This is a genomic window from Gilvimarinus chinensis DSM 19667 (genome assembly GCF_000377745.1).
In the GTDB taxonomy this organism is placed as follows: Bacteria; Pseudomonadota; Gammaproteobacteria; order Pseudomonadales; family Cellvibrionaceae; genus Gilvimarinus; species Gilvimarinus chinensis.
Window position 1 is genome coordinate 182,482 of the sequence record NZ_KB898707.1, and the last position, 57,671, is coordinate 240,152.

The window sequence follows — 57,671 nt, forward strand, 5'->3', positions numbered from 1 at the left end:
CAGCTCCAGCTCCAGCTCCAGCTCCAGCTCCAGCTCCAGCTCATCAAGTGTTAGCCACACCCAGGTGTTTGTCGACCCCAATAGTCGGCTACATATCGGTGATTCGACCACTTTCGAGCGACCCAAATTTATAACCTTGCACGCTTCTCATGCCGAAAATGACTGGTGGCTTGGGACAAACGATGAGAGCGTGGGCGGTACAGCCTTAATGGCCGAGTTTGCCGAAACCTACGATGTGTACTTCGGCCGCGATACTGGCGGCATGGCATGGCAACTGTCACAGGCCCCAGAGGACCCGACTCGCCCCGGATATGCCAGCGAAGTGGCATTGCAAGAAGCCGGCGGTAATGCCACAGGCTGGTATGATGTGAGAACCGATGAGCGCGGCCAACTGCAACGCGAGCAAGAGCATCGCAACCAGCAAATGGTCGTTGCCGCACAACAACACCCCTACTGGCCCGACGGAAAACTCACCGGCCAAGGCTGGGCATTGTCTCAGACAAATACCGAGCTTGAGCCTTTGGGCACAGCTACCGGGCACTATATGGGGCAATTTCTAAAGCACTTCTTCCGCCAAAGTGCGGGTCAACCTGGCCAACCAAAGCCCAAATATGTAGAGGTAATGAACGAGCCTTTGTACGAGCTCACCACGGTGGCAGATAATCCCATTGAGCCCGAAACAATCTTTGAGTTTCATAACACGGTGGCTGATGCAATAAGGGCCGAAAACCCCGATGTGCTACTAGGTGGCTATACGGCAGCATTCCCCGACTTTGAGAAAGACAATTTTCAACGCTGGGAAGAGCGCGACAAGCTGTTTATGGACATTGCAGGGGAGAATATGGATTTTATTTCGCTTCATTTATATGACTTTCCAATTTTTCCTGGCGGAACAGGCGGCAGTTTAATGCAGCGTTACCGTAAAGGGTCTAATTTAGAAGCCACCTTCGACATGCTTAACCAGTACAGCATGATAACCGAAGGCGAAATAAAACCTCTGATGATCTCAGAATACAGTGCGCAAACTCACGCGCTGGATAATGGCCCTTGGGTACCTTACCGTGATTGGCTCATCATTAAATCTGCTAATGCAATGATGATGCAGTTTATGGCACGGGCCGATCAAATCGAAATGGCTATACCTTTTTATACCGTTAAGGCTGAATGGGGTCGAAAAGCAGCCGACATCCCCTACCCTTCACGCTTAATGCGCCAGAAAAAAGAAGCCGAAGGTGACAGCGGTGAAGAGTGGGTCTACTCTGAACTGATCGACTTTTTCGAGTTATGGAAAGACGTGAAAGGGGAGCGACTCTACACCAGCAGTACCGACCAGGACTTATTAGTGGACGCCTACGCCGAGGGTGATACCCACTATTTGGTGCTGACAAACTTGGATTTTGTAGAGCAGGCCTTTAGCGTAAGTTTGCCCGACAATCTTCAACCTGGAAGCATTTCAGTCAAACATTTACATCTTGGTGATGATGGTAAAACTGAAAATCAACGCGCGCCCGATGTAGAAACTACCAGTGCGACTGACTTTTCCGACACCCTGGTCATTGGTCCTGAAGCCAGCATGGTGATCAGCTTTACCGTTCAAAACATTGTAGATCACTATCAGGTTACTAAACGGTTCGAGTACGCAGACAGCTATAAAAAGGCCATTACAGCCGGTGAGAATATTAATTTCAGCTTTAGTGATATTGCGGCGCCAGATCAGGGCAAATTAACTTTGCGCATTAGTGTTGGCAGAGAGCACGGACTATCACTTTCACCCACTGTCAGCTTGAACGGTCAAACGCTTACAGTGCCAGACGATATCCGCGGTGATGATCAGTTTCTTGGCGGCAAAGGGCGACAGACTTTTTTTGGTACCCTGGAGATTCCAGTACCATTGGAGCTGCTTGATATAAATAATGAACTTACGCTCAACTTTAGCGATACTGGCGGATTTGTCAGCTCTGCTGTACTTGAAGTGTATGATTCAGAGCAAGCATTAACTATATTCTAAACTCAAAAGGCAGCCCTAGGGCTGCCTGTTTACTACCTAATAATAATAAGGCTACACCATGGAATTCGACCTACTACAAACCGTTGCCGCCACCGTCAAATATAGACTCATCGAACAACCCGAAAAAGGAGCGCAAAAACTGGCCCTACAGCTAGGACTCTCATGCGCGGACATCAAACGAATAGCCGAAAACGACCCATCGCTCTGCCCGGATATATTTATTCGCGCTGCTCTACATCTGGATATAGCACCGGATTTCATCCGCATATACAACGAGCACCGTCTCCAGGGGTAAAACAGCATATATCTGATATTTTTAGCCGCATGACTCCTATTTAATACGGATATTCTGCCATACGATGTCACCAATATGACATTAAGCCTACTCTAGGCGAATCAATAAGTGGAGGGCCACCCGTGAAGCCATCAGATCATCCAGATCCTTTTCAACAAGCACGTGTAGAGCAAGGGGTAAGCGAAATAGACGACCAGAACGATCCGGTACAAATGGTTCTGCGACTTAAAGACGTCCGTAAATGTGCCCACAACTGGAAAACATACTCCTCCGAAGCAACACCGGGCCGTATTGTTGTACCATCTGAGGTCAACATCCGCGACACTCGTCAGATACCTTTTGAGGTAGACCCACCCAAACATGGTGCCTTTCGCGAACTGTTGGACCCTTGGTTTAAACGCCCCCTGCAAGACGACTATCGCGACAAACTTCGCGCACAGATTTCATCGTTGATTACTGAGGTAATACAACAAAATAGCATCGAAGCCATTCATGGTTTTTCCCTCCTGCTACAATCGCGCGCACTGACCATTTTAATGAACACTCCAGAGTCAGAAGCCGATACCTTTATTAGCTGGGGAACCCATGTTTTCCGTAGCGAAGACGATCCGTTGGATGCCGGTAAAGCTCAACAACTGTATGACTACATCGATCAAAAAATCGATGAAGCCGAAACCAAGCCAAGTGAAGATTTATTCTCTACTCTATTGGCCGCTGAGGTTGAGGGCCAAAAACTCACCCGCGAACAAATTAAAGGTATTATTATCCTGACCTTTGCCGGTGGCCGCGACACCGTCATTAACATGGTTACCAATACCCTCGCTTATCTCGCTGATCACCCAGAGTCACTCAAACGTTTGCGCGACGAACCAGAGATTCGCACCCGCGCCATTGAAGAATTAATTCGCTACTTCTCACCGCTTACCCATATGGGGCGCGTAGCTACCGAAGACGCCCAGGTGTGCGAACACGCCATTAAGGCCGACAGCCGTATCTCTCTTTGTTGGGCCTCGGCTAACCGAGATGAGACCGTATTCGAAAAACCAAACGAAATTGTTTTGGATCGTAAAATAAACCCCCACGTCGCCTTCGGTTTTGCCACCCATAACTGCCTGGGGGCCACCCATGCCCGCACCATAATGCAGGTACTTATTGATGAGCTGTGCGAAAAGGTGGACCACATCGACTTTTTAAACGCAGAAGAGAATATTGAACAATGGGGCGAATTTGATCGCAAAGTCGGCTACCACAAACTGTACCTGGCTTTTCATTCCGCCTAATTTCTAAAATACAATCAACCGTGACATTTGAGGTACACCCTAATGGCTAAAATTACATTTATCACCAAAGACGACGATACCATTGTCTGCGAAGCGGATTCTGGCTCGGTTATGGAGCTAGCCGTACAAAACGGCGTAAAAGGCATCGACGGCGATTGCGGTGGTGTTTGCTCCTGCGCCACATGCCATGTTCACGTCGCTCCCGAGTCTGTAGCCCAGGTCGGCGAGGCCGGTGAGATTGAGAAAGACATGCTGGAACTGGATGATGAAGCCAACGAGCGTAGCCGCTTGTGCTGCCAGCTGGAAGTATCCGATGATCTGGACGGCATCGTTTTGCACGTAGCCCATTAATCTAAGAGGTTTAACGCCGTCATGAGCACACCATTAACCGCCAATAAAGTTTGCATTATTATCGGCGCCAGTCACGGCGGCGTTAACCTGGCCTTTGCCCTGCGCAAAGAGGGCTGGGAGGGCGAAATTCATTTAATTGATAAAGATCCAAACCCGCCCTACCATCGTCCACCACTTTCCAAAGCGCACTTAACCACCGACGATGGATTGGAGAAAATCCTACTCAAAGCCCCCAAAGCCTACCAGGATAACCACATAGAGCTGCACCTGGGGCAAGAGGTTGCCGCCATCGATCACGTGCATCAGCTGGTTAACCTTGCGGACGGCAGCAGCAAACACTACGACAAATTAGTACTGGCCGTGGGCGCGCGCCCCATTATTCCCCCTATTAAAGGTATCGATGACGTTAAACATCTCTACCCCATGCGTACCGCCGACGACGTAAACAACATTCGCAGCGCTTTTTCCCAATGTAGCGCAAAGCGCGTGGTCATTATTGGCGGAGGCTATATCGGCCTGGAAACGGCGGCATCGCTTAGAAAACTGGGCGGTGAGGTCACCGTACTAGAGCGCGAAGAGCGTATTCTTGCACGTGTCACGGCGCCGATTATGTCCGAGTTTTTTCAAAAGCTGCACACTGATCACGGTGTAAACATTCGCACTGGTAAAAACGTAGTAGAGTTGCGCCAAAACACCAACGGCCAGGAAGTCCTGTGCTCAGATGGAACTGTCTACCCGGCCGATGTGATTGTGATGGGCGTAGGTATTCGAGTTAACCAAGAGTTAGCCGAAGAGGCAGGACTAAAAATCGATAACGGCATCAGTGTTAACGAACAGTGTAAAACCAGCCACAGTAATATTTACGCCATTGGCGATTGCACTTTTCACTACAATAAACACTACGACCGTTGGTTGCGTTTAGAATCGGTACAAAACGCGGTGGACCAAGCGAAAACCACCGCCCAGGCATTAACCGACAAAAACCCCGAATACGACGCGCTACCATGGTTCTGGTCCGACCAGTATGACGTTAAGCTACAAATGGTTGGGCTATCAGATGGCTACGATGAAATCCTAAAACGCGATGAAAGTACAGACGATCAACATAAGTTTTCAACATGGTACTTCAAAGGCGACCAATTATTGGCCGTCGACGCCGTTAATAACGCCAAAGCATACGTCGTCGGTACAAAACTGATTGGAGCCAAAACCCAAGTCAGAAAAGACGTGCTTTCCGACCCAGAGCAAGACTTAAAAGCTTTGTTATAAGCTTTTAGACGTCTCTCGAAGTTGTCTATTACAAAGGTGGCTGCCGTTTACAATCGCCTAAGCCTCCATCATGCTCTTGAGGCTGGGCGCCCTCATATTGACCGACTGCATTTGCGGCTGGTTTGAAGCGCTGCGGAAAAGCAGTCCGACAACATGCGCTTTTTATGAGACAAAAAATTATTTTACTGACTGGTTAAGTTCCTTGTTATTTTCTGAGCAACCTTCATAAAAGTATCCAAATCTGCTGCTTCAATACCCTGCGTCATTTGCTCTTCCATATCATTCGAAAGGTCACGCAATCTTTCTTGTAACGCCCTGCCGGCCGAAGTCAGTGTCAAAAGCTGGCTGCGCTTATCATTAGGGTTAGGCTCCTTTTGAACCAGGTCTAGATCAATCAACTGATTAACCAATCGAGTAATCTGCGCCTTGTCACGCTTAAACATGCCGGCAATATCAATGGCAGTACAAGCATTTGACTTTGCAATAACCTTTAAAACCCTTACGTGCATAGCTGCAATACCGAACCTTTGATCCTCTAGCTGGTTGCCAAGCTGTTGTTTGATGGCGTGGGTTAAGTGAAAAACCGCTTCGGCCGTAACCGCATTAAACATAATCAAAACCTCAGACATAGTTGTCAATAGCAACCAATTTTTATATAGTTGCTATTGTCAACTATATCTTGAGCAAATTCAACATTTAGAGGAAAGCATATGTCAGCCGTTCATGCGGAAATTGCGCCACCTAAGCGCCCTCTGTATCAGAAAATTCTCGTTATAGCCGGCATGACGAGTCTTGTGGGTGGCACATTAACAGGCATCATGACTTACGTGAATGGTGGGGTTAGGGAAGGTTTTTGGACTGACTGGCTTTCTTCATTTGCTATTGCAGTATTGGTTATGGCGCCAGCTGGCTTGCTGTTTATGACACTTATCGAAAAACTTATTCAGCAAATGATGCCTAACGGCCATAAGATTTTCCGTCAAGTCATTACCGGATTATTAATGGCACTATTTATGGAGTCTATTCTAGCCGCGAGTACGACGGCAAATTTACTAGGGTTTGCAGACATAACAACCTTTGCAAGTGCATGGATACACGCTTTTATTGCAGCGCTGCCTTTTGGGTTATTCATGGCATTACTAACGTCAATCACCCTCAAGCCAAAGCTTGATAGGTTTCTAGCCAACTGAAACTGAGAGGTTATAACTTTGATTACAATGAGAATGACACGAGTTGCCTACGTCGAGGATATGGGGCCACATATGAGGCGCATTGTCTTACACGGCGATGATTTAAAAGACTTTCCAGCCGACCAAGAAAGTGCACATTTTAAAGCCATATTCCCACAACCAGGGAAAACCAAACCAAAGCTTGGCATTTAATTATGGCAGATGTTACAGCCCTGCCAGCAGCCGCTGCCATTCTGGAGAAGCTGCCCAAAACAGCTGTTGATGCCGCATATTTTCAAGTTCCCACAGTAAAAGACAAGTTAACTGTTGAAGCGCCTCACGGTATAGACGTGCAATGGCTTATCAACGATAACAGGAATAAAAATGTTTTGCTTGAAGGTCTTGAAAACTTGTCGTGGAGAGACGGCAACCCTGCGATATTTGTGGCTGGGGAAGCGAACCAAACAAAAGCGATAAAAACTCAGATAAAAAGAAAGCCTGGCTACATGAGAAAACAAGCTTATTTTTCCGGGTATTGGAAGGCTTAAGCGTCGAAACATATAACGTCTCGCATCAACGGCCAAATGCACGCATTGCGAGAATTTTGTCCGGCTGCATACGCTTGCTATGCATTTCGGCCCTCATTTCCTATTCGTAAATGCCATTCGGCAAGAGACTCTTGCGGATACTCTTCGAACAATTTGTCGTTTGGACCGGGATGGATTTCAACCCATTTAGCCTTTGATCCTAACATCATATGCGTGCGCTCTGGCGGAAAGGGAAGATCGGTATCAATTGCAGAAGCAAATGGGTGCACAAGTTCTGGCCACCTCGGATCCCATTGCCAGAGAGCGCTTCCGCACTTGCTACAAAAATTCCTTTGGCCGGGACTCTCCTGGCTGTCTCCGGTTACGGAGTTTTTGATAATCGCTTTGTAAACACTGATGAATTTCTCTCCCTCAACTTTTAGTGAATCAAAGTCTCCACCCAGATTAATAGCATAACCGCCACCGCCTGCAGTTTTTCGGCAGATCGAACAATAACAATTATTGAATGGATAGGGATGTTTGGACGAAACGCTGAAGTGCACGCTACCACAATGACATGAACCTTCAAGCTTCATTATTTATCCTCCGAGTTCTGTAAATGCATAACGCCCTGTCAAGAGGCAAATTATAGTTGGCTATAATTGTGAGCGGAGCGAAACAGCCAACTGTTATTTGTCCCGCTTGAACAGCTAGGCTGTCACAGCTGACAACTCACTTCCCGGAGCGTCTAGAAAAACACATTAGCCTATGAGGTTAGTTGGCTGACACAGAGTTTTGAACATCCTCACGGTAAGATATTCATCGGCATATTTCTCCCCTCTGTACGACAACTCCAAGGGCTACCCCATTACTCAAAGCCGAAGAAAAATGCACCAAAATTGCATTTTTTTCAAACTTATATCGTATTATTCAAACTTATGCGCAGATTTACAGCCCCTCTCCGTTATGATCGAGTAAAAGCTGGTACTCAGCTATAAGATCCTTCTATTAACCTGGTGGATAAATAGATCGTCCTGATCTATTTATTTTCCGCCCTAAAACTCAGGCGGCTTTGTGCGAAAAGCCTGAATTTTTAGAGCTTGCGTGAATCTGCGACTCATGGCGAGGCCTCCCTGTACCGCCTATTAATTTGGTATATACAACCACCGGGTTAATAGCAAGCTATTCTCTCTTTTTTCACAAAATAGAACGATGCAGACCATCACTACCATCACTTATACTTAGTTACTACGAAACCTTTCAACCTCATCAAAGACTTTTATAAATTAGTTGTCTATTTTACGGTTCTACACACCTAACCACTCATAAGTTCACGATCAATGCCCCGCAAGAATGGTCGACAACCCCTATATAGAGAAAATAATTGAGCTCAAGAAATCTAACCAGCTTTAAAGCTTACGATATTAGAGGAAAACTCGGCGAAAAGCTTAACGAAGACATCGCCTACCGTATTGGTCGCGCCTATGGTCAATTCCTGCAACCGCAAAGTGTAGTGGTGGGGGCGATGTACGCGAAACCAGCGATGCATTAAAAACGGCGGTAGGGAATGGTCTGCGCGATGAAGCGTTGACGTTATTGATATTGGCATGGTGGGCACTGAAGAGATGTACTTTGCCACAAGCCACCTTAAAGCCAGTGGCGGCATCGAAGTAACAGCCAGCCATAACCCCATCGACTACAACGGCTTAAAGCCTATCCGCGAAAACTCTAAGCCCATCAGCGGCGATACTGGCTTATTAGACATTAAACGACTGGCCGAAGAAGGACGCGTTGCCCCAGTCGACCCGTCCGCGCGCGGGAAGTTAATCAAACAAAGCACACTGGATGCCTATGTGTAGCATTTGCTCGGTTACGTTGATACCCAACAATTAAAACCATTCAAAATTGTCGTTAACGCCGGAAATGGCACAGCAGGCCATGTAATAGACGCGCTGGAACCTCACCTGCCTTTTGAATTTATTAAAATTCACCACGAGCCAGACCCAACCTTCCCCAACGGCATTCCTAACCCAATGTTAACCGAAAATCGGGGACCGACCCGCGATGCGGTTTTAGCGCATGATGCTCACTTAGGTATTGCCTGGGACTGCGACTTTGACCGCTGTTTCTTTTTTGATGAAACCGGCGAGTTTATTGAGGGCTACTACTTGGTGGGCTTATTGGCCGAGGCTTTTTTAACCAAAGAGCCCGGCGGTAAAGTGGTGCACGACCCGCGATTAACCTGGAACACCATTTCTATCGCCGAAGAGTGTGGTGGCAAGGCCGTGCAATCAAGAACCGGACACGCTTTTATTAAAGAGCTGATGCGAAAAGAAAACGCCATTTATGGCGGCGAAATGAGCGCCCACCACTATTTTCGGGATTTCTTTTACTGCGATAGCGGCATGATTCCTTGGTTACTGGTGACCGAGTTAATGTGTCGTAAAAATGCTACTTTAAGCTCAATGATGAAAGAGTGCATAGCGCGCTACCCCTCGCCGGGCGAAACCAACCTTCAGGTGGCCGACGCCAAAGCGGCTATTGCTAAAGTTCGGGCGCACTGTCAGGCTGAGGCGCTAGAGGTGGATGAGACCGATGGCGTTAGTATGATTTTTGCGGATTGGCGTTTTAATTTACGTATGTCAAATACCGAGCCAGTGGTGCGCTTAAATCTGGAAAGCCGTGCAGACCAAACCTTATTGCAAGCCAAAACCGATGAAATACTCGCGCTCTTAGAATCCAACTAGGGCATCGTTCGGGCTTGATGGGAATTTCTCGCAGGCCGCAACACCACCGCCTTAAATACTCTCTGGTTCCCACACTTTCTAAGGTGTGGGAACCAGCCTCCCTTTGCTCTACCCTTAAAGCCAATACATCAGCCATACACCTTTCTAATACCCCAGCTTTTTAATCGCGCTCAGCACCAGCTCATATCAGCGCTAGCTGGCACAATCGTTAAAACACCATAAACCCCTTGCAGCGTCAGAATAAGTCAATTAGTGTTGTATACAATATACAATAATGTTTCTCTCGATTTTACACTAGCGATAACGATATGACTCTGTTCTCTTTACCTATCGCCGTCTGGCAGAAAGCGAGCTCACTTGTTTTCTTTATTTGCTTACTAAATGCGTGCCATCATCTAACTTCGCCCCAGCCTTTTACGGTATCGCTTTCAACGCCTTATACCCTCACCCGCGATATAAACGACAGTACGACTCAACGCCTGACTTTACAGCTAGAGAATCCGGCTAATTACGCCAGTATCAGCATTTCCTCCAAAGACTCACCGTTGGTAGAAAGCCTGGATATACCAACCAGCGGTAAACAAACCCTGAACGTTTTGGTTCAATTTGAAGCCTTAGGAGCAGCGCCAATAACGCTAACGGTCAATAACGCTGACTTAACCGTTAACCACTTAACACTTGAACCGGTCGATTCACTCAATATTCCACGCTTTGAAGATATTACCGAGCGCTCCGGCATGGATCAGGTAAATTCGCTCAAGTACGGCGGCCCCACCATCGCCGATATCGACCGAGATGGCGATTACGATTTCATTGTTAATAATCACAATGACGCCAGCAGTAAACTTTACTGGAACAACGGCGACGGTACTGTCAGCAAGCATGATGCGAATTTAGCCCGCTGGTTTATGCACGATTTACACGGCACCTCACCGGGCGATTACGACAACGACGGCGACTTAGACATAGTGGTTACCCAGGGCGGTGGCAATGGTATTAATCCCTCTAAGGCGAACTTTTATCGAAATAACAACGGCACCTTGGTGCTATACACTGGCGATGTAGGAATAAATAAAGGCGGCCGCGGGCGCGGCGCCCGCTGGTCCGACATGGACTTGGACGGCGATTTGGATTTACTGCTGTTCAACGAAACCAGCTTGTATGGGGACAAACCCCAACACTTTTTTTATGAAAATACCGGCGGTGGCCGCTTTAAACACAGATCAGTGCCCGGTATTCAAAATGTGCATCAATCCCGTGTATTGTTAACCGATTTTAATAATGACGGTATTGATGATTTTGTAATCTACGGCCCGTTAAGCCTATGGCAGGGCAATGGTGATTTTTCCTTTCGCGATGTCACTGCAAAGGCACCGGCGGCAATAGCCGAGTTAACCGGCATTATGGCAGTAACCGATATCGACATTGATAACGACGGAGACCTGGATTTATATCTGGCACGCGGCAAGGCATTTGAAGGTGGCAGAGGTGAATCACCTTCGGTGGACTTTGACCCTTTGCAGAAAAAGTTTGCTATAAAACCGCGTGGCTATAAAGGCGTAGATACGTTTTCATTCTCCGCACAGGGGCCCGTAGAGCTTTCTGATTACTACTTTTTAGCCCAAGGCCTACAGCGTGGCAAAGACTACCCCATGTTCCTGGGGCGCGACAAACAATCTACCGTATTGCAAAAAGGCCAAGGCTGGACACTAAACCCAAACGAGGCCGAAGGCTGGCCCGACGATATTTCAGAAAACGGCATGTATTTTGGCTATGTGGGCAAGGGCCAATGGAAAGCGGCCTTAGTCCGCAATGGCGACGATTTTTGGGGGTTTAAGTTTACCCTCACCGGCGTAACCGATGTGACGACCGACTTTGAACCGCAAAACCGAAATGAAGCCGATATTTTACTGCGCAACGATGGCGATCATTTTGTCGATGTCTCGTCGCAGTGGAACATCCCTCCGGGCAATAACTCTTTGGGTGTAACCCGTGGCGATTTCAACAACGATAGTCACCAGGATCTTTTCGTTAGCCGCTGGGGAAAAGTCTATGGCAAAACCTCTGACTACCTATTGTTAAATACCGGCAAGGGTAGCTTCGACACCGTAACCATGCACGGTGCCAATGATGTAGGCGGCCCCGGCAATGGTGACATGGGCCAGGCATTTGACTTTAATCTGGATGGTTCGCTTGACCTTTTGCTCGGCAATGAAGGTGGCCAATGGTATCTGTACCACAACAGCCAAACAAAAACCGGCCACTACAGTTTGGTAGAGGTAGGCTACTCCCCCAAACAGAATATTGACCCCATGGGTGCCTACGTTACCTTGCACACAACCAACCACAGCTATCGCCAACGGATAGGCTCTGCGGGAGAAATCTTCTCGCAAAGCTTGCTGAATATCGTGCATTTTGGGCTGGGATCGCAGAGCACCATAGAGAAGGTAACCATCACCTGGCGCAACGGCGAAACCGCCGAGTTTACCCGCCCCAAAATCAACACGCGCCTCTCCACCGATCAGCTTCCACCCAAGGCTATTAATATAGGCCCCGAATCACTACAGGTACGAACCCAAACCACTTACCCCCTAACACCAACCTTTTCACCCGAGCATGCCGATACTCGCCTACAGTGGCAGTCCGATAATCCAACCCAGGTAAGCGTCAACTCGCAAGGTGTGATCAACGCTGTGGGCAAAGCGGGCGAGCGGGCCACCATTACCGCTCAAAGCTTAGCGAGCGACCAGAATGATTCGGTGGATATTACCCTGGTCGATTGGTACCCAGTGGCCGTAGAAGCCATCGCGATAGCCGACAAAACCACGCCAATCTACACCGGGCTAAAACGCCGTTTACAGACCAAAGTCACCCCACTCCACGCGGATAACCAGAGCCTTCAGTGGGCAAGCAGCAACCCGCAGGTCGCGAGCATTAACCAAGAAGGTATCTTACAAGCTCACCAACCCGGCCGTACCGAGATCACCGCCAAAAGCGAGCAATCCAGCCATGTAACCGACCAGTTTACTTTACAGGTAGAGGATTACCGCGAGGGCCACATTACCATTAGTAACCGTGACCGCTGGGCCAGTCAGCCCATAGTCATCGGGCAGCCAATCGAGCTACAAGCAAGCTATGATGCCGGTTCGGGTAATCAGGTGATTGCCGCAGACGAAGGCGGCCTGCGTTTTTGGCTGCGCCACTTTAAATCCCGCTGGATTCCAGTAAAAGACGTGGTCAAAGTAGACGCCGATGCCTTGCATCAACAATCGGGCCAAGCAAGCAATAGCTTTAGCACCCAAGGCCTAACCCCCACGGCTGAATTACCCGACGGGCATTTTTATCAGCTGCGGGTTTCCTTTACCGCCAGCGATGGCAAAAACTATAACGCCACCATTGATGAGATTAACCTGGTAGCGCCAAAATAAAATATTCGATTAAACACCGATCACAGAGGCTATAAAAATCCTAATTACCGCGCAAGCATCGCCGCGTTACTCTCAAGGTTCACTACCGAATGATGCCTGCGCTTACCCACCTGCCCTACCTATACAGCTGATTTATTTCTTGGCTTAAAGTTAAACTGTTTGCAAGGCTAAGCAGATTGGAGAGAATCGTTACACTTTCGAGTGTATCTTTACCTGAAGATTTTTTCGGCCATCTCTTTTTTGGTTTAAGCCTTTCACGCTCGGTTCTTTTTCAGCAACCCTTCGTATAAATTCCCTGGCCGTCTGTTTGCGCGCTAAACCAGTCGTTTTAGTTGAGCGTTATAATTACTTGCTCCAAATAACCTGGATCACGCAGGCTGGTGATGCGCCAGCTTGCCTTCGGCGTCTTTTCCGGTACTTAAGCTAAGCAATATGCGTTTTTAGCCATTGAGTAAGTTAATGCCCGATATCCGTAAGCCGTAACCTTCGGACAGTGAGTGACTTTCCTGCACGCCCGTATTGGTGTTTTCGTGCACCATTCTTATAAATAGCAGCAGTACCAGCTCGGTGACGTAATCGGAGTAGTTAATACCGTCGTCGCGCAGTACGTCATACAGGTTCCAGAGTTTTTGGACGATGTCGTTGTTGGTCATATTGTTAGGCTAATCCTGATTCAAAATATCGATATAAGCGCTGTAGGCAAAGACGCGGTTACGCTTTTGGCCGGTAAGTTCACGCACTAGGCCGTGTTGCGGCTGCGATAGCAAATCCATCACCTTGCCCGCAGTGGCGGCGGTTATATTGCCGTGTTTTACCAGTGTGTTGATATTGGCAATGGGGTATTCAAACAGCACATTCAGCACTTGTTGCGCAGAGGCGGCCATACGGCCTAGCCCGGCGAGCTGTTGGCGCAATGCATTCAGCCGTTGCGCTGTATCTACCGCCTGAGTCGCGGTATCAGCCACCGCATCAACGAAAAACAATAGCCACGCCTCCCAATCGCCGGTAAGGCGCACTTGCTGCAAACGCTCGTAGTACACCTGCCGGTGCTTTTTAAAGAACACCGACAGGTAAAGTAAGGGCTCGCTGAGGATATTGGCCGCTACCAGAATAAGTGGAATCAGCAAGCGCCCTACCCGGCCGTTCCCGTCCATAAACGGGTGAATGGTTTCAAACTGCACATGGGCCAGGGCGGCTTTGATGAGCGCGTCGGTAGGCTCAGGCAAATCGTTTAAAAACGCTCCAACTCGGCCCAGCAATTGGCTAGCTCATTGGCAGGTGCCGGTACAAAAGTGGCCTCATCGGCGCGGTGGCCGCCTATCCAGACTTGGTTTTTACGAAACTCCCCTGGGCCTTTGCTGATACCCCGGCCCGAGGTCATTAGCGCCTTGTGCAGCTCGGTGAGCAGGCGAAAAGTAATGGGGTGCCCCTCACGAATACGCTCTACCCCCAAGGCAAGGGCGTTAACGTAGCAGGAGACCTCTTGCACATCGTCCATGGGTACACCGGGCAGCCCTTCCATTTCGTAGAGCATCAGGTCGCTGAGGGACGATTTAGTGCCCCAATTTGCGAGGACATTACCGCCTCTTTACGCACATAGCTGTAAAGAAATTGGCGAGCGTCTGGCAACAGAGTGCTGATGGCATTCAGCCGGCCCAGAGCCAGCAGGCCTGATTGATGCGGCCTTGCAGCTTGTTTACTGGATATGTATAAAAAGCCTCAGCTTTAATTACAAATCCGTAAAAGTCACGATCAGGCCCGATCTTGCTCCCAAAGGACCTCGTAATGTAGGCGCAGTGAAAATAAAAGGCCGTTTTGCCCAATTGATCATCCAATCAGATACTATTTAGGGCAAAAACTCCACGCAATAGAACTCCACTAAATAGAATTAATTGAGCTTGGTTTCCGTAATATCCTCGTTGTAGCCTTGTTTTGATGCCATATGGTGTAATTTTGCAAAGCTCGAAATTTAAATTAACCCTAACAACGACTAGATAGTTGCCACATGGCAACTATTGATGGATGAAGCCAACCATACTTGCTAGAATGTTGCCATGTGGCAACTAATGTCGGCAGGCGCCTCTCATACCGAATCACAAAAGGCCACGCAGCCCCTTAATCAGGCTAGAACAACCGGTTAAAAGCCCATTATGCAAATATTTATTGAAACAATTCGCCTTCATCCCATGCGCACGTCGCTTGGGAGCATTGAGCCGCCTAACAGCGAGATTGTAGATGTATTGCGGCGACACGGGCCATCGGCTGCCCCGCCCTTGATTGTGCGACCGTTAGGAGATGATAAATGGGAGCTGTTAACGGGTGAAAAGTACTGGTTAGCCGCCCCATTGGCAGGAGTGGAATCCTTAGCTGCCGAAGTTCGCGCTTTAGACGATGAGGCAGCTTTAGAGCTTATCCAAACCGAAATCAGGCTGCTAAATCCCAGACACTCAGGGTCGGTATTAAATACCGCTAGAGCGGCCGTTGAAGCGAAGGAAAACCACGGCACAACATATCGAACCTACGCCAAGCAAATAGGCATGAGTTATAGCGCTCTTTCTCATCTAATCCGTCTTTTGAATTGCGCTCCTGAGCTCATATCACACCTGGACAACCACCAAATCAGTTTGGGTAAGGCCAAGGTATTAGCCCGACTGCCAAAAAAACAACAAGTAAAGCTGCTCGACCAAGGGCAGCTTAAGAGCCTGACGGTCCGCGACGTGGAAAGGCTGGTAAATGGTGAGATCATTTCTGAGCCCGATAACCCAGCGCCCACCAACGATGCCGATAATGGCGAATTGACCAAAGTTGCAGAGCAAATTTCTTCACAGTTAGGCACCCCCGTTTCGGTAAGCTGGTCTGCCGGCATTGCCCAGCTAAACATTACTTGTCACGGCCTAGATGTATTCGACGGCGTACTTGAGCGCCTGGGAGTTTCCCTTGAGACTTGAAAAGGGAAAGTTTTTCCCTCCCCACACAACAAATAACTCTTAAATTTCAACAACTTAAAATAAAAACACCCTAAATTCCCGCCACGGGAATTTAGGGTGTCTAGACTATTAAATGCTTCACTACCGCCGCATTCTTGGAAAAAATTTCCTACCTGTCAGGAAAAAATATTCAGCGATTCAAGGGGTTATAGGCTTTTGAAGGAAGATTCCCGGGGCGGGAATTTTTATGAGAAAGAACCTGCCTGCTAAGCAGGCAGGTATTGATTATTTTCTTTCAACTTTAAGGCTTTTAACAATATGATTTACTAAGTCTTCTATTTGCTCGTCTTTGACGCCTATCAACTCAAGCTTCGTGGAACCCGAAGAGGTAAGGCTATGCTTAACCGCGACTTTCCCTGATTGCGACACGTAACGTACGGGTTGCTTTTGAGTAGGCTTTACCTGCTTTCCTCTTACCGAGCTCTTTAGTCGTTTCAGGACTTCCTCAGCGTCCAACACTGATTCTACATCCTTAGCTTGTTTACGCTCTTTCAACAACATCTTGGCTTCGTTAAGAACGCTGCCTGCATCACGACGCATCAGTTTTTGTACTGTTTCCCCATAAGACAAGGGCATGTCAGATGGCGAACGTAAAATGCGCACAAATATTTCATCGAGCTCTACACACGCTTTATATCGACTGATGTGAGAGGTGCTAATGCCTTTTGCGATACCAAGCTGCGACCAATTTTTAAACTCCCCCGCATTCAGTTGTCGCTGATAAGCCTGGGCTTTTTCGTACGCTGATACGTCTTTGTGTTTGTTTTCTATGACAGAAAGCGCTCTGACATCAGCATCCGGCACATCACCAACCAAAGCAAGGAATGGCTTTTTGACCAGTTTTACACTGGCTAACCTGCGAGAGCCCTCAATTAGCTCAAACCGCCCACCTGGTTTTGGACGCAGCGTGCCGGGTTTTTGCTGACCATCGGACTCAATAGAGGGAAGAATGTCCCCCAGTGAGATGGGGTCTAAAAACTCTTGTAAACGCTCGTTCTCAGGGGATACATCAATAAGCTCAGGGTCTACAGAGTGTTGAACAAATTCCACTTTTTGCCCTGATACCGGCATGGTTAATACCACCCCTGCCCCACCCTTCGCCTGGGCATCGGTCAGTTGCTGCTTCAGGGTTTCAATTTGTTCTTTTAATTCATCAGTAAACCGAGCAGGCCCTTTTCGTTCACCACTCATAGCCTGAACGGCGGGCAAAGGTCTGCGGGTGCGAGCCTTCGGCTCAGAGGCCGAGGGTTGGTCGCTACGCGCCGCATTCAAAAGTTCGTCAGTGTCACCATACTTTGACTTGGATTTATTTGTCATGAGTGCCCTCCTCTTTTGCCGTTGCGGCTACCTGGGTAACGTTTTCTTTTATCTTTGTGGTTTTTTGGAACAGCTCGTCCAATTGCACCATGTGATCAGAGCGTGGCTGTAACCCCCATACCGTGTCCCAAATTGCATCATGCATTTCGCTAAATATGTCATCGAACATTTCAACGGTTTTTTTCAGACGCTTGGGGTTATCAGAGTCTTTCGAATTTTGCTCATAGACAGAGTAAGTCCGGTTGGTTGCCTTACCCACCTCATCTGACGAATGCACTTCATTGGTTAGGACATCCCCGCGCTCTACATTGAACACTTTGCGGATAATGTCACTCATAAATTGGGCGTAAGAGCTACCAGAATATTTAGTAATGAAATAGCGGATATCGGGAATATTGGGTGCTTCTCCTCGCTCAAGATGGCCCTCAAGGGTCTGTGCAACTAGATCGGTAAACTGCAAGGTCGAGGCAAAATCTGGCATGCTGGCCGGTGCTGGCACAAACACCATGTCGCAGGCTGAAATCACATTAAGCGTTGATAAATTCAGAGACGGGGTGCCATCAATAATAATGAAATCGTAATCTTGCCCTACCTCTATTAGGCCATGTCGCAATTTCATGAAACGGTCGGTATAGCCAATGTTAGTGCGAGCCAGAACTTCGGGCATCAATTGATCAATACTCAGATTCTGTAAACACGCTGGAATAATATCGATGTTACTCCAGTAGGTTTTCTGGATAGCATAACTCAACGATTCAGACGCGCCGGGCTCCCAGCCCGCTTCCACTAACGCCTCGTCATCTTCCAGCATAAAAGGTGCAATGGTGTGCTCATACTGCACATTATCATCCGGGCGCTTACCGTAGAAAAAACTCAAACTACCCTGAGGGTCACTGTCCACCAGCAAAACTTTATACCCCTGGATAGCCAAATACTGAGAAAACAAATGGCAGCTGGTGGTTTTCTGGCTGCCGCCCTTTAAGTTCAAAATACCAATTACAGCAGCTGCTGCGCCGTCTGGTTTTCGCGGCGATGTCTTAAATACATCGCGCATATGGTTAATTTGGTTGATGGTATAGCCGGCTCGGACTTTGGTTTTTGTGTCCTGTCGATAATCTGGAGGAGGAAGACGACCATCTTTCTCGGCAGCGTATAACCGAGGGTGTGAAATACCTGCCATTTCTGCAGCAACAGTCGAGCCGTACCGACGTTTTTGTACTCTATCGTCTACCAAGTGTTCTTTTAAGGTCGCAATATCGTGTTTATCGCCCTGGCTCTCTTTGACCAGCTGAGCGATTTGCCGCATCATGCCTTGGCCGACGGTGATAGACTCATTCAGCTTACGTAGGTTATTTTCTACATAATTAAGCTGTTCGGAAACATTGGTCATTTTCACGCTCCGTTGTTTATTTGACGTTTTTTAATAAATGAAGAATAATTTGATTCTATCTTCATAAATTGTTATTGCAAAGGCCGTTTTTGTGAAAATCACCTGGAAACAAGTTGAAAGTGTGATGAGAGGGCAGGGAGCTTCGGAAAACGAGGTGAACTCTCAGCGTCAGCTATTTAATTGCACTAGCTTCCAGCTGTATTGCTTCAAAGAGTTTGGCTTAATTACAGAAAAAACCTTTTCGCTATTAGACCCAAGTAAAGAACTTCGATTAAACAGTGGGGCGGTTGAAGATTTAGGTGAGCTGGATACCTATGATCTGGTGGAGTACATATCCAATCATAAACTCACCTATCATCAAGCCTCTACCATCTCACCTCAACAAATGGCGCTATTACCGGAAGAGCAGGTGGAAACGGTAACCAAGGCGTTAATTGGTAGCATGGAAGACAGTGATCCAATCCGCTACTCTCTATCGGCTATTGTGCAAACAGGCTTCCCCTATAGAGCTATAAAAGGCCAACAACATTACGAGCGTCACAATGGTGATTTAACCGTCACTATGTCAGCCCCGAATGATATTGGCTTGCCATCTGGCATTTATCCTCGACTTATCTTCGTTCATGTTTGTTCGGAAATTGTTAAAAAGAAGAAGCGTGTGATCGATTTAGGTCCGTCGCTTCGCTCCTTTGTGGAGGACACCATGGGTCGCCCTTGGTCTACCGGGAGTAAGGGCACCGAACGAAAATGGCGTGCCTCGTTAATTTCGTTGTTGGCGACCAGCTTTACCATTTCGATGAAGTACAAAAATGAAGATCAGGAAGGTATCCTTTTAAAGAATGTTTCCATCGCTGATGATTCCAATATGTGGTGGGACAGGAAAGACGATGGTGAGCTGCAAGGGGCCGAAATACATGTTTCAGAAGCCTTTGCGGATGCTTTGTTGAGCCACGCAACCCCTTTGGACATTAGAGCATTGCGCACCTTGTGTGGACTACGATCTCCCCTGGCATTCGATTTATACTGCTGGTTGACATTTAGATACTGGAAAATGGAGCAGGGCAGACAACCAGTAGTGAGAATTTCCTGGAAACAACTGCACGAACAATTAGGCACAGGTATTAAAACCGTACGCCAATTTAAAGTTGAGGCTATAAAAGCGCTGGGTATGGTCAAAGAAGTCTACCCACAAGCCAACTTCAATACAGATACAGAGCAATGTTTAATACTCATCAGCTCCCCACCGCACATTGCTCCCCAAGCCGCCCCCAGTCAAAAAGAGCTAGACCTACAATCTCAATAAGAAGCGATTGTCAGGATTCCTTCCTGTTCTAGCTATCTCGGTATTTTTTCTTCGCTAATGTCAGAATTTCTTCTTTTGAAGTTTTCAGCTTTCTCGGCCTTAAATTAGCGCATTCACATCTTGCGGCTTTGACCTCATAAAACGTGAAAATTTAGCTGCGCTTTTGTTCTATATCTATACGCTTTTAAGCCAGAAACTACGTGCCTGAACTTCGCCAAAGAAGGAAAACTGACACCCAGGAAGGTGAACTGACAGCTAATGAAGGAAAACTGACATAAGTGAAGAGAAACTTACATTTTGTGAGGATTACCTGTCAAAGTCAGAAGTAACAAAAAAGGGAGCAGGGAAGTCAATTTGAATATGAAAGACAGGTAAACATTTCTATCATTGAGTTTTTCACTTATAAATCAGCATGTTATGATAGATTTTGAGCCTCCCCCTATAGAGACCTGTAAATACCTAGTAATAACCAATACTAAATAGATAAAGAACGGTAGTATTAAATAAATTGATTAAATACAAATAGTACAAATTATGACCACAGAATTAATTGAATCTATTCAACAAGAACTACCGAATGTGAGTTCTGCACAGATAAGTAATTTAATGGATTATATTTTAACTACCGAACACGCGCTTAAAAGTGAGCACGTGGGTTTATCTACGTGGGTTCCATCACGCGCTACCGTGATTAAAGTCTTAAACTCAGGAGTTAGGGTGGTAGATTTTCAGATGTGTATTGAAACCTTCAAAGATATAGCTATTGAGCGAAAATGGCCGATAGAGAAAAACTTAGACTTTAAATTTATTTCTCACGTCAAAATTCTCGCTTCATCAGGCCAAATACAATTAGAAGAGCAAAGTAAGTAACGCTCTGCTGGAAGGTGTTTATCCAATGTTTATTTCGACACCACGTTCAGTTGTGCGAGAAGGAGACCTACATTCAAACAGCTGCAGCGGAAAGGCCTCCATCCTATGTGCGCAGTGTTGACAGGTCGAGGTGTTTAGCAAGCATGGAACGATTTTTTGCCTTCATTATCGATAACAACGGTTCAGTTAACGTAGCCCTTAGCTTGCAAGAGTTCTAGGACATCTCCGTGCCCACTTAATAAGGTAGATAATCGGATCACCTTCCCCGACTTAAAGCGCAAAACATACCAGTTGGCCGAAGCGTTAAAGCTTACATTCAGTAATGTTCTACCATAGTTCTACCTTTCTTCCTCTTCATGGAGTAGAAAAATCGATTCCTATATCATCGAACTTCCCACGTACCTTAAAATATTCCCCGAAACAATATATTGCGGCCATTCCAAAACCAAAGAATAAGCCAATTATCGAAAGAAGAGCGACAGGGTCTTTTCTTACACTCTCATCAAATAAAAACCCTCCGATAGCGAATCCGACAAAGGCGAAACAACACCAGGCTACGACAATCAGGAACGTCCCATATCGAAGCTGTCCTTTACATTTTGAGTTCCTGACCTTTTGGGAGATACATGTGCAAATCACGACAGAAATTGCACCGCCAATTAGACCGTAAATTAATGAAGTATCCAATTTCTAAACCTCTATTTCCTGAGAGAAAAATTATTATGAATTACCAATAATAGGCCGGTGTTGTTGGTCTTTAATTTGATCTGTTGATTGTATACAATCAACAGATCGTAGTTCAAAGAGCACAACCTTTTAGAACAACGAACGAACATTCTGATGATTATCGAAAGGGCAGGGGAGACTATAGGTGCCAATAGCCCGCTAACACCAGAAACAACGTTAAAGTAAATAATAAACAAAATATGGCAGTTCAATGCGTAAAGTCTCGTATACGTTTTTAGTAAGCTGCTTGCTTTTAGCGTCGGTAGAGACGTTTGGAAGCGAGCAAAAGCCCAACATTTTGTGGATCATTACCGATGACCACAGGCCTGATTCAATACAAGCCTATAATCGGGCTACCACGGGTAAGGACCATAGCGAGCTGGGATATGTACAGTCCCCCAATATTGATCAGCTGGCCAGGGAAGGGGTACTGTTTACCCGAGCGTATAACCAGTCTCCAGCATGCGGCCCGTCACGTACCTCAATGCACACGGGCCGCTATCCTTTTCGAAACGGTAAATATGCCTGGGAGCAAACACATCAGCAAGCGGACTTTGTCAGGCCGGCCGTATCACAGCTATTGGCTGATGCAGGCTACTCCACAGCGATTATCGGCAAGCAACATCTGGGGATCTCTGAGCGCCTGGGTGGGGAGGGGAAGATATTCGAGTTTGATATCGATTTCCATCGCGATTTAAATGGTAATGGTTTAGGTGGCCTGTATTACTCAGGCAGTGCTTATGGCCTGCGTGATGCTCTGTTATTACGCCAAGACGCGACCGAGACGGTACACTATTCAAACGGTGAACGCTTAACTTACACGCTTTCCAGGGCCGATCGCCCATTGAATGATGAAGAACGCTCCGTTAAGAAAAAAGTTGAGGATGAATTCGATATACTCCGTGCTTATACCCGTATCAATAAAGGGTTGATTTTAGGGGGCGTTAATCCGCAACCGGCGGATAAAACTGTCGATGCATACATTGTTAAGGAGTTTGAGAGTTACCTTGAAAACAGCGACAAGAGTTACATCTCAAGCTTTGGTAAACAGCTACAAGGGGCCGACAGCAACAAGCCGTTATTCGTCAATTTAGGTTTTCATCTACCGCATACTCCTGTATTGCCCCCCAAATCCTTTCGCAATCAATTTTCAGATAAACACTATAAGCTACCTGAATTTAACACCGAGGAGATGGCCACTTTTGTACCTCAGCAAATGCAAATTTATAACGAGTCGAAAACTCATGGGATGACCGACGCCGAAAAGCAACAAGCCATAAGGGATTATTATGCATTTACTGCGTTTGGTGATCACCTGATTGGTCAGGCGGTGGAGTCATTCAAAAACTATTCGAAAGAGCAGGGGCGCGATTACCTGATTGTTTTCACCGTCGGTGACCACGGCTGGCATCTGGGAGAGCAGGGCATTATGGCCAAGTTTAGCTCTTGGAAACAGTCTTTGAACGGCGCCGTCATCGTGGTTTCGTCAGATAAAGACACATACCCTCCGGGCAAGGTGGTCGATGAGATGGTGGAGTATGTCGACTTTGCTCCTACTTTTTTGTCGGCAGCCGGTGAAGATTTAACGGATAGCCGCTTTGGTCATCTTGATGGTTATGACTTGGCGCGTGTTAGCAGTGACCCGGAGCTCTCGCGTGATTACATTCTTGGCGAAATGAATCTCGTGAACGGACACAGAGCCTATTTACGCAGTGAAGATTTTGCGTTTTCTATGCGCACCCGAGACCGTCGCACACCGGCGAAAACGCCGCTTTTGAACGATGACATACGCTGGGCGCTCGAGGTGCATCCAGTGAAGGCAGAAATGGCTCTGTACGACTTAAGGCGTGATCCCTTTGAGCGAAACAACCTTGCGTACACACAAGAGTATCTACCATTAGCCCAGTGGTTTAGAGAAAAACTGGGTAATATCGTTTTGGGTGATGGGCGCATTGAAATGGATTGGAACACAGACAATCAATACAATTTAAGTAACTTTGCCGCGGGTGCTGACGATAAAGTGTTGGATATTCCGCCCGAGCTGATCCCAGATCCGCAGTTGCGCGATATCCAGCGGCCGAACTACTGAAAAAAGCGTAGCCTTTAATTAAATAACAAAGGTTGAATGGTAGATTTTAGTTCTACCGGTATTAGCTCATGTGGTGAGCTATATGGAATTTTATGATTTATATCCATCATCGACATCAATTTTCTAGAGGGGAGGCGGTGACTCAGCTCAATCGCCCTGTATCTTTTTGGATCTAGTGAAAAAACTCGATGTTATAGTCTTCTCGATCTAGGAAATAATACAGTTTTTACCTGTACTTTTTGCCTTGTATAATTTTTTATCAGCTTCAATAATCGCTTTGTCAAAGTCCGTTTCTGTTGTCAATTCCACAACCCCCGCGCTAAAAGTAAAAGGTATTTCCGTACCATTTTTATTGAATTTGGACTTAGAGAGTTCAAGTTGAAGTTTCGAGAGAAATTTTTCGGCGCCCGAGCAGTTAGTATTGTTAAGAATGCAAAGAAATTCTTCTCCGCCCCATCTTGAAACTAAATCACTGGTTCGACTTGTTTTAACGAAAACTTCAGAAAAATGTATTAGAGCTTCATCTCCTACTTGATGTCCGAATGTATCATTTATAAGTTTAAAGTCATCTATATCTATAAGAGCGATTGCTTTTACGTCGTTATTGTTACTTGATATTTTCTCAACAATATACCTACGATTGGGTAAACCTGTGAGATGGTCTCTAGATGCTAAATCAGCGTTTTCTTGTAACAATGATATTAATTTATGATTGTATTTATGCCGGAAAGATTCATAGAAACCTCCGAGTATTGATACGATTACGAATGATATAAGCATTCTAGATAACAGCTTAGGAGAATCATATTGATAAATCTCAAAGAGATTTCCCATGTAGTAACTAATCAACACTAAAAAACCAAAGATAACGAGATCCAATATACCTTTTCGTAGGCCTCGAATGAAATACGTAACTAAAGGGACAATGAATACCCATGCTGGGCCGGAACCTTCATTTCCTCCGGTAGCCACCAGATAAAGCATTAATGAATATAATGTATAGAGAATCAGAAACCCGGATATTTCGATTTTATTTTTTTTTAATAGATATAACGGAGAGAAAAAACATAACGATGACATTAAGAGGCATAAAGATAGATATAAATTTTTTTCATATATGGAGAAAAGGGACATTGCTAGGGTTGTTGCTCCCCCGATGATACCGAAAGCCTTTAAAATACTTATTCTTTCAGATATATCCGAATAACCTTTTAATGAATTGTCCACTGGTATTACCTTGTTAAACTATCATTATGACCAATTATTACATTAATCGTATTTGCAGATACGATTTTCTGGTAACTAGGACTTTCTTTCAGTTTTAGTGAATTCGAGAAGATTTATCGAAAGAGAAAATATATCAATATAGAATGACACTCGTTCACTAAACACTTTGCAGCCGCGTTGAGCTACCCTCAGCTCATACTCTACAGGCAACAGTCAATTGTTGGAATTATGCTGTCGTTTTGAGTTGTGGCAATGCCATACATAAATGAAAATAAGTCTTTTTCTGGCTTCTTGGTTGAGTATATTTTTCGCTTGATTCCTTCGCGCTTTAGTCGCTAGAGAAAGCTCTTTGTACGCTATCGTCGCGATAGCTTTAGGGAATTGAATAAAAAACCAAGCATCGATATCTTCGACGCTTGGCTTATTTTTTGTCTAATAAATTTAGGGCGTTACTATAATAGTGACACTGGCAGTTATCGAAGAGTCGGCCTTGGACACAACGGTTATCGTTGCCTGGCCTGGATTTTGTGCGGTCATTGATCCCGAGTTATGGGGGCGAACGACCTGCCAGTTGTTGGACTGGAAGTTAACGTTAGGTTGACTGGCACAAGTCGGATAAACCGTTGCGTTTAGCATCAGGGGCTCACCCACTTGCAATTGAATAGTCCCGCTTTGGTCCAATACGACCGATTCCGCGTGCACCCAGTTGGGTTGGTTAGGACCACAGATACTGTTGTCAGGTGTTGAGCTAGAGCCCTGGCTTGATGCCTGACTGGAGCTTTGACTCGATGCTTGGTTAGAACTCTGGCTTGAGCTTTGACTTGATGCTTGACTAGAACTCTGGCTTGATGCCTGGCTGGAACTTTGGCTTGATGTCTGGTTGTTATTGCTACCACCAGATAACCCCAGTAAGTAGGTATCGATATTCAGAGCATTATTGCGGTCTGATACATACCCTGCGCTTGGCAATCCAGCGCCTAGCCAATTAGCAGGTATATTTCCGTACACGTATGGGTCAGGCTGCAAGGGCTGACGTCGTTCGTCGAAAGGTGCATTGACTCCAGCACGTAAGGCTAGGGCATCCAAATCCAATCCGCCTTGTCCATCCGCTGTGTGGCAGCTTAAACAAAATGCATTTTGACGTGATTCTGGACGCGGACGATCCTGTAAAAGAGGTCCTTCGGGGAAATTGATGTCCTCACGTACATGGTTTAAACCTTGAGGAATGTTTTGCATATGTGCGGCGTAATCGTCGCTGTAATCGTGGTAGCAGACATATCGACTGTAGGTCTGTTTGCCATGGCTTGCCAATAATGCTGACAACTCGCTGTGGCTTGCATCCGGGTGAGCATTGGCCATGTTTTGCCAGTGCGAAGGTGCTGCCCCCGTGAGGCCGGCCAAGGAACCTTTGGCATGGTTGCAGGCAACCTCAGGGTTGATGTGTTCAGCAAAAATCTTAAAGTCATCTACCCAGCCTCGAAAACTATTACCAGCGCCAGTTTCTCCCAGTGTTAGGGTTCCGGGATTCAACACAAACAAAGCGTCTGAGCCGATATAGGTATCGACTTTATAGCCGTTCACGTAGGTGTCTATGCGACGGTTTCTATCGCTCAGTTGAAAACCCAAATGAGTCCATCCGCGCTCAGGAATAGTCGTTGCGGTGCTCAGTGAGTAGACTTCCGATCCCACATCGTCGGCAAACACTATTTGGTTATTACCGCGTAAGCGAATTTCTGAACCGTCTGGAAAGCTAAGTAGTACTCGTTCACCTTGGTTGTTACGGCTGTCGATAAACACGCTGTAATACCAAGGTGAGCCCAACACATCGTGTGACTGAGCGGGTATGTCGTATTCCAGACCGATGTTGCTTCCGTCTAACCAGTAGCCTTTTCCGGTGAATCCACCGTTGGCAACGATTTCCACCCGGCCATCACCGGTTATCTCGCCGGAATTGGGTTTGTTCCAAATAGGAGATGTAGCTGAGTTCTGAACGTGGCCTTCTAACACTGTTTTAACATTGTACTGAGTGTTGATACGCAGGGCCTGAACCATATGCGAAACAATAAAACCGTTGGCGTTCAAGTAATCATCAAACACGACTTCATCGGTGGAACGTCCGGTGCTCATCAGCCAAGTGACATCGGCCGGACTAACGGGGCGCATATGTTCCAAATAGTTAAAGCGATGTTCGTTCGAGTCGAAGAAGCTACTGTTGGGGACATTGCCATTGGGCATTGTATAAATGTCACGGCTGCGAGTATCGCCCACGCGTTTGTAACCATCGTCGGTATTGCTGGGTTCATACAAGAGGACGTCGCGGTGTGAAGTCTCTTGTACGTTTTCCATATGATCCATATGGTTGATCATATTGTCTAACAGAACCATTTTCCCTCGGGTCCACAGTCCTAGTAGAGTGCGGCCATTGAGTGGTGAGTTTTCGGCACCGCCGGAACAACCACCGTAATTGGCTTGCACTTCGGGTGGACAGCGTAAAGGGTAGCCCGATCTTGAGAGTCGGCCACCGATAGAGGTGAAGGTGATATTGGCACCATTTTTATCTATCCAGGGGTAAGTGCCAAATCCGAATCCGTCGGGAAGCACTAGCCGCTCGCCACGATTATCTAAGGTTTCAAACGGGTGCATGGCAAAACCATAGCGCTCGTTAATAGTGTCATCGTAGGGGGCGTGGCCTATGGGATAACGATCGGTAAATTGTCGCACATCACAGGCGGCAAAATTATCGGGGTTGTCATTCACGTAATACACAATATCCGAGCGGGTAGAGCGGTTGCCCCCGTCGGGGTGGCGCCAGGAAATATTAGCGTTGTCACTGCGCGATACCATCAGGTGGCCGTCACCTGTAATGCTGGGTTCGAAGAAAGAGCCTTGCGAAAAGCTGACATCACTCTCAATGGTTTCGCCTACGGTAATGGCTTCAATGCGGGCGTTGGGCGTCTTGGGGTTGCTGACGCGCACGTGCACCTCGGTCCCGCCAATGTGGCGATTTTCGAGTTGAGAAATGACCGTTAAATCATAACAGTCGTCTCGCCCGTTAACGCCGCAAGCATAGGGGTTAGCGCGAGGCCGGTTAGGTGCTGCCAGTGGATTGTCGCTCATGTCACCCGAAGGGTCGCATAAGGTCATATGGCCGTTGGTGTTGCGGTTGGGAATGTCACCGTCCGGGCGCATTTCATCGAGGTATTCCTGCTGACTCATAATCTGCATGCCAGGGGCGGAATCCAGAAAAGGTACGTCGATATTTTCTGGCTTGATTAAACGAAAAAACACGCCTCGATAAGGCCGGTGAGTTAATCCAATGCGACCGTCTTTACTGGTGGTTAAAGGTGGCACATAAGGGTTAAGCCAGTGGCGATTATCACCGTTGGTCACATGACCTTCGGCCATATGGATGTTTCGATCGATAGTGGGGCGCTCGGGGGCGGCCAGAGCACTACTGGTAGCGCAGGCCAACAGTGTTAACGCGATAGTTAGTCTCATTGTGGAGTCTCCGTTACTTATTTTTATACCTTAAATTTAAAAGAGGAGTATCAACGCACTTTTGTGCATAGCTTTACCTCTTTCACTGGTAGATCTCGCTGAAAGTCAGAAGGCAGCCCCCTTAAAACAGGAGGCTGTGATTGAACGCGCGTGATTAATTAACGCGTATGGTAAGGGTGTCGGTATAGCCACCGTTTTTCGTACGCACAGTAATGGTTGCCGTACCACGGCGTCGAGTTTGAATGCTTCCGTCTCCTAGCACCGAGACGACACTGGCATCAGAACTGGTGTAAGACACATTCGGATTACTGGCACAACTGGGCATTACATTAGCATTTAACTGATGGGTCCGGTTACGTGGCAGACTCAACTGATCCTGCTCAAAAGCTACACCAGTAACGGCAACCCAAGACCCGGAGCACTGACCGCCCGAATTATTATTCGAGCTTACGGTAACCCGAGATGAGTCAGTAAAAAGGCCGTCATCCGAAATCGCCGTAATGGTTACCGGCCCGCCATTGGTGTGCGCCGTCACTACGCCTTGTGCGTTCACACTGGCGATAGCCGGCTCCTCCGACATCCAGGTAATACCTTTATTGGTTGCCGAGGCCGGTTGAACAGTAGCGGTTAAACGCTGTGTGTCGCCGGTGCTAAGGCTGAGGTTTTCGGGCGTAACCTGAATCCCGGTAACATGAACGTCGTTCGAGCCTTGCGACCCTCCGGTTAAGCTTACTCCGTCCACCGTGGCGCCGTGAGATTCCTGGCCGTTATAGATGTAGACCGTGGCCGAAGTATCGTTGGCACCGGTGGTAAAGCGTAAAGACTTTTGCTGATAACCGGTGTTCTTGTACTGTACGCTCGACTGGCCAGCGCTAATATCCTTAACCCCCAGCACAAAGTTGTTGCCGGGTGCGGCCACTTTACCCCAGGCGCTTAGCTCGTACTGAGTGTTGGGCTGCACCGCGATGGTTTGCTCAACACGCGTCGCGCCGTTAAAGGTTAAAGCGCGGTTGCCCTGGCGGCCATCACTGTTGACTCGCGGTTGCCCATTTAATACAGACCAACCGTTCAGATTGCCAGACTCAAAACTGCCGTTTTGTAGGGCGCTATTGCCTGGTTGTGGGTCTGGCTGTGGGTCCGGATCTGGTTGTGGGTCAGGGTCGGTCGGTGTATTGCCAGTAATCGTCACAGGCTCAATTGGCGTCTGGTTAAAGACGTCGTGACCTGCGGATGAGGTAAATACCGGTGCCAGAGCATAGAAGTGGCCTGCGGGAAGATCAGCCGATGGGGTTACCTGACTCAAATCCAAAGAGACGGTCACTTTACCGCCATGGTGTTTGTCTGGTGAGGTAACCGAACTGTCGTTGCCCGAAGCAGCGATGCGAACAAAACCATTTGTGTTTTTCTCCACCAGATTTACGGTGAGGCCGTTGTAATTCCCGGCGACTACGTGATGGTTAGACCCACCGTGATAGTTCACCTCGACATTCAGCGGCTGTTGATTGCTAAAAGTGTCGTTCTCGTAGCTGTCGCGGTTTTCAAGCCAAACTGAGGGCAGAACCTCCCAAGTTTTGACGTAATCCACTTGCATAGTGGCATCTTCCGGAAAGCCTTGAGAGGTGACGGTGTTGGGGTTAGGGTCCGCGCGCTGGCAGTTAGCGTTGTAATAAATAAACTGACGACGTAGGCCCATTGAGAAAATAACATGCATTGGGCGGTGCCAGTAAGTATTGGGCTTAGAGCCGATCAGCTCGCCGTCCACATACCAGAAAATACGGTCCGGTCGGTTCTCTACCGCATAAGTGTGGAAGCCATCCGAGGGGTCGTGATCTGCTTCAAACTGCAGCAGCTGAGTCTCTGGGTTGGGTTTAGGGCGCAACCAGATTCGGTTACCATTTTCATCAAAAATACGAGCGTGAAGGTTGTGATCACTGACGTTAATTGGGTCTGCATCATTGGGCCCCGGGCCGTGCCAGTCTGCCTGTTGTAGCTCAACAATATCAATCTCGCTGTAATCAACAGAGCCTGGGGTGCCGGCGTCGTTGTAAGGGTGGCCGTCGCTATAGAGCCAGAAGGCGGGGCTTAACCCCGGAAAGACCTTAACCCCTTTAATCGAGGCTTCGTAATAACCGTAAACCCCGTCATTGGTGGATTTAACCGCACCACTTTTATAGTACAGCTCGCGTTGCACCGTGCGAGGATTGCCTCCGGCTACGCCGTCCCAGCAGGCATCGGCAAAGCTGCGAGTATGGGTCTCTTGTGTGGCAGCTATGTTGAGCTTGCCATCGGCGAGCCAGGCATTGTCCTCGTCAAAGGTCCATGCACCGATTACCAAATCATTGGGGTTGTTGATCCATTTGGAGGTATCCAGGCTTGAGCCGTCAAAGGTATCTGTGCGGTTGCCAAGCTCTTGCCAGCGAAGTTCACCGTCATGGGCGCCATCAGGGCGAATTCCCTGGCTGTGGGCGACAGATGAGGCGGCAAGTAGAAGCCAAGCCGTGGTTCTGAGTTTTGATGGAATGGGCATATTCTCTCCTAATTATCGTTATGGTTCTGCTCACAGGGAGCTATATAGAAAAACTGACCTAACACTTGATGTAGATAAATCAGTGCAAAGAAAGCTAATATCTTGATGGTTAAAATGCAAACATATGATGAATGCATTTTGTGTTTTGTGCGATTTATGTGCAGTTGTTGGTGTTACAGGTAAGAAGGCTAGAGGTTTTGGTTATTTTTATTCTGAAAGTGAACTATAAGTTACTTTTTTATAGCCAATAAAAGTTTTTTTTGATGTTGTAAGTTTAAACATCATATGTTTATATAGTAATTAATAAATAGATAAAACCTAAAGTCTCTGTGCATGTATTCAAATGCTGTACGCATTGATGGGCGTAATCCATCTATAACTCACCCAAGTGTCAAAAATTATAAGTAAGCCCTGGAGAGGAAGTATGAAAAATAATTTTAAATTAAGTGCTCTGTCATTGGCGGTTCTCGGCGCCATGACATCCGCGCATGGTTTGTCTCAAGAGGTTGGCTCGGAGGCTGAAGCTGACGATGAGCTGATTCAGCTCGAAGAAGTTGTCGTTACCGGTTTTCGCCAAAGTATCGAACGGGCGGTGGATGCCAAGCGCAACTCGGACCAAGTATCTGATTCTATTTACGCGGAAGACGTGGGTAAGTCTACCGACCAGAATATTGCCGACGCTTTGTCTCGCGTAACCGGCGTAACGGTTACCGATGAAGGCGGTGAGGGGTCGCGAATTTCGGTACGTGGTGCGGCGTCTTACATGAACCAAGTCTCCATGAACGGAGTGGAGCTTACCAGTGGTTCTACAGGGGGGTTAGATCCTAACGGGAATGGTATCGCTGTAGCAGATCAAAGCGTTGATTTAAGTGCATTTTCATCGGATATCCTGGCGTCCATTGACGTGGTAAAAACTTCCTCGGCCGACCAGAATGAGGGATCGTTGGGTGCTAACGTAATCCTGCGGACGCTCCAGCCTCTGGATTTGAATGCGCCGCGTCGTAACGTTCAGGTTCAGCAGCGCTACAATGATTTCTCCGGCGAAGATGACTACGCCTTGAATGGCACGTTTGCCGATAAATTTTTTGACGATACCGTGGGTTTTGTTTTTACCACGTCGTGGGATAACTATAAATACCGTCAAGACTCTGTCCAAACAGACTGGCAGCAAGATTCGATTCGGATTGTTGATGCGAGTACAGATGTCGATCCAGCAGGTCCACGAGCTTTTGATGTAGCCACTGGGCAGCCTATTCGTGTGGCGAACTCATTAAACCCAGACTACAACACGCTGGATAAGCTACCGGGTTATGATCCCGAAACGCAAGTGGGAGTTCAAGATCTTTACGTTCTGGCTCGTGACATGACCAACTACTCGATGAGTCAAAACGAAAGAACTCGTTGGACCTCGAACATGGGTATTCAGATCCAGCCAACCGATACCTCAGATATACAGTTGGACGTGTCGTATACCAATACAGAGACCGATGTAGATTACAACACTATTCGCTTTAATTGGGCACCATCCACTGCTTACTCTGGGTATGGTTCAGACACCACCGACATGATCGGAATCGATCTAGAAAATCGGACGATTGCCAGTATGAGAGCAACCGACCGAACCGGTCTATTAGCGCGTACCCGAGGGGTTAATGAGATTGAGTCGAGTGTTGTTTCATTACGCTGGGACCAACAACTTGGCGACAATTTAGACATGCAAGTTCAAGCGGGCTGGTCTAAAACCACCGATGACACAGACGACTGGATTGGTGCGGGTACGGCAACATGGGGCACCACCAATAATATCGAAAACAACTTGTCAGAAGATTGGTATGACTTTGTTGGGTATGATTGCACTACCGGCGACTGCTCCGTCCTTTCCGGTGAACGGCAAGCCAACTACGATCCTGTATACGGTACTTGGAATAACATTCATTCTCGCTTTGTGCCGCATGATTTGTACGCAAATCATTTGGGTTATTTGTCGCAAACCTTCCGCGAGCAGTCAGATACCAACGCCACGCTAAACCTGGACTTCGACTGGCATGTAGACGCTTTCCATATAACCGACGTTGAGTTCGGTGTAAAAATCGCCAATCGTGAAAAAGATGTATTTACCGACCGCCAAATAGGACAGAACTCTGCGACCCTGGTTGATGAGAGCAATCCGGATATCAGTTATGGTGGCTCGGGTATGGACAGTATTCATGTTGTCGATATGCTCGAGCCGGGTGCTTTCCCAGTGGATAATTTTGCCGAAGACTTGGTTGAAAATCGTAGTAACGACTTCTTCTACGGTTGGCCGCAAATTGACCCCTATAAAGCCGTTGCTGCTTTTACCGGGGCCGATCCGGATACCGTGAGCATGCGCTCCGACCCATCGCAATCACGTGTTATTGAAACTGATACGCAGGCAGCCTACTTAAAAGGTAACTTCGAATTTATGGAAGGCCGTCTGACCGGTAATGTGGGTGTGCGTTATGTCAAAGATGAAACAGAGGCTTCTGCCTATGGATCAATCCAGTGGTATCGCGGCCCTCACGCGGTTGATTGGTACGATCTGATTGTTGAGCGTCAATTGGCGAATGAAAACCTACCCGCGTGTGATGTGCCATCGCAAAGCCTAGCGGGTCCCGCATCCCCTTGGGAAAATATTGGCGACTTACGTGATTGTTGGGATTGGCGAATTACTCACGCCTACGATTACGACAACGATAACACCATCCCCGTTGAAGGTGCGGTTGTTCAAGCTCCAGAAACGGGTGTTCCATCACCTGATTGGCGTTTTGTGGATAGCACAGGGGCGCCCGATTATGATGTGAACCGTGTATTGCGTGTTGATTACTCTGATCCGAATAACCCTGTTTTCGTCGAAAACAGTGCAATACCTTCGCAGATCTATGAGATGGTTGATGGTGAGTTGCGCTTAACCGGTTATAAGGATCGTTTACGCACACGTGCTTTCCGTGGCGGCCTGCAGCCTTATGTTGATTATGCAACAGCTTTTACGGGGCCTGCCGGTAACACACCTGTCGCCAACTTCCGCAACGCAGAAACTGCCGGTAGTGGTTCATTTGAAGCGTGGTTGCCCAGTTTAAATCTGAATTACATGTTGACGGAAGATATGATTCTGCGCTTCGCGACATCGAAAACCATGGCGCGTCCAAGGTTTGATTCTTTGGCGCCACGTTTGCAAATCAATGAAAACCAGTGGGATAGTTTTGCGAACGGCTCTTCAGGTAACACATCGTTGAAGCCACTTGAATCTAAGAACTTAGACTTATCTTACGAATGGTATTTTGGTGAAGGCGATATGTTATCTGTTGCCTTGTTCCATAAAGATATGGATAACTTTGAAGAGGATGTTGACACTCGTTATTACTATCAGGATGTTCGATCCGATTACGACTTGGATGATCTGAGCATTCTTCTTCCTTACGATGAATCGATTAAGCCTGGAGATGTACTTGATGAGAGTGGCACCACTTGTATGCCGCATCGTGCACATGGGCCCCAGTCGCTTGAGCCGGTCTTTATTGATTGTCATACCGCCATTATTTCGCAAGTTCAAAATGGTGATGGCCAGACCATTACCGGCGTAGAGTTGGGCTATACGCAAATGTTTGACTCATTGCCTGACGCATGGTCTGGTTTAGGCTTGAGTATGAATTACACCTATCAAGAATCAGAGCGCGACCCCGTTCGCGTTGATGGTACTGATTACTTCAGCGATCCATTACCTGCGGCCAATACGCCTAAGCATACCGCAAATACTACCGTATTCTGGGAGTACGGCGATTGGGAGCTTCGTTTGGCACATCAATACACCGGTATCCAGTTAGTTGATGGTGGCACGTTTGGTGGTGCCGTATGGCAGGACCCCACTGAAAATTTGGATTTCAGTAGCACCTACAACATCAATGATACGTTCAGCCTGACATTCCATGCCTTAAACATTACTGATGAAATAACCCGGCAGTTTTACACGGCAAGAAACCGCCAGCTGGGTGATTTTGAAGGCGCCGAAGTATGGGATGAAGGTAACCCGATGGATGATTCTGGTGTTTACGATGGTCGCACCGATGCGCAGTATCGCATCGGCCGGTCTTTCCGTTTGGCTCTGCGCATGAGTTTCTAATCCACTAATAACGCCTGTTCGGCAGGTTGCGGCCTGCCGAAACGATAAAAAATTGGAGAAGGTACAATGAATAAGATGTTTAAAATGTGCGGTATTTCTATCGCGGTCAGTGCGGCATTAACTGCGTGCGGCGGTTCAGACGAAGGCTTTGATTTGGGTTACGGTGCCGATGCACCGGTGGTGTTTGATTCAGAGGTTATAGAAGTCAACATTACCGACCGTCAAGAAGGTACCGTTGTTGTGGACTTGACTCAAGGGGCTACAGTAAACGGAGAAGTCCTCACCCCTGACTCGCAGGGTGTTTACCCAGTAGACTGGTTGTTTAATGGGGCTGAGATACGCTACCCCCGTGACAACTGGGCGAATGGGCAGGATCCAGTGGAGTTGGCCGAAGCTGGTGAGATTGAAATATTTCCCGCTTCACTCCCCGTCCCGCAAATTGGCGATGACATGATTACGCCTTTTGACGTTGAGGGTAATACCTTGGTTATCACGCCTTCTATGTTTGATGAGGCGCTGCGTTCGTGCGACAACTCAGATTTTATTCCTACAATATATGAAGGGGCAATTGAAGCGAGTGATATTGTTCGTCAGGGGGATGGCTATTTAGATTTTCCCGCGCAACATGTTTACAACATTGATTACGCCCTGGACAACGGAGCGGGCCGTACAAAGCGCACCATCAAGCTAACCGTAACGGCGGAAGACGATTTGGTTTCCGATTTAAGTGTTCCTGAATCGTTAGATGTACCCAAGGGGCTAGAGGTAGATTCTGGGGTAGAAACGGTTCCATATTATGCATGCAGCACGGCCCTTAACTACCAAATTGAAGATACCAGCATTGCGACTGTCGACGAAAACGGTATGGTTGAAGGTATTTCAGTTGGTGAAACAACAATGACGGTTACAAGCCAAGCTGATCCTAGCTTACAAAAAACGGTTTCTATCAACGTAATTGAATCGTTCTTTTTAAGCCTGAACGAAGATCAGCCGGGGGAAAAGTCCGTTCCGTCCTGTACGATGTCTGCGGTCCGGGTAGAGCCCAACATGGTTGCGGGTGATCTATCGGGTGAATATGCCTATAACTGGAGTTCATCCAACAGCGGGCAGATGCCTATTCTAGGTACAAGCTCAATGGGCTTTGGTGAAATTGCCATGCTTGATGGCGGTGCCGACAATAATTTTGCCGGTACAACTACCAAAATAACTGCGGCACTAAAAAGTGGTGAAACAGGCGGTGTTGAGGTAAGCGATGTAAGTAATGCATCAGTTGATGTCAGCGTGGTGCCAAACCATGCGTGTGAGCCGATTAATACCTACGACGGTGCCACACCCTGGGCATTCGATTACCAAATGGAAAGTGATGCGTTTAGCGGTGGTGCTTTCTGGAATGCGTTGGGTGACTCCAGTATTACGACTTCATCCGAAGGCCTTGTGGGTAACGGCGTACAAATGACGGTCAACACAGTAGACGCTGATCCACAAACTGTGCCCAATGGTATGTGGTATCAAATGTGGAGCACTGGGCCTAACAACTTCTTTGGAGCCTCCCTGGGCCGAGTACCGGAGTCTCACGGCGTAGAGTTTTCAACTAATGTTTGGGTTAAGCTTGATACCAATGCCGAAGGTCCGGTGACTTTGCGTCAGTATATTCACCCTTGGCAATTTACTGGTCATCAGAGTTATGCCGGTCTCGAGCGTCGTAATGCACCGCTTGCTGCGGTATTTGAAGCCGAGCTAGTGCATACCTCGGAGTGGCAATACGTAGAGTTTACACTGCAATCAGGTGAGCGAACTTTCACTGTGCCGACCAGCTGGGATGCCGATGGAGCTGCGCAAGCGGCTGTCATGTCTCAGTTTGCCGTGTACGGTTTAGAGGCCGGTGACAGTGTTACCTTCGATGAGTACTCATTGGTCATTGAAGAATAATTACAGCTTACTGTCGTTCATAAGCCGCTCTTCGGAGCGGCTCTTTTTTGTAACCCCATAAATGCTGTTGGTTTCTAGCTTCATTAAGATCGGTGTGGATAGGACATATCGGCTCTTAGCTTTTTGATATTGGTAGATTGAATTTTTATACTGAAACACGCTTAACTGGCGTGTTCACATACTGATCTTATCAGTTATAACGTGATCCGATTGGCGGGTGTTAGAGGTAGACCATGTTAAAAAAATACATCGCTTATATTTTAGGGGCCATGGTACTGGCCAGTTCGTCTTTGCAAGCTAAGCCTGAAAATGAACCCACGCAATCAAAACCCAATGTGTTAATGCTTTTATTTGATGATATGCGCTTTGACACATTTTCTTACCGCGATGGACCGGTTAGCACGCCAAATATTGACGCCCTGGCAAACCAGGGTATTCAGTTTAACCAGGCCATGACCAGCACCGGGTTGTGCTCGCCATCTCGAGCCGCGCTTTTCACCGGTCGTTGGGGACATAAAAACGGTTTAGAAGATAATATTTATTTGTTTCACTCACGCTATGAAGAGTTACCGCCAGAACAGGGCGGACTTATTAAGCGTGCTGCCGATGAGGGATATTTCGTTGGTTACGCCGGTAAATGGCACTTGGGCGCTGAAGGTACAGGTTTACGGGGCGCGGATTATGTGTATGACGCCGATGATTTGCACCACGAGCGTTTCGAGAGGGGTTGGGCGCCGCGAGAAATTGCCAATAAAGTCAAACAGTACAACCAAGGTAAACGCGACGCCAATGGCGAAAAACACATGTACTATCAGACGTTACCCGGCACTTTTAAAGACACTGAGACGGCGCGCATTGTTGAGCATGGTCAAAAAATGATGCGTCAGGCAGCTGACAAGAAACAGCCATTCTTTGGTGTGGTAAGTTTTCATCAACCTCATCCTCCCTACAGAGTGCCAGAACCCTACGCCAGTATGTTTGACCCTGAAACCGTGGAGTTGCCAAAAAACCATTTGCGCGATCGAGTCAATAAGCCGATGTCGCAAGACGAGCCCTACTGGCCTTGGCACGACGTTGAGCATCTGACCGACACGGATTGGCGCAAGATGCGAACCTTTTACTATGGTGCTGTTGCTATGTTGGATGATGCTGTGGGCCAATTGATAGAAACCGCTAAAGAGGAAGGCTTGTACGAAGATCTTTATATCGTATTTGCGGGCGACCAAGGCAGCATGCTGGGTGAGCATGGTCTATATGATAAGGGACCTTACGCTTACGACGAGTTGATGAGAATGCCGCTTTTTGTTCGTGTTCCGGGAGAAGAGCCAAAGACAATTAATCGTCAAGTTTCCATGCTGGATATTGCTCCCACATTGGGCGATTGGATGCGTTTGCCCGCCGATGGAGATGTTGATGGTCGTTCTTTGGTGCCTTTGATTAAACATGGTGATAAAGCCGAAGAGGGCCAAGTGGATAAGGCGCTTTACGCGTATGAATGGTACAACGGTGGTTGGTTTGGTATACGCGCGATCCGTACACCGGAATATAAGTTCGTCTGGAACCCGGGCGAAACGCGCGACGAGCTTTACGATTTACAGAAAGATCCGGTAGAGATAGAAAACCAAATTGATAACTCCGAGTACCAAAAAGTGCGCAGTGCGATGATTGAACTTCTGGAGCAGGAGTTGGTTCGTATCGAGGATCCATTACTTGGTAAGTATCATCGTCACATGAAAAATTATCAGTAAGATTTACCCAAATAAGTAAGAGAATATTTTATGAAGTTAGCGATAATAAAGCAGGGGCTAAAGTTGCTCGCCGGGGCTTTGTGTATGATCAGTGCCAGTAGTATTGCCGCGCAAGAGCGCCCCAATATTTTATTGATACTGGCCGATGATTTGGGTTATGCGGATGTTGGCTTTAACGGCTCCACGGACATTACAACACCGTCGTTGGATCAATTGGCTCATCAAGGTATGACCTTTTCCCAAGCCTATGTAGCACACGCTTTTTGTGGTCCGAGCCGGGCGGGTTTAATGACGGGACGTTACCCGCATAAATTTGGTTCGCAGTTTAACCTACCCGACACGTCTATGTCCGGTGGCCTTGGTATTCCCACTTCCGAGACCTTTGTCAGTGAGGTGCTGCAAGATAGTGGTTATTTTACCGGTGTTGTGGGTAAGTGGCATTTGGGCGAAACTGAAAAATACCACCCCAATAATCGTGGTTTTGACGAGTTTTACGGCTTTCTCCCAGGAGGGCATAATTACCTTCCGGAAGAATTTAACCCCCGCTACGATGCATTAGTCGCAGCCGGGCGCACCGATATCCCAGATTACATCAAACCGCTTGAGCACAACGGTAAACAAGTTCGGGAAACCGAGTATATTACCGATGCGCTGTCCCGCGAGGCGGTGAATTTTGTCACCGCAGGCGCCAAGAAAGACCAGCCTTGGTTCCTCTATTTAGCCTACAATGCTCCGCATACACCCTTGCAAGCCAAACCTGAGGATATGGAAAAGTTCCCTCACATTAAGGACAAGAAACGCAAAATCTATGCGGGTATGGTGTACGCCATGGACCGTGGGGTGGGTCGGGTTATGGCCGCGTTGAAAGAGACCGATCAATACGACAACACCTTGGTATTATTTTTAAGCGATAACGGCGGAAAAGTATCTCAAGGCGCTAATAACGATCCCTTGCAGGCAGGTAAAGGCAGCGCTTACGAGGGTGGTTTCCGTGTGCCTATGTTGGCCCACTGGCCTGCGCAAATTAAACCCGAAGGTAACTACACTCACCCGGTTAACGCGTTAGATTTTTTCCCAACGTTTGCGGCTTTGGCCGAGGCGCCATTACCTGAGGGTATAGAGTTAGACGGCAAAAACCTCTGGCCAGCATTGAAAACGGGTGCAAGTGCACGCAAAGGCGAAACCTTTTTTGCCATGCGCCACCGGGGAGACCACAGCGATACAGCCGCTATTCGTGACAATTGGAAAGCGGTACGTGTAGGTAAAGGCCCTTGGGCACTCTACGATGTAGTCGCCGATCCGGCAGAACGTAAAGATTTAAGCGGTAAAAAGCCTCAATTGCTGCACGATCTGGTGGATGAAGCCAATACCTGGAGCTGGACCCACGAGCAGCCGCGCTGGTTCCACATTCAAAAGGAAGGCTTCGAGTGGCGAGAGAAATCTATGCCTCGCTTCCACGAGACCTTTGATTTACTGGAAGGCGGAAATTATTAATTTCGACAGAAAAAGTGGCTAGTTTCGTGACTGTTGACGGCGACCTATAAGGTCGCCTTTTTTGCTTGATATGCATGGAAAAATTGTTGGCGCATACCATGTACTTGTAGTAGCTGTTTTTTTAAGCTTCCAGTAATAGTATGAGGTTAATGATGGCCAGTTACGCAGTGATTGGTGCAGTTTCCAGTCTTACAGTAATAACCAGATTCTTATAAACACCAAAATAGATATATAGTGTTTATTTACGGTTCTTATGGTAATTGTACAGGGGTGGTGTACACCCAGTCGTTTTCTTTAACGGGAGTATGGCAAGCTATACATGATTGATTTAGATCATTTTCATCTCCGTATGGTTTTTGCTCTTTTCCTAACCAACGAGCCCATCCCCAGCCAGTTCCATTAGATTTGAATTTTTTGGAATCTTTATACATAAATTCGGCATGGATAAATTCATCTGGAGTTATTGCCGTAGGCCAGTTTTTTTCGGTTGTTTGTTTCCAAACTAACTTTCCTAAAATTGCACCATCAGGCCAAGGGTTGGTTTGATTTGAGCGTGCTGCTTCAATTGCAATATCATTTCCTAAAATAATTCTCATACTTTTATTATCTGTTCTATGGGAAGCGGAAATAACCCTCCAGTTTTTATATTCTTCTGGAATTTTTAAGCCCTCTAGGTTTTCTTTTACGCTGATATTTTCATCAGTTGCAAATGAAAATGCAGAAAATAGAGATAATAAAACAACAAATAGACTATTATTTTTCATTTTGAATTTCCTATAGTTTGGTGTCGACCTTATGTAGTAATTGCATAAGATAGATAATAACCAAGCAATATTATATTTCAAAAATAAGAATTCTGACTTATTAAATTTTGCAAATAATTGTGTGTCTTAAAGTGTTAGTGTTTATAAAAAACTATAGCTAAAAATTTAATGAGAAAAATAGTTGGATTTTTCCATTTAGCCAATAGTCAATCCGGACTCAAAGTTTTACTAATTTATTCAGTTTAATCGAAACAGTTGAGGTAAAAGACTGAATTTGTACGCATACTTATAGGTGACCTTTAAAGAGCAGCTAGACACGCAAAGAGTTGATGCTGACATGCCATTGCGGCGGTGGAAGATTAGTAGAAATCTAAATCAGTTGCGGTTGTGTGGTTAGTTTAGCGCTTGTTTTTCGTGTTTAGTTTTTTGGAAAGTGTAAATAGGGGTCAATTATGTGATGCAGGCATTATTATTATAAAGGTCATATCTATAAAATTGTATATTGTTATGGCCATCGGAAGTCAATAGTTGTCTGTTAGGGTGGATGCTTATGAAAAATCCGGTCCAATTTTTATTTTGGAATAGAGCTTTGTAAATTTTGCGGATAAACACTAACTTTTTAAGGTTAACGGCATGATTTTAAAAAATTCAACAATCGCATTGATTTTAGCGGTGGGGGTAAATTTTGCTTTCGCACTAGAAAATGCACCTGTCAGCGATTTTGGTAGTCCAGGTTTTTCTGGCAATGAAGGTTGCTATCATTCTAATTACCCAGAAATGTCTATATGGGCTGAAGCAGGCGTGAAAGGGGGGGTGAAAAAAATTGCGGACATTCAAGCAGTGTTGAATCCAGGTGAAAATATTCAAGCTGCCATAAACAACGGTGGTGAAGGAGTAATTTTACTGCGCAACGGTGTTTACACCCTTTATGAAACCTTGAACATGCGTGATGGTGTAGTTGTTCGGGGTGAAAGTAAATCTGGGGTAAAAATTAGCGTTAAAAAGCAGCGTGGTACATCTGTGTTATTTGGGAGTAATGTAAGTAAAGCTGGTCTAGAAAATGTGCGGTTAGTCTATGAAGCACTTTCCAGTCCTCCAGAAGAGCATCGAAATTATCGAGGAGGATATGTGGATGGTAACTATTGCCGTCAGTGTTTTCAGAATGACAAGCCGAATTACGATGCCACCCTAATTCGTATTAATGGTGATAATAACTGGGTAGATAATGTTGACATTATTAATAGTGGCTCTGACCCGGTAGAGATATATGGAAACAATAATACATTCAGAAATTCTTTGATAGATAGTGCATACAATAAAGGAGGAGGTGGCGAAGGCTACTTCGATTTGCGCGGTGATAATAATTTGATTGTTGGCTCGACTGTACGTTTAATTCGTCATTTTTCAATTCAGCAAGGCGCAAAGTACAACGTAATCGTAGAAAACAGAGTAGAAGTTGATATTAATTTTCACAATAAGGACGATGGACATAACTTAGTAGAAAACAACACAATTATTCGACCTTCATGGCATTCTTGGGGAGTTTTTGCTACGGGTGGGGCTAGGTATGGCCATACGCCGCCAGGCCCAAGAAATATTATAATTAATAATAGTGCGTATGATTACAGGGAGAATAAAGATGAGTTTTCAGATAAGGACGTAGTTTATATCTACAACGGTTACGGTGAGCCAGTTTCTACAAGCTGGCCAATGCCTTCGTGCGGTAAATTTTATGCCGTTAGTAAACCAGCCACGCCAACGCCTCCACCTAATACAGGTGAGCCAGATATATTTGATCAATGTGATACTACAGCGCAATGCAAGAATGTTTTTGGTAATCAAGCTACTGATTGCAAGAATAGCGGTACAAATAAGAGTGTTTGTATGTGTGGTTCCTTAGCTTGCGATTCCAACGTACCGCCTTCTTCTCCAGCTGATCCTATTACAGACGAGCCGGAAATGTTTGATCAATGTGATACAACGTATCAGTGCAAAACTATCTTTGGTAATAGGGCCACCGATTGCAAAAACAGTCGCTCAAACAACAGCATTTGCATGTGCGGTACTTCGGTTTGCGGTTACTAAAAATTTTAAGGCTCGAAAGAGCCTTTTAGTAAGAGCATTTTTCTAAAACTTCGCTATTTATGTTTTTTAGGTGAGCGGTGGATTCAAGGACCCCAATCGCTTTTTAAAGATTTTCAGGTTATACCGTACCCAATGCGGGTTCTGCTACCAGATACGAATATGCCGACCTTACGTAGCTCATTGCTGTTTCGATGCTGTCCGTGAGCTGGCTGTGTCACGGCCTTCTCTGTTGTGTCATTCACTCGGCTTCTCGGATTGGGGGTTCGAGACTTTTGCTGATCAGGTTGTCGATTCCACCCTCTTATACGAGCTTTTGATAGCGATAGAAGATTCCATTTAAGAGAAGAAAATACCAGTTTTTTCTAGTCATCTTCATATATCGACAGAACTTATAGCGAGCCGCGATCCAGGCGACATTCATTTGGTGTTGGTTTGGGGCTTATCCAGCAATAGTATGAGGGGGAAGTTAGGGCCTAATGTAAACCTCCCCTAGAATAGCGACACTTTCTTTTAGAGTTCTCCGGCGTACACTACGTCAACACGGAGAACCAAAATGAAAAAATCACGCTACACGGAAACGCAGATCGTTAGGATTCTGAAGGAAGTAGAAGGCGGCAGACTGGTCAAAGAGGTGTGCCGGGAATATGGGGTATCCGACGCCACCTATTACAACTGGAAATCCAAGTATGGCGGCATGGAAGCGTCCGATATCAAGCGGCTCAAGGAACTGGAGGAGGAGAATCGCCGTCTGAAGGCGATGTTCGCCGACCTCAGTCTGGAGCATAAGATCCTCAAAGATATCGTCGAAAAAAAGCTGTAAAGCCAGCGATCAGGCGCGAGCTGGTCGATTATGCCCAACAAGAGCATGGTGCCAGCCTCCGTATGGCCTGCCGCGCTGTTGGCATCAGTGATTCAGTGTATCGGTATCAGTCCAATCCCAATCGGGATGATGAGGTGATCGCCAAACTCCAAGAGGCAGTGGAACGCTATCCAGCCTACGGTTTCGACAAGTTGTTTAAGATCCTGCGGCGCTGGGGGCACGGCTGGAATCACAAGCGCGTCCACCGCCTGTATTGCGAGCTGAATCTGAACAAGCGCCGCAGAGGCAAGAAGCGGTTGCCCAGTCGTAATCCAGAGCCGCTATCGGTGCCAGCGCAAGTAAACCACTGTTGGTCGATGGATTTTATGAGTGACAGCCTGTTCTGCGGCCGCCGGTTCCGAACCTTTAACCTGGTTGACGACTTCAACCGGGAAGCGCTGGCAATCGAGATTGATCTGAACCTCCCAGCACCACGGGTTATTCGAGTACTGGAGCGAGCAGTCGCTTGGCGAGGCTATCCCAATAAGCTGCGAATGGATAATGGTCCGGAGTTTATATCGAGCGCTCTGGCTGAATGGGCAGAGGAGCACGGCATCGAGCTGGAGTTTATAAAGCCTGGCAAGCCGACGCAGAACTCCTACGTGGAACGGTTCAACCGCACTTACCGGGACGAAATCTTGAATATGTATGTGTTCCGCACCCTAAACGAGGTAAGGGAACTAACCGAAAGCTGGATTAGGGAATACAACGAAGAGCGGCCACATGACTCGCTGGGGGATCTGACTCCCTGGGAGTATCTGGCCAAACATGAGCGGCTGGAAAACTCTAATTATGCGTGTAACTAATTAGGGGAGGTTTACAAGATGATGAGTTTATAGCTAAGCATGGCGAGCCACCATGGATACTTGCTAATGAAATACTGGCCTCTGCGAAGTTAGGTTACTTGCTGACAACTCCTGAGGGGCAGGACCCTGAAGAGCACATTTAGTGCAAAGTTGATTAATCAGGAAAATGGTGTGGAGATTAGTTTTTCAGACTTGTCTTCTGGGGAGAAAGTCTTGATGTCTTTGGCTTTGGCCCTCTATAGCTCCCATTATGATCGAATTTCTCCGGATGTCTTACTTCTTGATGAGCCTGATTGTCATCTGCATCCTTCCATGGCAGGAAAGCTCTTGGATGTAATAGAAAACGTTTTTGTAAAACGACGTAAAATTGTCGTGATAATGACTACTCACTCACCGTCAACTGTTGCTATGTCTAATTTAGATTATCTTTATGTTATGACTTCACGAGACGGAAGAATATTCAAGGAAACAAAAGATCGATGTATTAAAATGTTGACAGCAGGTGTCCCGGCTTTGAGTGTCGATTATGATAATAGGGTGCAAGTGTTCGTTGAGAGTAAGTATGATGCAAAAAACTATAGCGCTATATATGAACTTTTAAAATCCCGGCTGGACAGTGATATATCTTTGAATTTTATTTCGTCAGGCTCTGGCGGATCAGGAAGTTGCGAGCAAGTTAAGGATGTTGTCAGTGTTCTTAGGAGATACGGAAATTCCAAGATCTATGGTGTTATTGACTGGGATAATAAGAACTCCGGTGATGAGTACGTTAAAGTTGCTGCAGTTGGTAAGCGTTATAGCTTGGAGAATTTAATTTTAGACCCTTTGCTTCTTGGGGTTTATCTTATACGGGAGTCTTTTCTCCGTCCTGAAGATGCCGGTCTAGACTCTCGATTAACTTATGTAAGACTTTCCAGTTTGACTCAAGATGATTGCCAAAGCTTGGTGGCTTATGTGCTTTGTAAGCTTAGTGAGTCGGCTTCTGAAGTTGAAGATATTGGCGAGCTGGATGTTACTTATGTTGGTGGTCTACAGCTATCATTGAAGAGTTGGGTTCTTAGAAAGAACGGCCACGACTTAGAAAAATTGGTAAAGGATGCATTTCCTCCGTTAAGACGATTTAGAAATGAAAATGATCTAAAGAGCGATATAATTCTAAAGGTAATGTCCGATCACCCAATATTTATTCCAACTGATTTTTTAGATTTGTTTGATTCAATTTGCGTGCAGCATGTCGACTAGTTAGTGCGTGTATTCATTCGCTTTATCTGGAGGTTGTTCTCTGTGTCGTCAATCTTCCAGTTTTTATGAAATACAATTTTTTCCTTTGCTGCATCTTTTGTTCATCGGGCTGTTCATTGGGGGTCATTAATTTTTTATCGGATTCTATGTGTGCTGGGTGATACGTTTTTCGGACGTACTTGCTGCTCTAATATATTTTGTCTTTGTGCCGAGGCTATGACTGGCTTTTCTCTTTCTTCGCATAAGAGAGTCTATTGCCGTGCTGATTGCTTTTTTATGCGAATTTTAGGGGAGGGCCGGAGTTCAATGTCTGAGAGTTAGTATTTTTATGCTATTCAATAATAAAGGGTTAGTGGATATTAACCCACCAACCCTTTAAAAATGTGGTAGCTAGGGGCGGACTTGAACCGCCGACCCCAGCATTATGAGTAAATAATCGTTGCTTGAATGCGCAAAATACATGGCAGATATGGTTCTGCCTTTCTCAATTGACAGTAAGTAATATCGCTAAATATTCACCATGTCAAGTATTTTGCTCTATTTGGCCAAATTATAATCATTTTGGCAAACTTAATTTGTTTACTTGCGATCTCATTCTTCCAACCTTTGTCCGAACGTAATTACGCGTCGTTGAAAGTTGGCTGTGTCCCATCAAGCGTTGTATGGTGAAAATATCGGGTTCTTGGTCTTCATTATCTGGATTGCACAAAGCTGTTGCTGTTGTATGTCGTATTCTGTGAGCGCCAATTCTCACACCTGTCCTGGAGGATAATCTACGCATAAAACCAGTAATGTGTTCTCGTCTCATTGCTCTTGGATTCGTCGGATCGGGTTTGTATCGGTTATAAAAAAGACAAACATTAAAAAGTCGATCATCTTTCCATAGCTCTCTTCCAAGATATTCTTGCGATCTTCTTAGTAAGTACTCAATGTCTGGAATTATTTCATCGGCAATCGGAATATCCCATTCTCGATAAGTTTTTGACCCTCTATAGCTGCAGGTCAGGATTCTTTTTTCGAGATTTAAATCGCCGATTTCTATTGAAACTAACTGTCTTCTTCGAATGCCTGTAAAGTATAAAAATCTGATCACGATTAGCCAGAACCAAGCAGGCTGGGGGGCAGAGTCATCAAATTTCAAGTATTCAATGGTTTTCAGAAAAGCATCATTGTCGAGTGTTTTAGGTGGAGCCTGAGGTAGGGGGGCACCCTTTACTTTAGAGAACCAATCCCTTTGCAGATATGCTTCTTCAAACAGCCACTTACTCAGAAGTTTTAGATATCTGAGATACCCGTTATATGTCACCGGCTTAGCAACTTTTAGGGTCTCCGCTCGAAACTTCATAATACTGGTAAAATCTATCTCCTCGATTGATTTTACTCCAGAGCGCTCTTCAAAAAGTCTTGCAACTCTGTTTAAAGTTTCAGCTGTATCTGGCTGGTATATGTTTAACGCTATATATAATTCAGCCGCTTCCGTTACTCGCATATTACTAACTCCTTATATTCCATGTAACTATAAACGGAATACTGTAATATAACTGTAATGTGCATATTTATGCGCCAGCCCTTAGTAAAAATTTGTAGGAATATTGGGGTTCGGTCATACATCCTCTGCTGGCCTCACAAATTTATTGGTCTTAGGTAGCTCTTGTCCTTCACCAAACAGCGCTGAATAAGGCAACAGCCAGCCATTAAGGCGAGCTTGTTTGTTGCCTGTATCTACGGTGTAACGATGGACGTTCTGGTGAGTTAATTTGGTTTTCAAGTTGACCTTGAGCCGTGCGAATCGCTTCTGCAGCTTGGTGTACTCGCTACCGTTCCCCAGACGGGCCTCCTTGACAAAATGCTGGAATATCCGGGGGGATACCAAAAAAACGCCTTCCTCCACAAAATGCAGGCCTGCTTTGGCGTTATTCACAGACAACGTCTTACGGTGAATCCCTTGTTTTACCCAATCCAAAAAAGCCGTACCCACATCGTCGGTCCAATCCAGACTCTTGATATCTGTTGCAGGGCCTAAGTCCTCGGCAGCCTCATAGGAACCTGTGTCAGTGTCAGCTCTATCAGACTTCACAGGTGTTTTCGCCGATACGGGCTCGCCCTCGAAGGCGTCGACTTGATCCTCTTCCAGGGCGGGTTGGGAATCTGGTGCAGTCTCACTCGGTAACGGATCCGCAAACGGATCCGTATCATCCTCGACAGTCTCAGGGGGGCGAGCAGCTTCACTGGCGGGCGCAGCGTCTGCCGACGCATGACGCTCAGCATCGTGTTGTACTGGTGCAGACTCAGCAGATTTAGCCGGCGCTGACCGCGTCCGGCTTGGAGCTGGTGCAGTTTCATTTTGAGGCGCCTTATCGGCGCCGAGCTCACGGATGGTTCCCTCAAACGGCTGCGGCAGCCTCACGGCGCGCCAAAGCAGTCTCGTTTTGAATTTGAGGCAGGTAAACGTATGGCTAAAGCGTCCTTGGGCATGCTCGATGGATATCTTGAAGACGGCTCCGCCGTCGTCATTCTCAATGGCAAACCCATGCTCCTGCAGCACGTTATAAATTCTCACAGGATCCTGAGGCATCCCCGATGTGCCGGTGTCCTCAAAGCTGCTGATCAGCTTCATGGCCAGCGGCCGGCACACAAAGTACGTGTACTCACCGGTCACCCAGGCCATCCCACCATCCTGGTTGTACTTGATCTCACGCTGATCAATGAGCTGTCGCAGCCTCTTGATCATACGATCGGCCAGCGAATCACCGGCACCCGGTAGCCGGGATGCCGGCTTTTTGATATCCAGATTCTTCGCGGTGCTGCGCCTATCGGCCTGGATGGCGATATCGGCGATCACCTGGCTTTCATACTCCTCCCCCCACAGATAGTTAATAACCTGATCCAATATCTCGGGGTGTTGTGTCAACCAAGCCCTGGCAGGCTTGGGGATCAAAGTGCCAAACATGGTAAGACTGAGTCGCTGGTGGCTCTTGTAAGCCACATCATTGAACGCTATCGCGTAGGACACGGCGTCAGTATCAATCAGGCAACCATCCTGAGGTGTCCAGAATCCAGTCCGACCTCCCGAGTAGGTCGGTACCAACTGGATTCGCCGAAACAGCTTTCCAATATCGTGAAGGAGGCAGGCGATAAAGAGACCATAGGTCCAGATGTGCTCCTGGGCGGCGATCTCTTCGGGAGAGCCGCCGAGCGGTAGCTGATAGCTGCGGCGGATATGCAGCGCGTTCTCGATCACTTCGAGCGTATGCTGTAACAGGCCTCCAGGACCTGAGTGATGGTTATTCTCTGAGGCTGGTGCAAGTTGACTGCAAAGCGCAAAAGCGTAAGTTGGCTGTCGATAGAGGGTATCGAAATGCTCTTCGCTTAATCCGACCAGGCGATACATACCGCTCAGCGTTGCGTCATAGCCGACGTACTCCAGAAGCTCGCGCGCAGTGAGTATGGGTAATGCGGTCATATCGAGCTGTGACGCTCGAAGTTCGACTTGAGGCTGGGCGGGATCGGGCGTGAATACCTTACCCAATAGGCGTTTAATCATACGCAGTGTGCTTCAGCCCACTTGCGTATCATATCTTGCGCTGGGTGGGCATTGGCGGCGGTGTACTCTCGGATGGAACCCTGACCTGATTTAAATGCTTTAAAGCTTTCCTGTAGCGGGTTCCAAAACTGAGGATTGCCAGAAGGATTAAACGCTCGGTGTGTCCAGCATTCGAGCTCGGACAACCGACGCTGAAATAAGCGTTCCAACGGGAGGCTGTCGGATTTATTGTTTAGAGATACCAGATCCCACAGTACCAGCTCTATTTCAGAGCCGATGTTTTCACCATCGAGGCTCACGCCCTCGAATGCCTCGCAGAGCTGCTGCAAAGGCTGAAGCCATTTTGGCTTCCCCAGTTTTGAGAGTGCTTCCGTGACTGAATGCTCCCAGTGAGACTGTGTCATAACGAACCCTTTATCGTTTGCGGTTACCCTTAGCCCCGCAGGGCCATTTTCCCTTATTGATCCATTGCCCCCTTATGCCCCTTTGGCCGCCCCGGTCATCCACGGACTTTAGTGGATGACCGGGGCGCCTTTTTTGATAGACGCCATTAACCATTCGGGCATAGCCCGCTTTTTAGCGTTTTCCTTTCCTTATTTCAGCAATCAATTTGTACAGCCCTTGTGCAGTTTGATTGATGCGAAATCCGTCACGGTCAGTATTCTCAGCCGTATGAGTAACCAACACCCCATAGAATCGCTAATGCGACCACCGGTAGAGCTTTCTTCGAGTCTCGCCTATGCCTGTGGTGCAGGCCTCGCGGTGATGAGCCCCGGCATGTTATTAACCGTGCCGTCTGTGGCGTATTCGCTGGCCGCTTTCTGTGGGTATCGTTTTTGTACTCGAACCGCTTCCGCCGTTCAGCTTATGAAGTATCAGCATGGATTGACGGTATTGCCGTGGTGGGAGATCAGCAGCACCGAGATTCCGTGCAGCAAAAAAGACTTATTTCTGGGAAAAGGTTTTGAGTGGGAAGCCATTCATACCCAGCGCCACCACGATTGTAAGCAACCCGAAAATCGTCACATCGTTAAACGCTATTCCTCACCGGGATACAAACGCGCACGTCAAATCGAATCCGCCTTTAAGCGTTCGCCATTAACTACGGGTCTTGGCAATTTGCTGGGCAGTACCCACTGGGTTAATCCTTGGTCGCCCGTCAATTTAGATTTAGGTGGTGATACCACCACGCACGGTGTTGGTCTGTGGGAAGGTGAATACGATATCACCGAGCCTCAAAGTGAGCGCGTTGCGCATAAATTTGTCGTGGGTACCACTCGCGTAGGTAAGACACGACTATGCGAAGTGCTGGTCACTCAGGACATACACAACGACGATGTCGTGATTGTCTTTGACCCGAAAGGCGATGCCGAATTGCTGATTCGCATGTGGGCCGAATCGGTCAAAGCCGGACGTGAACACCAGTTCTATATGTTCCACCTTGGCTACCCGGACGTTTCTTGTCGCTATAACCCGGTAGGCTCCTTTGGGCGTATTACTGAACCAGCCAGTCGAATTGCTAGCCAGTTACCGGGTGAAGGTAATAGCGCAGCCTTCCGTGAATTTGCTTGGCGCTATGTGAATGTGATCAGCCGCGCCGGTACCGAACTCGGTAAACGCCTCTCCTATGAGTTCTATTTACAATACGGCGCTGATATTGACCCGCTTCTGTATGAATACCTGCAAGCAGTCTTTAAGAAAAATGAAGCCGAGTTCCCAAAATGGAAAAAGGACATTGAAAAAGTCGAAGAGTCAGATCGAAAGCCTGATCGCAGTATGTCAGCGCGAGATCGTAAGGCATGGGCAGCTGTGGTCGTCTACAAAGAATACGGCCTATACGATGAAGTCGCCCACGCCCTGATCAAGACCTTTGAGTATGAGAAATCTTTCTACGACAAATTGGTCGCGTCTCTTTTCCCGCTATTGGAAAAACTCTGTGCTGGTAAAACGGGCCAGCTGCTGTCGCCCGATTATCTCGACCTGGAAGACAAGCGACCAATCATCGACTGGAAGTCGATCATTCGCCAAGGCGGCATTGTGTATATCGGCCTCGATGCGCTAAGCGACGCGGAAGTCGCAAGCGCTGTGGGCAGTTCCATGTTTGCTGATTTGACTTCTACTGCGGGCTCTATTTACAAATTTGGATCAGATCAAGGCTTGCTGAAAGTCGAAGGCCGCAATGGCAAGAAGCGCAAGGTTTGTCTTCACCTGGATGAATTCAACGAGCTCGTGGGTAAAGAGTTTGTGCCGATGGCCAACAAGGCCGGCGGCGCCGGGTTCCAGTTGACCGCGTATACCCAAACCATGAGCGATATTATCGTTCGGTTTGGCGATACCGCTAAAGCCGCTCAGGTAATTGGTAACTTGGGCTCTATCATTATGCTGCGCGTGAAAGAGCTCGCCACGGCTGAACTGCTGACCGAGCAATTGCCTGATGTGGATGTGCATACACTTGGCCTCCGTAGTGGCGCGACCGACAGTCCAGCCTCTGAAGAGGTGGACTTTGTTTCATCCACACAGCAGCACATTGGTACTCAACGAGTACCGTTGTTGCACCCTGGTGATGTAACACGCTTACCCAAAGGCCAAGCCTTTGCCCTGGTGGGCAGTCGTCTTTACAAGATTCGCCTTCCCATTCTCAACGATGAAAAATCGTTGCCCTCGGATCTCTCATTTGTCACCAATGAGATGCGCAAGCAGTACGCCGCGAAGAACTCCGAAGGCTGGCACAAAATGCCAGCACGGTGGGCGGAGGTCGCATGACACGCACTCAGCGCATAGACAGACAAGATACCGGCCGAGAAACCATACTCGGTAGCACCATCTCACAAGTTGCCTCTCTGGTCTCTTGGTTTCTGTTTGCGGTGTTTATCTCCATCGTCATCGAGTGGATTGGCATGCTGGCCGGTTGGTGGGATAAGACCCACGCGAGACACATGCTCACCGAAGAGATCGGCTATCTCTCGCACATCGATCAGAACGCACTTCTAAAACTTCACCCAGTGCAATTGGCTGACAAGGCCATTACGTGGGTGAACGAAGCGTACAGTTTTATTGGTTTGCCCAAAGCGCTGAATCTTCTCTCTCAGTACATGGGATGGCTTGCCATAGGGATCAGCAGTGCCATTGATATCACCTACACGCTGGTTATTCGTCTGGCTGTGGTGTTGCTCGCACTACCGGCCTTCATCCTTTGGGGCCTCTTAGGCCTCGTTGATGGATTGGTCGCTCGCGACATCCGAAAAGCCTGTGGTGGTGTGGAATCATCCTTTGTGTATCACCGAGTAAAAGATTGGATAAAACCGGCCATCGGGTTGAGCTCTGGCTTGTACCTGACGCTTCCTTTCTCAATCAATCCAGCGCTCTTTTTCATCGTGCCACAGCTGCTTTTCTTCACGTTCGTGTATTACACCGCGTCAACGTTCAAGAAGTTTATTTAGGGGATCGTATGCAATCGACTACTGACTCAAGTTTGCCAAACATAGAGCATTCGGATGAACCCCGAGAGCCTATCGCTGATAACCGCTCTTCAATGCCATCGTGGTTCAAACTCGGCTTGGCATCAATATTGATATTGGTGCTAGTGGCATTCGTAGGCTTTGTGGTTTTCCTTCCAGAAGCCAAACAAGAAGTCGTCGAGGATCAGTCAACACCGCCTGTAGAGAAAATATCACTACCCGAACCGCCCATCGACATTCAACGTAAAACGGCCGACAACGTCGACCCCGATATTACGTCTTCGCTGTTACAGGTGGAGTCCTCTGAAGATCTGTATTCCGAGTCCGTTGTGTTGGAAACCAACAGCGCGGTACAGCAAAAGCTTGAGAGTGAGATTGAGTCGGTTAAAAGCTCTGTCGAGCTGATGCAAGGCACCCTGATGGAGATTAAGGCGCAGCTGTCCGACATGCGTGAAGCTGATAACGACAACGCTTCGGATATCAACCATCTACGCCGCTCCTTTCTCGATTTTAAAGAAGAGCACAAGGCGTCGACTCCGATCAAAAATCCAGAGCTACCTTTCTCGGTTGTGGCCATCAAGCAAATGGGCACCTTAGTGCAGGTGTCAGTCTCACACGACGGCCATCGCCGGGATATGGGGCTCAATGGCCGGTGGATGGATTGGAAACTGACCGGTGTCGATCTCACCGGTCGTCGAGTCCAGTTCACCTACAAAGACCAAATCACGCGGTTAACGGTGTCCATATGATCATCCGTGTTTTCGCGATATTGGTGCTTTTGGGAACGGCCTGCCTCTGTCAGGCAGCGCAGACCGAGATCAACGATACCCAGCGTACCGACAGCCTCACCGGCCGCACTCAGGCTGTAAAGCCCTGGCTGCGCTGGGGGTTAACGGAGTTCGAGTGGGCAACCTACCAGGACATCATGCAGGGGCCACGCGGCACCTGGACACCCAATATCAGCCCGGTGTCAGCCCTCGGCCTAAATGCTCAATCTGAGTTAGAGCGGACTCGATACGCCAAAATCGCCGCCAGGCAGGACTGGCAGCGATTGATGAATGAGCGTGCCTGGCACCTCGCATATAAGTCCGCCAAAGAAGAGTATTTCGGTCAACAGATCGCGATGATTGATGTTGAATCGGCGTCGATTTCGAACATTACGGCCAATTCAAAGCTCGTGATGTTTACCGATGAAAACTGTATCCAGGTATGCCAGAAGACGCTGGAATCGGTCATTCAGAATAAAGCCAGTCTCGATATTTACTTTATCGGCAAGATTGAGCGTGAGGACATCATTCAATGGGCAGCCACCCATGCGATTCCGCCGGAGCTCGTGAATGATGCCGGTAAGATCACACTCAATATTGACCGTGGCCTCTTTCAAGCCATGTCGCCCAACAGCGGCGATCTGCCTCAGATTTATGTTCGCGACCCTCGCATGGACGGCGAGCTTATGGAGGTCGAGTTTTGAAATCGATCATCCTGATTATTTCGATCATGCTCAGCTGCCAGGCCTTGGCGGCAGAGAAGACTGTCCCAGAACCGTACTTGGTTGCGGCGAAGCACGCTAATGTCCCAGCGGAACTCTTGTATGCCATCTGTCTCCAGGAGAGTGGCTACAGTCAGTCAGGCGCCTACCACCCTTGGCCGTGGACACTCAACCTCGGTGGCCGTGGCGCCTACTTCGCGGACGCTCAGCAGGCGGCCAAAGCACTGTCCGAGTTTCTGTCCCAGAATCGTTGCAACGTGGACATCGGGCTGTGTCAGATCCACTGGTGTGCCCATGCCCATATGATCAATGATCCATACCTCATCATAAACCCCTACGCCAACATTCAGTATGCGGCAGCCTTACTGCGTTCTGAATACGAACGCTCGGGCGACTGGGTGACCGCCGCCGGTCGCTACCATGCACCCAATAATCCCCGACTTGCAGCGTCGTATCGTGCTCAGGTTCTCTCTAAATGGCAGCCTCTCATCGCAGGGGGTGTCAAATGAAACGTATCGCCACTCTACTGATTGCGCTGCTCTGTCAGGAGACCTTAGGTCAATCCCCCGAAACCATTGCGGATTTCGGTGGTAATCCATTCCTGAAAACACCTGAAATCAAACTGACACCTCCACGCCGAGATGCATACCTAAATGATCATTTTCCGGTTCATACACCCAGTATGAGTCCGGGCAGGATTCGTGGTGGTGATCTGCCATTACCTCATGAAACGGCAAAGCTGCATCCCTCGTTCTTTGTGATGGGGTACGACAACTACTCGGTTCAATGGGTCAGTGCCCACAAACAAAAACTGGTGGAGGCCTCCGCCAAGGGCTTTGTCGTTAATGTGGAATCCGCCGCACAACTGCAGCAGCTGCGTTCCATTCTCAAGCCACTGACTCTTATCGCCGCACCAGGCTCCAGCTTTACCGAGCTCTGGGGCGTTCAACATTACCCTTTCTTTGTTCATCAGGGAGTCCTAACACAATGAAATACCTGGTTCTGACGCTGTTGCTATTGATATCCGGCGCAACGAGTGCGGGCGTCGATCATGTGACTGATCAGGAACGCTTAGCCCTGGAGAAAGTGCTGGTGTATCTGAAAGATGCCCAAGGTCTTGTTTCAAAAGCCAACTCGGTCAGCGCGATCGACACTCGGTTTCCTCTCAATTATCAGGCGCTGAATACGGATCTTGCCGAGATTCGCGATGCATTGGAGCGCCACCTACGGGCACCTTCTCGTTCACCACGCAAGGTGAAGAATCTCGACAGTGATTATCTTCCGCGGGAAGGTTCCGAGGCGGCTATCGAGCAAGATCAGATCATCGGTGTGTTTGTTGAGTAGGCGCCATGCTGGATAAATTTCAAGCCATCTCGGGCTTAGAGCCACTGTACGCCTACATGACGTTTGCCATCATTTTTGGTGGCTTGTTGGCGCTTCTGATTTGGATGGCTTTGGTGGCGGGCTGGCAACGTCGTCAAAAAGGCGAGATGGAAGAAGGCGATGTTCTGAACCTTCTTATCCGATTTTTTGTGCTGTTTTTCTTTTTTATCTGGCTCATAACGCCAGCAATTTCATGAGGGTATCAACATGCAAAACACATTTCTGAATTATCAATCATTCAAACAGTGGATGCGATTAGGAGTCATGGTCGCGTTTACGTTGCTATTGCCGTCCTTGTCCTTTGCTGATGCGCCTTCTTTGCCTGGCTTGGAAATGGATGGCGTTAATACTGACAGTGGTAACCCCCTCGATGTGCTGCTCAACATTTTTAAATACGTGGCCGCCGTTGTGATCTGGATTGCGGTTGCTTATCTGGGTGTGAAAGTTCTCCTCGAAGCCCTCAAAGATATTCGCGATGCCAAAGACGGCGACACCAAATGGGTATCGGCCGGTAAATCGATTGCGGGCGGTGTCATGTTCTTTCTTGTGGCGTTGGCTATTGCCATCTGGATTACCAACCAGTTCTTCAGCTAAGGGGATACCGTGGAGCACTCAGAAATTCAGTTGGCTGATGATCTCACCGATGAACCCGTGGTGTTTATGGGCTGCACCGGCAGTGAGATTTCCGTAGTCGCTGTGGCCTGTGGCGCAATTTCACTGCTCACGGCAGTGATCGTCTTTATCGTGCTTTTCGGTGTGTCATCCAGTTTAGCCATTCTTGCGGGAGCGGTGATTCTTATGGGAGGCACCATAGCATTATCGGTTTTTGTGCTTCGTAAGTTAATGACCAACAAAGAAGAGCGTGGCGACAACTATTACAAAGAGGTCCTTCAGTTGATGCTCAGTGAGTGGGGTATTGGGGATCGAATATTCAACAAAACCGAAAGGTTTCAGCGGGGGCGAAGCTTATGAGCCGTATCCGAAACGCGCTGACCGCGCGTGAGCGATTAAATTGGTATCTGGCCATTGGGTTGGTGTTTCTCGGGCTGCTGTTAACGCACGCGCATTATCGTCTTGCCAATGTTCAGCAGGACTTTCGTATGCACGTTCCGCCAGACCTATCAGAGGGCGCGGTGTTGCGCCCTAACATGCCCGAGCAAGCCAACGTGTACATGTACACCCTCTATATCTGGAAGCAGATTAACGAGTGGCTTGAGAGTGGCCTGGCCGACTACGACAGCAACGTCGATGAAATGAAATGTTATGTATCGGCCGACATGTACAAATGGTTGAAAGACGATGTGAAAAAGCGTCGCACCAATGGTGAGCTATCGCGCACGCGCAGTATTTCTCCTGCAACGTTTTATACCAAGGAACACGTTAAAGCCTTGGGTAACGGCACCTGGTACGTCTGGCTGGATCTTGCCTTGGTCGAGCGCGTTGTCGGGGAGGAAGTGAAAAATGTCGTGATGCGCTATCCCTTGTACGCCTACCGCGACTCACGCTCGTGCAACGAATTTGGCGTTGCCATCGGTGGATTTTTCAATGACCCGGCGCGCATTGGTGTGGGAGGTGAGTTGTGACCCGTATCTTGTTGACCTTCGCACTTCTGTGCTTGTCGGTGGTTACTTGGTCTGACACTCGCTTGGTGTATTCCGGTCACCCGGTGACTATCACGCTCCCGGTTGGTGAAGAGATCCGTGTCTTATTTCCAGAGCCTGTGA

At 47.5% G+C, this 57,671-nt stretch carries 47 protein-coding genes and 2 pseudogenes (1 of these 49 running past the window's edge); 33 read left to right on the forward strand and 16 right to left on the reverse strand.

Going from position 1 to position 57,671, the window contains the following annotated elements; genetic code table 11:
• From D568_RS0106625 to D568_RS0106645, 5 genes are all read left to right on the forward strand, one after another.
• Positions 1–2,008 (forward strand): agarase (locus tag D568_RS0106625; RefSeq protein ID WP_169334789.1); only part of this gene is annotated, 2,008 nt, incomplete at its 5' end.
• Between the two features lie 58 nt (positions 2,009–2,066).
• On the forward strand, positions 2,067–2,303 hold the full coding sequence (locus D568_RS0106630; protein ID WP_020208803.1) for a hypothetical protein: 237 nt from the start codon (positions 2,067–2,069) through the stop codon (positions 2,301–2,303).
• 122 nt (positions 2,304–2,425) lie between these two features.
• A complete protein-coding gene (locus D568_RS0106635) occupies positions 2,426–3,583 on the forward strand; it encodes a cytochrome P450 (protein WP_020208804.1) in 1,158 nt (385 codons plus the stop codon).
• Between the two features lie 42 nt (positions 3,584–3,625).
• Complete coding sequence (locus tag D568_RS0106640; protein WP_020208805.1) at positions 3,626–3,934, forward strand: 2Fe-2S iron-sulfur cluster-binding protein; 309 nt, start codon at positions 3,626–3,628, stop codon at positions 3,932–3,934.
• A 21-nt stretch (positions 3,935–3,955) separates the two neighbouring features.
• A complete protein-coding gene (locus D568_RS0106645; RefSeq protein ID WP_020208806.1) occupies positions 3,956–5,203 on the forward strand; it encodes an NAD(P)/FAD-dependent oxidoreductase in 1,248 nt (415 codons plus the stop codon).
• A 182-nt stretch (positions 5,204–5,385) separates the two neighbouring features.
• Here D568_RS0106645 and D568_RS0106650 read toward each other — a convergent pair whose 3' ends face one another.
• The gene (locus D568_RS0106650; RefSeq protein ID WP_026286896.1) at positions 5,386–5,814 is read right to left on the reverse strand and encodes a MarR family winged helix-turn-helix transcriptional regulator; all 429 of its coding nucleotides are present in this window, start codon (positions 5,812–5,814) and stop codon (positions 5,386–5,388) included.
• Between the two features lie 99 nt (positions 5,815–5,913).
• Here D568_RS0106650 and D568_RS0106655 point away from each other — a divergent pair, with 99 nt between their 5' ends.
• The 3 genes from D568_RS0106655 to D568_RS0106665 are packed head-to-tail and all read left to right on the forward strand — an operon-like array spanning position 5,914 to position 6,920.
• A complete protein-coding gene (locus tag D568_RS0106655; RefSeq protein ID WP_020208808.1) occupies positions 5,914–6,393 on the forward strand; it encodes a DUF2798 domain-containing protein in 480 nt (159 codons plus the stop codon).
• 33 nt (positions 6,394–6,426) lie between these two features.
• Positions 6,427–6,585: a siderophore-interacting protein gene (locus tag D568_RS22235; RefSeq protein WP_425401960.1), complete on the forward strand. Its 159-nt coding sequence runs from the start codon at positions 6,427–6,429 to the stop codon at positions 6,583–6,585.
• Complete coding sequence (locus tag D568_RS0106665; RefSeq protein ID WP_281168644.1) at positions 6,585–6,920, forward strand: siderophore-interacting protein; 336 nt, start codon at positions 6,585–6,587, stop codon at positions 6,918–6,920. Before D568_RS22235 ends, D568_RS0106665 begins: the two co-directional genes overlap by 1 nt.
• Positions 6,921–6,997: 77 nt before the next feature.
• Here the strand turns inward: D568_RS0106665 and D568_RS0106670 are convergent, their stop codons facing one another.
• Complete coding sequence (locus D568_RS0106670; RefSeq protein WP_020208811.1) at positions 6,998–7,495, reverse strand: GFA family protein; 498 nt, start codon at positions 7,493–7,495, stop codon at positions 6,998–7,000.
• A gap of 788 nt (positions 7,496–8,283) precedes the next feature.
• On the opposite strand from D568_RS0106670, the pseudogene D568_RS19505 reads away from it, so the two are divergent.
• Together D568_RS19505 and D568_RS0106680 are read left to right on the forward strand one after the other, a co-directional pair.
• A pseudogene (locus D568_RS19505) lies at positions 8,284–9,646 on the forward strand (phosphohexomutase domain-containing protein).
• A 308-nt stretch (positions 9,647–9,954) separates the two neighbouring features.
• Positions 9,955–13,074, forward strand: coding sequence for an FG-GAP-like repeat-containing protein (locus D568_RS0106680; RefSeq protein ID WP_020208814.1), 3,120 nt, complete (start codon positions 9,955–9,957; stop codon positions 13,072–13,074).
• A gap of 440 nt (positions 13,075–13,514) precedes the next feature.
• Here D568_RS0106680 and D568_RS21905 read toward each other — a convergent pair whose 3' ends face one another.
• The 4 genes from D568_RS21905 to D568_RS22240 are packed head-to-tail and all read right to left on the reverse strand — an operon-like array spanning position 13,515 to position 14,781.
• Positions 13,515–13,727 (reverse strand): type I restriction-modification system subunit M N-terminal domain-containing protein, encoded by a 213-nt coding sequence (locus D568_RS21905; protein WP_020208815.1) that lies wholly within the window; start codon positions 13,725–13,727, stop codon positions 13,515–13,517.
• Positions 13,728–13,736: 9 nt separating this feature from the next.
• Positions 13,737–14,333 carry a Fic family protein gene (locus tag D568_RS21910; RefSeq protein WP_211211626.1) on the reverse strand — a complete coding sequence of 199 codons (597 nt, stop codon included), beginning with the start codon at positions 14,331–14,333 and terminating at the stop codon, positions 13,737–13,739.
• The gene (locus D568_RS21915) at positions 14,306–14,608 is read right to left on the reverse strand and encodes a Fic family protein (RefSeq protein ID WP_211211632.1); all 303 of its coding nucleotides are present in this window, start codon (positions 14,606–14,608) and stop codon (positions 14,306–14,308) included. The genes D568_RS21910 and D568_RS21915 overlap by 28 nt, the downstream gene beginning before the upstream one ends.
• Positions 14,608–14,781, reverse strand: coding sequence for a Fic/DOC family N-terminal domain-containing protein (locus tag D568_RS22240; RefSeq protein WP_425401961.1), 174 nt, complete (start codon positions 14,779–14,781; stop codon positions 14,608–14,610). Before D568_RS22240 ends, D568_RS21915 begins: the two co-directional genes overlap by 1 nt.
• 443 nt (positions 14,782–15,224) lie before the next feature.
• Between D568_RS22240 and D568_RS0106695 the strand changes: the two genes are divergently transcribed.
• Positions 15,225–16,022 (forward strand): ParB/RepB/Spo0J family partition protein, encoded by a 798-nt coding sequence (locus D568_RS0106695; protein WP_020208817.1) that lies wholly within the window; start codon positions 15,225–15,227, stop codon positions 16,020–16,022.
• Positions 16,023–16,286: 264 nt separating this feature from the next.
• On the opposite strand, the gene D568_RS0106700 is transcribed toward D568_RS0106695, so the two are convergent.
• Positions 16,287–17,378 (reverse strand): ParB/RepB/Spo0J family partition protein, encoded by a 1,092-nt coding sequence (locus D568_RS0106700; RefSeq protein ID WP_020208818.1) that lies wholly within the window; start codon positions 17,376–17,378, stop codon positions 16,287–16,289.
• Complete coding sequence (locus tag D568_RS0106705) at positions 17,368–18,768, reverse strand: AAA family ATPase (protein WP_020208819.1); 1,401 nt, start codon at positions 18,766–18,768, stop codon at positions 17,368–17,370. The genes D568_RS0106700 and D568_RS0106705 overlap by 11 nt, the downstream gene beginning before the upstream one ends.
• Before the next feature lie 91 nt (positions 18,769–18,859).
• On the opposite strand from D568_RS0106705, the gene D568_RS0106710 reads away from it, so the two are divergent.
• From D568_RS0106710 to D568_RS0106720, 3 genes are all read left to right on the forward strand, one after another.
• Positions 18,860–20,071: a replication protein RepA gene (locus D568_RS0106710; RefSeq protein ID WP_020208820.1), complete on the forward strand. Its 1,212-nt coding sequence runs from the start codon at positions 18,860–18,862 to the stop codon at positions 20,069–20,071.
• 534 nt (positions 20,072–20,605) lie between these two features.
• Complete coding sequence (locus tag D568_RS0106715; RefSeq protein WP_020208821.1) at positions 20,606–20,941, forward strand: hypothetical protein; 336 nt, start codon at positions 20,606–20,608, stop codon at positions 20,939–20,941.
• Positions 20,942–21,878: 937 nt separating this feature from the next.
• Positions 21,879–23,756: a sulfatase-like hydrolase/transferase gene (locus tag D568_RS0106720; RefSeq protein ID WP_020208822.1), complete on the forward strand. Its 1,878-nt coding sequence runs from the start codon at positions 21,879–21,881 to the stop codon at positions 23,754–23,756.
• Positions 23,757–23,963: 207 nt separating this feature from the next.
• Here D568_RS0106720 and D568_RS0106725 read toward each other — a convergent pair whose 3' ends face one another.
• The 3 genes from D568_RS0106725 to D568_RS21030 form a co-directional block, all read right to left on the reverse strand.
• On the reverse strand, positions 23,964–24,983 hold the full coding sequence (locus D568_RS0106725) for a GGDEF domain-containing protein (RefSeq protein WP_020208823.1): 1,020 nt from the start codon (positions 24,981–24,983) through the stop codon (positions 23,964–23,966).
• Positions 24,984–25,424: 441 nt separating this feature from the next.
• Positions 25,425–28,481, reverse strand: a complete 3,057-nt coding sequence (locus D568_RS0106730) for a LamG-like jellyroll fold domain-containing protein (RefSeq protein WP_020208824.1) — start codon at positions 28,479–28,481, stop codon at positions 25,425–25,427.
• A 154-nt stretch (positions 28,482–28,635) separates the two neighbouring features.
• Positions 28,636–31,008 (reverse strand): Ig-like domain-containing protein, encoded by a 2,373-nt coding sequence (locus D568_RS21030; RefSeq protein ID WP_020208825.1) that lies wholly within the window; start codon positions 31,006–31,008, stop codon positions 28,636–28,638.
• Between the two features lie 424 nt (positions 31,009–31,432).
• Between D568_RS21030 and D568_RS0106750 the strand changes: the two genes are divergently transcribed.
• The 4 genes from D568_RS0106750 to D568_RS0106770 all read left to right on the forward strand — a co-directional run bounded on the left by D568_RS0106750 (position 31,433) and on the right by D568_RS0106770 (position 40,317).
• A complete protein-coding gene (locus D568_RS0106750; protein ID WP_020208827.1) occupies positions 31,433–35,146 on the forward strand; it encodes a TonB-dependent receptor domain-containing protein in 3,714 nt (1,237 codons plus the stop codon).
• Positions 35,147–35,212: 66 nt separating this feature from the next.
• Positions 35,213–37,075, forward strand: a complete 1,863-nt coding sequence (locus tag D568_RS0106755; protein WP_020208828.1) for an Ig-like domain-containing protein — start codon at positions 35,213–35,215, stop codon at positions 37,073–37,075.
• A 233-nt stretch (positions 37,076–37,308) separates the two neighbouring features.
• The gene (locus D568_RS0106765; RefSeq protein ID WP_020208829.1) at positions 37,309–38,823 is read left to right on the forward strand and encodes a sulfatase-like hydrolase/transferase; all 1,515 of its coding nucleotides are present in this window, start codon (positions 37,309–37,311) and stop codon (positions 38,821–38,823) included.
• 30 nt (positions 38,824–38,853) lie between these two features.
• The gene (locus tag D568_RS0106770; protein ID WP_020208830.1) at positions 38,854–40,317 is read left to right on the forward strand and encodes a sulfatase-like hydrolase/transferase; all 1,464 of its coding nucleotides are present in this window, start codon (positions 38,854–38,856) and stop codon (positions 40,315–40,317) included.
• A gap of 251 nt (positions 40,318–40,568) precedes the next feature.
• On the opposite strand, the gene D568_RS0106775 is transcribed toward D568_RS0106770, so the two are convergent.
• Positions 40,569–41,081: a cytochrome P460 family protein gene (locus D568_RS0106775; protein ID WP_020208831.1), complete on the reverse strand. Its 513-nt coding sequence runs from the start codon at positions 41,079–41,081 to the stop codon at positions 40,569–40,571.
• A 633-nt stretch (positions 41,082–41,714) separates the two neighbouring features.
• Here D568_RS0106775 and D568_RS19535 point away from each other — a divergent pair.
• Positions 41,715–43,166, forward strand: coding sequence for a hypothetical protein (locus tag D568_RS19535; protein ID WP_020208832.1), 1,452 nt, complete (start codon positions 41,715–41,717; stop codon positions 43,164–43,166).
• A gap of 84 nt (positions 43,167–43,250) precedes the next feature.
• Here D568_RS19535 and D568_RS22020 read toward each other — a convergent pair.
• Positions 43,251–43,587 (reverse strand): annotated as a pseudogene (locus D568_RS22020) (hypothetical protein); the annotation flags it as partial.
• A 132-nt stretch (positions 43,588–43,719) separates the two neighbouring features.
• On the opposite strand from D568_RS22020, the gene D568_RS0106790 reads away from it, so the two are divergent.
• Both D568_RS0106790 and D568_RS19540 read left to right on the forward strand, forming a co-directional pair.
• Positions 43,720–44,831 (forward strand): IS3 family transposase gene (locus D568_RS0106790; RefSeq protein WP_425401957.1). Its coding sequence is split into 2 segments (ribosomal slippage): positions 43,720–43,981 and positions 43,981–44,831, totalling 1,113 coding nucleotides; the frame shifts between segments, so codons are not numbered across the junction.
• A 150-nt stretch (positions 44,832–44,981) separates the two neighbouring features.
• Positions 44,982–46,073 (forward strand): AAA family ATPase, encoded by a 1,092-nt coding sequence (locus D568_RS19540; protein ID WP_425401958.1) that lies wholly within the window; start codon positions 44,982–44,984, stop codon positions 46,071–46,073.
• Positions 46,074–46,629: 556 nt separating this feature from the next.
• Here D568_RS19540 and D568_RS0106800 read toward each other — a convergent pair.
• From D568_RS0106800 to D568_RS0106810, 3 genes are all read right to left on the reverse strand, one after another.
• The gene (locus tag D568_RS0106800; protein ID WP_020208836.1) at positions 46,630–47,562 is read right to left on the reverse strand and encodes a tyrosine-type recombinase/integrase; all 933 of its coding nucleotides are present in this window, start codon (positions 47,560–47,562) and stop codon (positions 46,630–46,632) included.
• Positions 47,563–47,676: 114 nt separating this feature from the next.
• A complete protein-coding gene (gene mobH / locus D568_RS0106805) occupies positions 47,677–49,617 on the reverse strand; it encodes a MobH family relaxase (protein ID WP_020208837.1) in 1,941 nt (646 codons plus the stop codon).
• The gene (locus D568_RS0106810) at positions 49,614–50,021 is read right to left on the reverse strand and encodes a class I SAM-dependent methyltransferase (RefSeq protein WP_020208838.1); all 408 of its coding nucleotides are present in this window, start codon (positions 50,019–50,021) and stop codon (positions 49,614–49,616) included. The genes mobH and D568_RS0106810 overlap by 4 nt, the downstream gene beginning before the upstream one ends.
• Positions 50,022–50,136: 115 nt before the next feature.
• Here D568_RS0106810 and traD point away from each other — a divergent pair, with 115 nt between their 5' ends.
• The 12 genes in view from traD to D568_RS0106870 are tightly spaced (at most 10 nt apart) and all read left to right on the forward strand, a layout consistent with a single transcriptional unit that may run on beyond the window.
• The gene (gene traD, locus D568_RS0106815; RefSeq protein ID WP_020208839.1) at positions 50,137–52,380 is read left to right on the forward strand and encodes a type IV conjugative transfer system coupling protein TraD; all 2,244 of its coding nucleotides are present in this window, start codon (positions 50,137–50,139) and stop codon (positions 52,378–52,380) included.
• Positions 52,377–53,057 carry an IncC plasmid conjugative DNA transfer DtrJ family protein gene (locus tag D568_RS21035; RefSeq protein WP_020208840.1) on the forward strand — a complete coding sequence of 227 codons (681 nt, stop codon included), beginning with the start codon at positions 52,377–52,379 and terminating at the stop codon, positions 53,055–53,057. Before traD ends, D568_RS21035 begins: the two co-directional genes overlap by 4 nt.
• Before the next feature lie 8 nt (positions 53,058–53,065).
• Positions 53,066–53,824, forward strand: a complete 759-nt coding sequence (locus tag D568_RS0106825) for a hypothetical protein (RefSeq protein ID WP_020208841.1) — start codon at positions 53,066–53,068, stop codon at positions 53,822–53,824.
• Positions 53,821–54,546: a TIGR03759 family integrating conjugative element protein gene (locus tag D568_RS0106830; RefSeq protein ID WP_020208842.1), complete on the forward strand. Its 726-nt coding sequence runs from the start codon at positions 53,821–53,823 to the stop codon at positions 54,544–54,546. Before D568_RS0106825 ends, D568_RS0106830 begins: the two co-directional genes overlap by 4 nt.
• A complete protein-coding gene (locus tag D568_RS0106835) occupies positions 54,543–55,073 on the forward strand; it encodes a transglycosylase SLT domain-containing protein (protein WP_020208843.1) in 531 nt (176 codons plus the stop codon). Before D568_RS0106830 ends, D568_RS0106835 begins: the two co-directional genes overlap by 4 nt.
• Positions 55,070–55,555, forward strand: coding sequence for a PFL_4695 family integrating conjugative element protein (locus tag D568_RS21040; RefSeq protein ID WP_020208844.1), 486 nt, complete (start codon positions 55,070–55,072; stop codon positions 55,553–55,555). Before D568_RS0106835 ends, D568_RS21040 begins: the two co-directional genes overlap by 4 nt.
• The gene (locus tag D568_RS0106845; protein ID WP_020208845.1) at positions 55,552–55,908 is read left to right on the forward strand and encodes an RAQPRD family integrative conjugative element protein; all 357 of its coding nucleotides are present in this window, start codon (positions 55,552–55,554) and stop codon (positions 55,906–55,908) included. Before D568_RS21040 ends, D568_RS0106845 begins: the two co-directional genes overlap by 4 nt.
• A 5-nt stretch (positions 55,909–55,913) precedes the next feature.
• The gene (locus D568_RS0106850; protein ID WP_020208846.1) at positions 55,914–56,144 is read left to right on the forward strand and encodes a hypothetical protein; all 231 of its coding nucleotides are present in this window, start codon (positions 55,914–55,916) and stop codon (positions 56,142–56,144) included.
• 10 nt (positions 56,145–56,154) lie between these two features.
• The gene (locus tag D568_RS0106855) at positions 56,155–56,541 is read left to right on the forward strand and encodes a hypothetical protein (protein ID WP_040516363.1); all 387 of its coding nucleotides are present in this window, start codon (positions 56,155–56,157) and stop codon (positions 56,539–56,541) included.
• Between the two features lie 9 nt (positions 56,542–56,550).
• On the forward strand, positions 56,551–56,919 hold the full coding sequence (locus D568_RS0106860; protein WP_020208848.1) for a DUF3487 family protein: 369 nt from the start codon (positions 56,551–56,553) through the stop codon (positions 56,917–56,919).
• Positions 56,916–57,530, forward strand: a complete 615-nt coding sequence (locus D568_RS19555; protein ID WP_020208849.1) for a DUF2895 family protein — start codon at positions 56,916–56,918, stop codon at positions 57,528–57,530. The genes D568_RS0106860 and D568_RS19555 overlap by 4 nt, the downstream gene beginning before the upstream one ends.
• On the forward strand, positions 57,527–57,671 hold the beginning of the coding sequence (locus D568_RS0106870) for a TIGR03749 family integrating conjugative element protein (RefSeq protein WP_020208850.1). Its footprint extends 641 nt past the window's final position; 145 of the gene's 786 nt are visible here — the first part of the coding sequence; it begins with the start codon at positions 57,527–57,529; its stop codon lies off the right edge, out of view. The genes D568_RS19555 and D568_RS0106870 overlap by 4 nt, the downstream gene beginning before the upstream one ends.

Coding starts and splice junctions, on each gene's coding strand:
- D568_RS0106695 (WP_020208817.1), top strand. CDS start 15,225: ATGCAAATATTTATTGAAACAATTCGCCTTCATCCCATGCGCACGTCG.
- D568_RS21035 (WP_020208840.1), top strand. CDS start 52,377: ATGACACGCACTCAGCGCATAGACAGACAAGATACCGGCCGAGAAACC.
- D568_RS0106845 (WP_020208845.1), top strand. CDS start 55,552: ATGAAATACCTGGTTCTGACGCTGTTGCTATTGATATCCGGCGCAACG.
- traD (WP_020208839.1), top strand. CDS start 50,137: ATGACCGGGGCGCCTTTTTTGATAGACGCCATTAACCATTCGGGCATA.
- D568_RS0106645 (WP_020208806.1), top strand. CDS start 3,956: ATGAGCACACCATTAACCGCCAATAAAGTTTGCATTATTATCGGCGCC.
- D568_RS0106810 (WP_020208838.1), bottom strand. CDS start 50,021: ATGACACAGTCTCACTGGGAGCATTCAGTCACGGAAGCACTCTCAAAA.
- D568_RS0106640 (WP_020208805.1), top strand. CDS start 3,626: ATGGCTAAAATTACATTTATCACCAAAGACGACGATACCATTGTCTGC.
- D568_RS0106755 (WP_020208828.1), top strand. CDS start 35,213: ATGAATAAGATGTTTAAAATGTGCGGTATTTCTATCGCGGTCAGTGCG.
- D568_RS0106730 (WP_020208824.1), bottom strand. CDS start 28,481: ATGAGACTAACTATCGCGTTAACACTGTTGGCCTGCGCTACCAGTAGT.
- D568_RS22235 (WP_425401960.1), top strand. CDS start 6,427: ATGACACGAGTTGCCTACGTCGAGGATATGGGGCCACATATGAGGCGC.
- D568_RS21915 (WP_211211632.1), bottom strand. CDS start 14,608: ATGCTCTACGAAATGGAAGGGCTGCCCGGTGTACCCATGGACGATGTG.
- D568_RS0106750 (WP_020208827.1), top strand. CDS start 31,433: ATGAAAAATAATTTTAAATTAAGTGCTCTGTCATTGGCGGTTCTCGGC.
- mobH (WP_020208837.1), bottom strand. CDS start 49,617: ATGATTAAACGCCTATTGGGTAAGGTATTCACGCCCGATCCCGCCCAG.
- D568_RS0106655 (WP_020208808.1), top strand. CDS start 5,914: ATGTCAGCCGTTCATGCGGAAATTGCGCCACCTAAGCGCCCTCTGTAT.
- D568_RS0106670 (WP_020208811.1), bottom strand. CDS start 7,495: ATGAAGCTTGAAGGTTCATGTCATTGTGGTAGCGTGCACTTCAGCGTT.
- D568_RS0106800 (WP_020208836.1), bottom strand. CDS start 47,562: ATGCGAGTAACGGAAGCGGCTGAATTATATATAGCGTTAAACATATAC.
- D568_RS0106705 (WP_020208819.1), bottom strand. CDS start 18,768: ATGACCAATGTTTCCGAACAGCTTAATTATGTAGAAAATAACCTACGT.
- D568_RS0106830 (WP_020208842.1), top strand. CDS start 53,821: ATGATCATCCGTGTTTTCGCGATATTGGTGCTTTTGGGAACGGCCTGC.
- D568_RS0106770 (WP_020208830.1), top strand. CDS start 38,854: ATGAAGTTAGCGATAATAAAGCAGGGGCTAAAGTTGCTCGCCGGGGCT.
- D568_RS0106650 (WP_026286896.1), bottom strand. CDS start 5,814: ATGTTTAATGCGGTTACGGCCGAAGCGGTTTTTCACTTAACCCACGCC.
- D568_RS0106850 (WP_020208846.1), top strand. CDS start 55,914: ATGCTGGATAAATTTCAAGCCATCTCGGGCTTAGAGCCACTGTACGCC.
- D568_RS21905 (WP_020208815.1), bottom strand. CDS start 13,727: ATGACCAACAACGACATCGTCCAAAAACTCTGGAACCTGTATGACGTA.
- D568_RS0106715 (WP_020208821.1), top strand. CDS start 20,606: ATGACCACAGAATTAATTGAATCTATTCAACAAGAACTACCGAATGTG.
- D568_RS19555 (WP_020208849.1), top strand. CDS start 56,916: ATGAGCCGTATCCGAAACGCGCTGACCGCGCGTGAGCGATTAAATTGG.
- D568_RS0106720 (WP_020208822.1), top strand. CDS start 21,879: ATGCGTAAAGTCTCGTATACGTTTTTAGTAAGCTGCTTGCTTTTAGCG.
- D568_RS0106855 (WP_040516363.1), top strand. CDS start 56,155: ATGCAAAACACATTTCTGAATTATCAATCATTCAAACAGTGGATGCGA.
- D568_RS0106765 (WP_020208829.1), top strand. CDS start 37,309: ATGTTAAAAAAATACATCGCTTATATTTTAGGGGCCATGGTACTGGCC.
- D568_RS21030 (WP_020208825.1), bottom strand. CDS start 31,008: ATGCCCATTCCATCAAAACTCAGAACCACGGCTTGGCTTCTACTTGCC.
- D568_RS0106700 (WP_020208818.1), bottom strand. CDS start 17,378: ATGACAAATAAATCCAAGTCAAAGTATGGTGACACTGACGAACTTTTG.
- D568_RS21040 (WP_020208844.1), top strand. CDS start 55,070: ATGAAACGTATCGCCACTCTACTGATTGCGCTGCTCTGTCAGGAGACC.
- D568_RS0106680 (WP_020208814.1), top strand. CDS start 9,955: ATGACTCTGTTCTCTTTACCTATCGCCGTCTGGCAGAAAGCGAGCTCA.
- D568_RS19535 (WP_020208832.1), top strand. CDS start 41,715: ATGATTTTAAAAAATTCAACAATCGCATTGATTTTAGCGGTGGGGGTA.
- D568_RS0106825 (WP_020208841.1), top strand. CDS start 53,066: ATGCAATCGACTACTGACTCAAGTTTGCCAAACATAGAGCATTCGGAT.
- D568_RS0106775 (WP_020208831.1), bottom strand. CDS start 41,081: ATGAAAAATAATAGTCTATTTGTTGTTTTATTATCTCTATTTTCTGCA.
- D568_RS0106630 (WP_020208803.1), top strand. CDS start 2,067: ATGGAATTCGACCTACTACAAACCGTTGCCGCCACCGTCAAATATAGA.